A 57,671-nucleotide genomic window follows, 5' to 3' on the forward strand; every position below is an offset into this window, starting at 1 on the left:
CTTCTTCGAACTATCAAACATTTGACTGTTTAATCGTTTCGTTGAAGTGGACGGCCATTCTAGCGAAATAACATAAAGTGTCAACCACTTTTTTATTTCTTTTATCAGGTCTATCATCCAATCGATTACTGCGTAACATTTTCTTTTATAAAGCTGCTCGCCGCGTTTCGATAGAGCAGCAGTATAGAGACAACGACGTTCATCGCAAGTACTTTATGCTTTTTATCAATAAAAACGAACCGTTAGATCAAAAAGCAAACAAAGCGATCAATAATACGATTATAACGTCTTAAATTGGTGGCTAAAATGTGCCACCTTTTTCCAGTCGGTATATTCCACTTCTTTTGTTGTATCAGTTTCGCCCCCCGTAAGCTTCATTATTAACTTAATCATTGTACGATCAAAAAAGTTATAGCGTGGATAGCGTAATGCTCCAGCAAATACGGCCATCATTTTAGGATGCCATGGTGACTTCAATAAGAACTTCTTAACATAAGCACTTGTTGCTGGAGTATCTTTACCTTCTTTACGAGCGGTGAGGTTAACGCAAAAGAAAGCGATCTTTGCTTGTTCAAGGCTAGCTACATTTTGCTCTATAAATTGATATAGCTTTTTATTTAAATGGCCATAGCGTACGGAAGCACCAATAAGAATGCGATCATAACCATTGAAATCAATTTTTGGCTCTGAATGTATATCAATATAGTCACATTGATACTGTTCACCTAAGTCCTGCTCTATATGGTTAAGGATTTTAATCGTTTGTCCTTCACAACTAGAATGCAGTAATAATACCTTTTCCATGTTAGCTCCTTTAATTACGCCAAAATGTCGGCGTAAATAAAACTAATAATGTAAACACTTCTAAACGGCCAAATAGCATAGCAATAATGAGGATCCATTTCGCTGAATCATTTACTTGTCCAAAATGAACAGCGACTTCGCCTAAACCTGGACCTAAATTATTAAGTGTCGCGGCCACCGCAGAAAACGCGGTTAATTCGTCGATACCTGTCGCAATAAGTGCCAACATACACACCACAAACACTAATGCATAAGCCGAGAAAAAACCCCATACTGCATCAACAACCCGTTGCGGTAATGCTTTATGCCCGAGCTTAATGGTATATACCGCGCGTGGGTGCACGAGACGCTTTAATTCTCGAACCCCTTGCAATGAAAGTAGTAGCATTCGAATAACTTTCATACCGCCCCCAGTCGAGCCAGCACAACCTCCTATAAAAGAGGAAAACAGCAATAACACAGGTAGAAATAATGGCCAATCAGAGAAACCAGTGGTAGTAAAACCTGCCGTTGTGGAAATAGATACCGTTTGAAACAACGCTTGATCAAAGGCATCAAAAGAGCTGTCATAGGAATGATGCTTTAATAACACCCCAAAACAAATCATAAATAAAATACCTTGTACGACCAAAAAGGCTCGAAACTCGGGATCTCGCCAATATGTTTTAAGGTTAATATTGCCATTACCAAATGCAGCAAAGTGAAGGGAAAAATTACAGGCTGAAATTAAAAGAAAAACAACGGTGATCATATTAATAGTAGGACTATTAAAATAACCAATACTGGCATCGTGAGTAGAGAAGCCACCGATTGCTACAGTTGAAAAGCTATGCGATATCGCATCAAAGCCACTCATACCCGCAAGCCAAAACGCGAATGCACATGCAATAGTTAAGGCTAAGTAAATATACCATAAGGTTTTTGCTGTTTCGGCAATACGAGGGGTCATTTTACTGTCTTTTACCGGCCCTGGCGTTTCAGCACGATATAGCTGCATTCCACCAATACCTAACACCGGTAATATTGCGACCGCTAACACGATAATTCCCATACCGCCAAACCATTGCAGTAACTGACGATAGAATAAAATCGCTTTAGGTAAATGGTCGAGGCCAACAATAACCGTTGCGCCCGTTGTTGTCAGTGCAGAAAATGATTCAAAAAAGGAGTCAGCAACCGACAAGTCTGGATTTTTAGACAATAAAAAAGGTACCGCGCCAGCACTACCAATAACAGCCCAAAACAGCACTACAATTAAGAAGCCATCACGGGCTTTTAATTCATGCCGATGGCGACGATTAGGTAACCATAGAGCAGATCCGCCCGCGAGAAGCAAAAAGAAAGTCACCACAAAAGGGAATCCAGCCCCATCACGATAAACCAACGCGACTAGGGCAGGAACAAGCATGGTGACGCTAAATAAGGCGAGCAACAGCCCGACGATGCGTATAATTGAACGAAACTGCATGGCCTAACCGGCCCTCATACGAAAATATAGAATAAAATAAATAATGGTTAACTCTCTGAGGTTGATGTTGCGACGATCCGTCCACCACTACGATTAATTAATTTGGCACTAAATTCAGTCACGATACGGCTATCAAGAGCTAAATGCATACTGACTTGTTGACCATAATCTGCCTTCAATTGCGTACCGTTATATTCACTTAATAACGTTTCAACTAATGAAATTTGATTATAATCACAACATAGAAACAACTCACTGATGATGATCTTTTGTTGTGTAGTCAATAACGTTAATCCACGTTGCACGCCTCCACCATAGGCCTTAACTAACCCACCCGTCCCTAGATGGATACCACCAAAATAACGTACAACTACCGCGGTTAGTTCACCGACACCCGATCCAGTTAATTGCGCTAATATCGGCTTTCCTGCCGTGCCAGAAGGCTCACCATCATCACTAAACCCCCACAACATTGAATCTGTCGGTCTGCCAGCAACAAACCCCCAACAATGGTGATTAGCATTTGGATGAGCTAATTTTATTTCATTAATAAACTGCTTAGCCGCTTCAATCGACGCAGTATGAGCTAAATAAGTTATAAAATGACTCTTCTTGATTTCTTCTTCAAAAGTCACGGCTTGCAGTGGAATCAAGTAAGGCTCAAAGGTTGACATAAAACATACCTCGTCATCAAAAAACCATCGCAGGATACCATATTCCTATTATGACCCAAGCAATGCTCATTATTGCTTACAATGGCGCCATTCTACGAATTATTACCGTTAAGATAATGTACCAATCGACAATGTTAAATAAATGTTTAAATTAATTGTTGAATTTGTGGCCATTGCAGTTCAGACTAAATATTAACCACTACAGGTCAAACCAGTTAAATCACACCTGATCCGTCATAGAATGGAATATATGGAGATAGAACATGATTTACCACGGTGAAACACTCTCTGTACGCTACCTCGAAGAAGGGATCGCTGAACTCATTTTTGATGCGCCAGCTTCCATCAATAAACTTGATCTCGCCACTCTTGACAGTTTTAATCAAGCACTTGATGCACTTTACCAACAACCCAACCTCAAAGGCTTAATTCTACGTTCAACCAAAGCGGCATTTATCGTTGGCGCTGATATTACCGAGTTTCTAGGATTATTTGCTCTGCCAGCAGATCAACTTTCAAAATGGCTTCATCACGCCAATACTATTTTTAATAAATTAGAAGATTTACCGGTTCCTACTCTATCTGCCATTAATGGTTATGCCCTTGGTGGTGGTTGCGAATGCGTACTCGCCACCGATTTTAGAATTGCAGATCATCAAGCACGTATTGGATTACCTGAAACTAAACTCGGTATCATGCCCGGCTTTGGAGGAACAGTTCGCCTCCCACGATTAATTGGCGCAGACAGTGCAATGGAAATAATTACCTCAGGTAAAGATAAAGCAGCAGATGCAGCCTTAAAACTAGGCATTATTGATGCGGTAGTTGCCACAGATATATTACCAACAGCAGCATTACGTATTATTAAACAAGCTATTGCGGGTGATTTAGATTGGCAACGACGCCGATCTCAAAAAAAAATGCCATTAAAGCTAACAACTACTGAAGCATTAATGAGTTTTACCACGGCTAAAGCTATGGTCGCTAAGATCGCAGGTAAACATTACCCTGCACCAATGGCGGCAGTAACCGCAATCGAAACCGCTGCAACCTGTGAGCGCACACAAGCTCTGGTTATTGAAAACTCTCACTTTGTCACCCTTGCTAAAACTGATATTGCTCAAGCTTTAGTAGGTATTTTTATAAATGACCAATATTTAAAAAGCAAAGCTAAACAAGCTATTAAAATAGCCCACCCAACACAACAAGCAATGGTATTAGGTGCTGGCATTATGGGTGGTGGCATTGCTTATCAATCAGTAACAAACCATATCCCTGTTGTCATGAAAGATATCACCAGTGAGGCCTTAACTCTTGGCATGCAACAAGCCGCAAAATTACTCAATAAAAAACTCACTCGAGGACGGATCGACGGCTTACAAATGGCAGCAACATTAGCCACCATCACGCCAACCCTGAATTATTCCGATTCCAACCACGTTGATATTGTTATAGAAGCGGTAATTGAGAACCCCACTATAAAAGCAGCGGTGCTCGCAGACGTCGAGCAACAGGTTGCCGATACTACGGTGATCACCTCAAATACCTCAACAATCCCAATTAATTTACTCGCAGCATCATTACAACGACCTCAAAATTTTTGTGGAATGCACTTTTTTAATCCGGTCCATAAAATGCCATTGGTTGAGATCATTCGTGGCCAACACACTTCAAATGAAACTATCGCTCAAGTGGTGGCTTATGCGGCTAAAATGCGCAAAACCCCTATTGTAGTAAATGATTGTCCGGGATTTTTTGTTAATCGGGTTTTATTTCCTTATCTAACGGCATTTAGTTTGCTGCTACGTGATGGCGGTGATTATCGTCAGATTGATAATGTTATGGAGCAGGATTTCGGATGGCCAATGGGGCCGGCTTATCTGCTCGATGTGGTGGGTATTGATACCGCTCATCACGCTCAAAAAGTGATGGCAGAGGGATACCCACAACGCATGGCTAAACATGATACCGATGCCATTGATGTCTTATACGAACAACAACGCTTTGGCCAAAAAACAGGAGCGGGATTTTTTAACTACCATCTTGATAAGAAAGGTAAGCCTAAAAAAACAGTGGATCCTCAAACTGCTGATTTACTTGCGCCCATCACAGCAACATCGACCTCATTTGCAAACACCACCATTATCGATCGTATGATGATTCCAATGATTAATGAAGTCGTACGCTGCTTAGAAGAAAACATTATTGCGACGCCTGCAGAAGCGGATATGGCATTGGTTTACGGCTTAGGTTTTCCGCCCTTTAGAGGTGGAGTATTCCGTTATTTAGATAATCTAGGCTTAGCGAATTACGTCGCCTTAGCCGATAGCTATCAATCACTTGGTCCTTTATATCAAGTACCTGATGGTCTGCGTGCTAAAGCTGCGGCTGATGAGTGTTATTACCCCACTGTTGCGGCAGCATCATTAAGGAGTTAATTATGAATAACGTGGTGATTGTTGACTGTATTCGCACCCCAATGGGACGCTCAAAAGGTGGTGCATTCCGCCATGTACGCGCTGAAGATTTATCTGCGCATTTAATGACAGGATTGTTAACCCGTAACCCTCAATTAGATGCGCATAATATAGAAGATATTTATTGGGGTTGTGTGCAGCAAACCTTAGAACAAGGATTTAATATTGGTCGCAATGCAGCACTACTTGCAGGGATCCCAACCACTGTCGGTGCAATAACCGTTAACCGTTTATGTGGTTCATCCATGCAAGCACTGCATGACGCCACTCGCGCTATTATGGTGGGCGATGCACAAAGCTGTTTAATTGGTGGAGTTGAACATATGGGTCACGTACCGATGACTCATGGGGTTGATTTCCATCCAGGTCTATCGAAAACCGTCGCTAAAGCCGCAGGGATGATGGGCTTAACCGCAGAAATGTTAGCCCGAAAATATGATATTAGCCGGGAGCTACAAGATCAATTTGGCGCGCGCTCGCACCAGCGCGCCCATGCCGCGACGGTTGAAGGTCGATTTTCCCATGAAATTTTCGCAACAGAAGGCCATGATAGCAATGGCATTTTAACTAAATATGCTACCGATGAAGTCATTCGCCCCGAAACAACCGTAGCAGCATTAAGCCAATTACGCCCTATTTTCGATCCCGCCCATGGCACAGTAACAGCCGGTACATCATCAGCACTATCGGATGGCGCTGCAGCAATGTTACTCATGGATGAACACCAAGCGCGCGCATTAGGTTTACCTATTAGAGCCCGAATCAAAGCCATGGCAATTGCTGGGTGTGAACCATCACTCATGGGCTTTGGGCCAGTCCCCGCCACTCAAAAAGTATTACAACGCGCAGGCTTAAGTTTAGATGATATTGATATCATTGAGCTCAATGAAGCCTTTGCGGCACAAACATTACCGTGCATTAAAGCGCTCGGGTTAATGGATCACCTTGATGAAAAAATTAACCTTAACGGTGGTGCTATTGCCCTTGGTCACCCACTAGGGTGTTCAGGTGCCCGTATCTCAACCACTCTCATCAATATTATGGAACAAAAGCAAGCTCGCTTTGGTTTAGCCACCATGTGTATAGGTTTAGGACAAGGCATTGCTACTATCTTTGAACGAGTAGAATAGCATTACTTAATATCGTAAGTGTTACTCTTCGCCATATAATGGAACAAACGACATGCAACTTACACATAGATACAATGAGTAAGTTTCATTTTCTTCATCAAGATAAGCCGTCTACACTCAATCTTATATTGATTGCTAATCATGATTTTTCCGGAGTATTGCAATGTTTAAAGCACTAGTATTAGAACAAGAAGATAAAAAAACACTAGCAACTATTCGCCAAGTAGCAACATCTGAATTACCTGAAGGCGATGTATTAATTAATGTGGATTACTCTTCATTAAACTACAAAGATGGCTTAGCAATTACCGGTAAAGGTCGTATCGTACGTCAGTTCCCTATGGTACCAGGTGTCGATTTAGCCGGCACAGTAGCAGAATCAAGTGATAACCGTTATCACGTCGGTGACAAAGTGGTTCTTACCGGTTGGGGTGTAGGTGAAGGTCATTGGGGTGGCATGGCTGAAAAAGCCCGCCTAAATGCAGATTGGTTAGTGCCATTACCAGCCAACCTTGATGGCAAACAAGCAATGATGGTAGGTACAGCAGGCTTAACCGCGATGCTGTGTGTACAAGCAATTGTTGATGCAAATGTAAAACCTGAAGATGGTGAGATTTTAGTTACAGGTGCAAGTGGTGGCGTTGGCTCAGTGGCAATCACTCTACTGGCACAACTTGGCTATAAGGTTGCCGCGGTAACAGGTCGAGCTGAAACTAATGGTCCATTACTGAAACAACTTGGCGCAACGACAATTATTGATCGTAGTGTATTTGAAGAGCCCGCTCGCCCATTAGATAAGCAATTATGGGCTGGCGCAATTGATACTGTTGGTAGCAAAGTACTGGCTAAAGTATTAAGCCAAATTAACTACAACGGTGCAGTCGCTATTTGTGGCCTTGCTGGCGGCTTTGATTTACCAACAACGGTAATGCCTTTTATTTTACGTAATGTACGTTTACAAGGTATCGATTCAGTAATGTGCCCGTTTGAAAAACGTCAACAAGCATGGCAACGTCTAACTGAATTACTACCAGCAAGCTACTTTGAGCAAGCCTGCCGTGAAGTCGCACTTGAACAAGTCGCTGAATGCGCAGAAGCAATCACCAACGGTCAAATCACCGGCCGCGTAGTCATTAAACTGTAATACTGCAATAGTGATAGTCGTTAATTAATGAGGTCAGCCATGTGCTGGCCTATTTTATTAACGCGAATATCGCACTACAACAACCCGATATCATGAATTCGTGAGTTTATTAGCCGCCCACACTCTTCCTTAATGATAGTACGCAGCCATATTTGTGATGCCGAATGTTCACAACGCGCATGCCATAATAATGAATAATCAAATGGCTTAAATTCAAACGGCAGTGGCTTTACAATTAATTGATAGCGTTCTGCAACTAAATAAGCCAAATCTGCAGGCACTGTAATGATCAATGGCATTTGATCAATGATCGCTAAAGCGGCTTCTAAATGATAAGCCCGTAATACCATTTTCGGTTGTGAATACCCGCGTAATTGTTCATCAATTAACGCTTTAACGCCATCGCTTACCGCTATCATTGCATGGGGATAGGTTAAGTAATCTTGCAAGGTAAGTGGCTTATTTGCTAATGGATGATTCTGGCTCACAAGACAAAACACACTCACTAAACCTAATAATTGCTGACATAGCGGCTCCATATCAGCACTAGGACGACAAATTGCCATATCACAGCCCCCCGTGGTCAACTGCGACAACAAGTTATCATGCAGTAACGGACTAAACTCTAATGAAATATGTGGTGCTTCTTGATAAATACGCGGTAATGCAAAGGGTAATATAGTTTGCATTGCATAATCAGTAGTCGCTATTTTAAAGGTTTGATCACAACTAGCTGGTTCAAAATCATTCGGCGTCAGTAATAGCCGCAATGACTCCAATGGCTCATTTAATTGCTCATTTAATTCTAGTGCCCGTTGTGTCGGTAGTAATGACTGCCCTTGGCGCGTAAACAACGGATCGCCCACTAAGTCTCGTAATCGACCAAGCACTCGACTCATTGCCGATTGACTCAGGTTAAGTCTGATCGCGGCACGACTGACACTGCCTTCATCCAGTAATACTTTTAACGCAACCAGTAAATTTAAGTCACGACGATAAACTTCTTCGAGCTCCATTGTTTTACTTCTCTAACGCTACAAATTAATCAGATATGACAACAGTATGGCGGGATAGATAAAAAAAATCCCGCCTTTTTAAGACGGGAATATTGACTATCAGGCATCATCCAGCAATGTTGTCGCTATTTTTTTTGTTGTTCTAATTTATTTTTACTGGTGAGCTCGACCCATAATCCAAGGATCGTTGCTAATAAACCACCAACGGCAAATAAGCCTGTTGCATAGTGATTAATTAACATAATGGTGCTAAATGAAATAATACATAACACCGCATAAATCATGACACGATCGATTGAAGTTAACATAATATCCCCCTAGTCCATTAGAAGAAAAGTTAATACAATGTAAATAAGGTTACACAGTTTATCTTGATTTACCAAGCCTTATTGATTAATTCTTATCCCGCAGTATGATCACAATGTCTACAACAATACGTGTGAATTATGACTGCCAACTTTGAAAATCCAACCTATAACCTTGATACCCTAGGCTTACGTTGTCCTGAACCCGTAATGATGGTACGCAAAACAGTCAGAAAAATGGCAACTGATGAAACCTTGTTAGTTGTTGCTGATGACCCATCGACTACACGTGACATTCCAAGCTTTTGTCGCTTCATGGATCACACGCTAATCGCCGCAGAAACAGAAACGCTACCTTATCGCTTTCTGATCAAAAAAGGCGCTAGCAATTAAATCAAAAAAAAGGCACCGTTCATAAACGCTGCCTTTTTAGTTATTACTGATTATGTTGCTGCTGACGTAAATTATCGAGTTCATGTTGTACCTGACGTAATTCTTTTTTCAACGGTAATACATAGCGTAATCTAACCCATGCATCGACGGATAAATAAGTTGTAACAACCGTCCCTACCACCATAGGAAACCACATATCAGTTAACATCATTCCTGCTACATTCAACACTAATGCAATATGAAACAACCAACATTGACTTTGCGGTGAGATCGCTGAGAAACGTGCCATAGAACCCCCCTACATCAACCAACGGAATTAAAGTTAACGATTAATGAATCTCAACTTTAGCATGGTAAATCACGATTATCTTTTGCAGCTATCACAGTTATATACTTAAATTAATTAATAGTAAATGGGGTTCGATCAACTTAATTCCAGCATGCTAAGTTTCACATGAAACCAACCACACTCAATATACAATAAAAAAAACCATGAGCCTAAGCCCATGGTTTCAATGTGGTGTTAGTTACACACCACCATGATCAATCAATGCCAATTAAGCCAGTGGAGATAGAATAATCTCAACACGACGGTTTTGAGCACGACCTTGTGATGTACCGTTTGTCGCAATAGGGCTATTCTCGCCACGACCTTGAGAAACAACACGATCAACATTTACGCCTTGACGGATAAGGTAGTTACCTACTTCGCCAGCACGTACTTGTGATAAACGTTGATTATAGGCAGCAGCACCAGAACTATCCGTAAAGCCTAAAACGTTTAGCTGGGTCTTAGGGTATTCTTTAGCAACTAACGCTACATTGTGTAACGCTTCCATCGCACGGCTATTTAATGCAGATTGATCAACACCAAACGTGATTTCATTTGGCATATTTAAAATGATGTTATTGCCATTACGGGTAACACTGATGCCTGAAGATGCTAATTGTTGACGCAGTTTAGCTTCTTGTACATCCATGTAATAACCAATACCGCCACCCAAAGCTGCGCCAGATGCTGCACCAATCAATGCACCTTTACCACGATCATGTTTGCTTGAAGACGCGATACCGATTGCAGCACCCGCTAATGCACCAATGATAGAACCGCCAGTACCTTTTGCAGTTTGGCTCTCACCCGTATAAGGGTTAACTGTTGAACAACCCGCAAGCGTAACAGCAGCAGCAACAGAAATTACCGCAGCACGCACCCAAGTTTTTGATGCCATCACTTGATTTTTTGCCATTTAATTTAAAGACCCATGTTCTTGATACGCACATCGCATACCGAATAAAACTACGTTAATAATCAGACCAACGAGCTATTTGTTAGCGCTATTGTAATCAACCGATACATTTACGCCATCAAAATAATGTCAAATATTCATGAAAACCCAGTGTCCACAAGGGACAATCTGAGGAATTATCTCAAAACAAGCCATAGATGGATAAAAAACACTCACGGCCCCTACTCGCCTCTGGGTTGGCAATGTATACTTGATAATTAATTATTTCATCCACTAATCTCGCGAAGCTGACAATGCAGAAATACGATATTAAAACCTTTCAGGGCATGATCCTCGCGCTGCAGGATTACTGGGGCCAACAAGGCTGTACAATTGTGCAACCTCTTGACATGGAAGTGGGTGCAGGTACCTCTCACCCGATGACATGTCTACGAGCTCTAGGTCCAGAACCAATTGCAGCAGCGTATGTACAACCATCTCGCCGTCCAACCGACGGTCGTTACGGTGAAAACCCTAACCGTCTTCAGCACTACTATCAGTTCCAGGTAATGCTTAAGCCGTCTCCAGATAACATTCAGGAACTGTACTTAGGCTCACTAGAAGTCCTAGGTGTTGACACTAAAGTACATGACATCCGTTTTGTAGAAGACAACTGGGAAAACCCAACCTTGGGTGCTTGGGGTCTTGGCTGGGAAGTTTGGCTTAATGGCATGGAAGTAACACAGTTTACTTACTTCCAGCAAGTTGGCGGCCTTGAGTGTAAGCCTGTTACGGGCGAAATCACTTACGGTATTGAACGTCTAGCGATGTACATTCAAAACGTTGATTCAGTCTATGACTTAGTTTGGACAGATGGCCCATTAGGTAAAGTAACCTACGGTGATATCTTCCATCAAAACGAAGTTGAGCAATCAACTTACAACTTTGAACACGCTGATGTTGATTTCCTATTTACTTTCTTTGACCAGTGCGAGAAAGAATCACTGAAGCTGTTAGCACTTGAGCAGCCACTGCCATTGCCAGCTTACGAGCGTATTTTGAAAGCAGCACATGCTTTCAACCTTCTTGATGCTCGTAAAGCAATTTCAGTAACTGAGCGTCAACGTTACATTCTACGTATTCGTAATGTAACTAAACAAGTCGCTGAAGCTTACTATGCATCACGTGAAGCACTTGGCTTCCCAATGTGTAAAAAAGATAAGTAAGGGATAGCCATGACAGATAAGAACTTCTTAATTGAGCTAGGTACTGAAGAGTTGCCACCCAAGGCACTTCGCACTCTAGCTGAAGCGTTTGCAGCCAACTTTGAAGCGGAGCTAAAAGCCGCTAACTTACCTCACCAAGGTATTAAGTGGTATGCAGCACCGCGTCGCCTAGCTCTTAAAGTAACAGCGCTTGCTGAAAATCAACCTGACAGAATTGTAGAAAAGCGCGGCCCAGCGATTGCGGCAGCATTTGATGCAGAAGGTAATGCGACTAAAGCGGCTCAAGGTTGGGCGCGTGGTAACGGCATTACGGTTGATCAAGCTGAACGCATGATTACCGATAAAGGCGAATGGCTACTGTTCAAGCAAGAAGTAAAAGGCCAACCAGCCCAAACATTATTGCCTGAGCTTGTTGCAGCAGCACTGGCTAAACTACCTATCCCTCGCCCAATGCGTTGGGGTGATAAAGACACCCAATTTATTCGTCCAGTAAAAACACTGACGATGCTATTAGGTGAAGAGCTCATTGAAGGCACTATCTTAGGTGTTGCTTCTGCGCGTACTATTCGTGGTCACCGCTTTATGGGTGAAGCTGAATTTACTATCGATAATGCTGACCAATACCCTGCGATTCTAGAAGAACGTGGCAAGGTAATGGCAGACTACGATGCACGTAAAGCAATCATTCTAGCTGATGCGAAACTAGCCGCTGAAGCGGTTGGTGGTATTGCAGATCTTGATGATGAGCTAGTTGAAGAAGTAACGTCACTGGTTGAATGGCCAGTTGTACTAACCGCTTCATTTGAAGAAGAATTCCTAAAGGTACCTTCTGAAGCGTTAGTTTACACCATGAAAGGTGACCAGAAGTACTTCCCTGTTTATGATGCGGAAGGCAAACTAGTCCCTAAGTTCATCTTCGTCTCTAACATCATCTCAAATGATCCAAGCCAAGTTATCTCAGGTAACGAGAAAGTGGTTCGTCCACGTTTAGCGGATGCTGAGTTCTTCTTTAATACTGACCTTAAGAGCAAGTTAGTTGATCGCTTACCTCAACTTGAGACCGCAATCTTCCAACAGCAACTTGGTACTATTAAAGATAAAACCGATCGTATCACTGAGCTTGCGGGCTACATTGCAGAGAAAATCGGCGCTGATGTCACTAACGCTAAGCGTGCTGGCCTACTGGCTAAGTGTGACTTAATGACCTCTATGGTATTTGAGTTCACTGAAACCCAGGGTGTTATGGGTATGCACTATGCACGTCATGATGGCGAAGCCGAAGATGTTGCACTAGCACTAAACGAGCAATACATGCCACGTTTTGCTGGCGACCAACTACCAAGCACTGGTGTTTCTTCTGCTGTAGCGATGGCCGACAAACTAGATACTATCGTAGGTATCTTTGGTATTGGCCAAGCACCAAAAGGCAGCGACCCATTTGCATTACGTCGTGCTTCTTTAGGTGTGTTACGTATCATCGTTGAAAACGGTTACGACTTAGACCTTGTTGATTTAGTCGCTAAAGCCCACTCGTTATTTGGTGACAAACTAACGAATGCTAATGTTGATTCAGATGTAATTGAATTCATGCTCGGTCGTTTCCGCGCATGGTACCAAGATGCAGGCTTTAGCATTGATGTTATTCAAGCTGTACTTGCAATGCACCCTACTCAACCGTCTGATTTTGATAAGCGTGTTAAAGCAGTAAGTCATTTCCGTGACTTAGATGCAGCAGAATCACTTGCCGCAGCCAACAAGCGTGTAGGTAATATTCTCGCGAAATTTGATGGCGAGCTACCAGCAACCATTAATGATAGCTTGTTAGTAGAAACGGCAGAGAAAGAACTCGCACAAAAAGTAGAGACGGTTGTTGCAACACTTGCACCAGTCTTTGCTGCGGGTGATTACCAACAAGCACTAACAGAGCTTGCATCACTTCGTGAACCTGTTGATGCGTTCTTTGATAATGTAATGGTAATGGCTGATGACGAACAACTTAAAGTTAACCGTCTAGCACTGCTTAATCTATTACGTAACCAGTTCTTACAAGTAGCTGATATTTCATTACTACAAAAGTAAGTTTAATCATCACTGGTTCATAATATAAACCACGCTTTGGCGTGGTTTTTTTATATCTGCATTTGATAATTTTACATTGTTCCACGTGAAACACATCGACACAGCCGACCACTACCCTTAGAGCAAACAAAGGGTTTCGCTTCTGATTGCAATCAGGTATTTTGATCTATCGCCCATCACAAATAACGGGCATCGCAAGCACGTAACCCTGCACTGATATAGAGGTCGATAGCACCATGGAATTTTCTGGCTTTGGCGATAAGTTCGCTGGCGATTCAGGCATTACTCAATTAATGCACGATTTAAATGATGGCTTAACCAACCCTGATGCGATTATGCTCGGTGGTGGTAATCCAGCTCAGATTCCAACAATGGTTGATTATTTTAATCAGCTATTAATAGAAATGGCCACCAGTGGCGAATTAACCACATCGATCACCAACTACGATGGTCCTCAAGGAAAAGACCGTTTTATTAACGCCCTCGCGACGTTGCTTAAACACCATTATGGTTGGGACATCAGCAGTAAAAACATCACTCTCACCAACGGTAGTCAAAGTGCCTTCTTTAATTTATTTAACTTATTAGCAGGCAAATGCCGTAATGGTGCCAGTAAGAAAATTCTATTACCGCTATCTCCTGAATATATTGGCTATGCTGATGCGGGTTTGGAACAAAATATGTTTGTCTCTTACCAACCTACGATTAGCTTATTGGATAATGGCTTATTTAAATACCATGTTGATTTTAGTAAGTTGGTTATTGATGACAGCATTGGTGCCATTTGTGCTTCTCGCCCAACGAACCCGACAGGTAACGTGCTGACTGATGATGAAGTCAAGCAACTCGATGCGCTCGCTCAAGCACACAATATTCCACTGATTATCGACAATGCGTACGGCATGCCCTTCCCTGATATTATCTTTGCTGATGTCACTCCATTTTGGAACCACAATACTATTTTATGTATGAGCTTATCTAAACTGGGTTTACCCGGTATTCGCTGCGGAATAGTGATAGCCAATGAAGAGATTATTACAGCGCTCACCAATATCAACGGTATTATCAATTTAGCACCCGGCAGTTTAGGCCCGGCAATTGCTGATAAGCTAATCGCCCGTAATGATTTATTACGTTTAAGCCATGAAGTTATTCGCCCTTTTTATCAGCGCAAAGCACAATACGCCGTTAATCGATTACAGCATTATATTACTGATCCTCGATTTCGCATTCACAAGCCAGAAGGTGCGATATTTTTATGGTTATGGTGTGATGAATTACCGATCACCACGAAAGAGTTGTATCAACGCTTAAAAGCGCGCGGAGTATTAATTGTTCCGGGTGAATATTTCTTTATTGGTTTACAACAGCCATGGCAACACAGTCAGCAATGTATACGCATGAACTACGTTCAAAGTGACGAACAAATGGAGCGCGGAATTAAAATTATTGCAGAAGAAATTACACGAGCTTATACCATGGGTTAACCAACCCTATTCTGCCCTCCCCTTTAGTAACAACAATAAAATTACCCTATAAAAAAACGCCGCTAATCATAGCGGCGTTTTTATAACTATTAACCTAATGACAAACTACACGTCAAGGTTAGCTACTTTTAATGCGTTCTCTTCAATGAAGTTACGACGCGGTTCAACTTGATCACCCATCAAACAAGTAAACAACTCATCTGCCGCAACAGCATCATTGATGGTAACTTGCAGCATACGACGTACTTCCGGATCCATGGTTGTTTCCCACAACTGGTTCGGGTTCATTTCACCCAGACCTTTATAGCGTTGTAAAGATAAGCCACGACGTGATTCTTTGTTTAACCACTCAAGTACTTCTTTAAAGCTTGAAACAGGTTGTTTACGCTCACCACGTTGAACAAAAGCAGTCTCATCCAATAAGCCGTCTAGTGCTTCAGAAAGATCCGCTAATTTAGCGTATTCTTTTGAATTTAGTAGATCGAAGCTTAATGGGTACTCATGATCAACACCGTGAGTACGTACCACAACCTTAGGTACGAAGACGTTGTTCTCTTCATCACGTAAGATTTCAAACGTAAACTGACTTTCACCTGATTGCTTGGTATTTAGTGCTGCAACAAGGTGAGTTAACCATGCTTCAACTTGCGCGCTATCAGCTAGCATGTCAGTGCTTAAACGTGGTTGATAAACTAACTCATTAAGCATTAATACTGGGTAACGACGACTCATGCGTTCAATCAGTTTCATCGCACCATTGTATTGCGTCACTAGCGTTTCAAGTGCCATACCAGTCATCGCTGGCGCACCATCATTAGCAAATAAAGAAGCATTATCCAGTGCCAATGATGTTTGGTATTGGTTCATCTCTTCATCATCTTTGATGTATTGCTCTTGTTTACCTTTCTTCACTTTGTAAAGTGGTGGCTGAGCAATATAGATGTGGCCACGCTCAATAAGCTCTGGCATTTGACGGTAGAAGAAGGTCAATAGTAACGTACGAATGTGCGAACCATCGACATCGGCATCGGTCATGATGATGATATTGTGGTAACGCAGCTTATCTGGATTGTACTCGTCACGACCAATACCACAGCCCATTGCAGTGATCAAAGTTGCCACTTCTTGTGAAGATAGCATCTTGTCAAAGCGTGCTTTTTCAACGTTAAGGATTTTACCTTTTAGCGGTAGAATCGCTTGGTTTTTACGGTTACGTCCCTGCTTGGCTGAACCGCCAGCAGAGTCCCCTTCCACGATGTAAAGTTCAGAAAGCGCAGGATCTTTTTCCTGACAATCTGCAAGTTTACCTGGAAGACCCGCTAAATCTAATGCACCTTTACGACGTGTCATTTCACGTGCTTTACGTGCCGCTTCACGTGCACGAGAGGCATCAATAATTTTAGTACAAATGATTTTAGCGTCAGCTGGGCTTTCTAATAAGAACTCAGCAAACTTCTCATTCATTGCTGATTCAACCGCAGTTTTCACTTCGCTTGAAACCAGTTTATCTTTAGTTTGGCTTGAGAATTTAGGATCAGGTACTTTTACTGAAACAACAGCGACTAAACCTTCACGCGCATCATCACCTGATGTTGCTGCTTTGGCTTTCTTTGAGTAGCCTTCTTTATCCATAAATGAATTAAGAGTACGGGTCAAAGCACCACGGAAACCCGCTAAGTGAGTACCGCCATCACGCTGAGGAATGTTGTTCGTAAAGCAGTAAACACCTTCTTGGAAACCATCGTTCCACTGCATAGCAACTTCAACGGTAATGCCATCTTCACGCTCACTATCAAAATGAAAAACTTTCTGATGGATTGGTGTTTTATTACGGTTTAAGTGCTCTACAAACGCGCGAATACCACCTTCATACATAAAGTGATCTTGCTTACCGTCTTCGCGCTCATCAATTAACTTAATAGACACGCCAGAGTTCAAGAATGATAATTCACGTAGGCGTTTAGCTAAAATTTCATAATGAAATTCAATATTGTTGGTAAAGGTTTCTTCGCTTGGCCAGAAACGTAAACGGGTACCTGTTTTATCAGTATCACCCACTTCAGCCAATGGTGCATCAGGTACACCATGATGATAAGTTTGCTGGTGAATATGACCTTTACGATTAATGGTTAACTCAACTTTTTCAGACAAGGCGTTTACAACCGAAACACCTACGCCGTGAAGGCCACCAGACACTTTGTAAGAATTATCATCGAACTTACCACCAGCATGGAGTACCGTCATGATAACTTCGGCTGCAGACACACCTTCTTCTTCGTGAAGTTCAGTCGGAATACCACGACCATCATCGCTTACTGAAACCGAACCATCTTCGTGGATCGTTACAATGATATCTTCACAGTGACCTGCAAGAGCCTCATCGATAGAGTTATCGACAACCTCAAAAACCATGTGGTGCAAGCCAGTACCATCATCAGTATCACCGATGTACATTCCTGGGCGCTTACGTACCGCATCGAGGCCTTTAAGCACCTTAATGCTTGATGAATCGTAATTGTTGGACATTGAGTTACTCTCGCTTTAATTATCCTGTGTTATCTTACCGTGTTCAACCATGAACAACTTACCATTTTCATCAAGCATATCAACCACTTGCTCGCGACTAATAGCACTAATGAACACTTGGGCGTTAGTTTCCTTTAATCGCTGCGCAAGCAACGCTCGCCTATGGCTATCCAATTCGGAAGCAAAATCATCAATTAGGTAAATACACTGTTTGCCGGTGGCCTCAGTAAGATGTAGGCCTTGCGCTAAACGCAACGCACACACCATTAACTTTAGCTGACCGCGGGACAAAACGTCCTCAACCGGTGTTCCAGCAACTTTAATCCGTAAATCAGCCTTATGGGGCCCACTTACGGTATAGCCAAGCTGACAGTCACGTTCGAAATTACGTTGCAGCAGCTCAGCATACGGTGTCTCTTTTTCCCAGCCACGATAAAAACCGAGCTGGATTTCAAATTCAGGTAGGAACACCTGACATATTTCAGCCGCTTTAATTTTTACGGCAGTAATGTACTCTTGACGCCACACACTGATTTGTTCAGCAAGTAATGCTAACTCTTGATCCCAATAACTGAGTTCACGGTAGCTTCGTGCTTGCTTTAATAATGCATTACGTTGTTTCGTCAAACGTTTTAAGCGGCTCCATGCATTATAGAACTTTGGTTCAACATGAAACACACCCCAATCAATAAAAGCCCGTCGAAATTTAGGTCCGCCAATTAATAAATCGAACCCTTCAGGAGTAATTAACTGAAGTGGCAAAATTTGCGCCAGCTGAGCGAGCTTTTGATTGCCCTCTCCACCAATTTTAACTTCAGTACTGCCATCGCGCTGTTTACTGATCCCCACCGGTAAAGTGAGGTCATTATTATCGGTTACTCGACCATGAATAAATAACTGTTGCTGTTCATGGCGAATCACACGACTGGTTAAATGGCTGCGGAATGAACGTCCGTGCCCTAAATAATGAATTGCTTCAAGGACACTGGTTTTACCGCTGCCATTGGCACCAACTAAAAAATTAAACCCACTGGCTAACGCAATATCACACTGGGCTATATTGCGAAAATCCTGCACCAATAATCGAGTAAGTGCCATAATTACAATCTAATTGGCATTACTACATACATAGCTTCATCATTGGTTGCATCTTCAATTAATGACGGTGCATTGGCATCTGATAATGACAACCGTACTTGATCACATTTAAGTGTATTCAATACATCAAGTACATAACTAACGTTGAAACCAATCTCTAAGCTGTCACCTTCATAATCAACATCAAGAAACTCTTCTGCTTCTTCCTGTTCAGGGTTGTTAGCCGTGATCCGCATTTCACCGTTGGACAAGCCAACTCTAACACCCCGGAATTTTTCATTAGATAAAATAGCCGCTCGCGCAAATGCTTTACGCATCTCATCACAATTTGCTTCCACAAATTTGGTGCTATTTTGGGGCATTACACGACGATAATCAGGGAAGCGGCCATCAACTAGCTTTGAGGTAAACACAAAATTACCCACTGTCGCGCGTAAATTTGAATGACCAATTTGAATATTGACTAAGGCTTCAGGGTTATCAAACAACCGCACCAATTCAAGTACCCCTTTACGCGGCACAATAATTTGCTTGGTTGGTAAATCATGACCTGTATCAATCGCACACACCGCCATACGGTGACCATCAGTTGCAACCGAGCGTAAATGTTGAACATCGGTTTCAAATAACATCCCGTTAAGGTAGTAACGCACATCTTGATTAGCCATTGAAAATTGAGTGCTATCAATCAGCTGACGCATGCGCCCCTGTTCAATAGTAAACTCAACTTCGCTTTGCCAATCTTCAATATTTGGAAAATCAGCCGCTGGTAATGTCGTTAACGTGTAACGACTACGACCAGAGCGAATTAATACTCGATCACCTTCATAGATAACTGCAATAGTGGCACTATCGGGTAAGCCACGACAAATATCTAAAAATTTACGTGACGGTACAGTTACAGCACCCGCTTCAAAATCGCCTTCTAACGCAACCTTAGCAATGAGCTCCACTTCAAGATCGGTACCTGTCATTGACAGACACCCATTCTCAACTTGCAGTAAAATATTGCCTAGAATAGGTAAAGATGGACGACCACCTAAAGCACCAGTCACCTGTTGCAAAGGTTTTAATAAATGTTCACGTTCAACAGTAAATTTCATATTAAGACGACAACGTTCTAATTAAGTTTGAATAATCTTCTTTAATATCGTGGCTTTCTTCACGTAGCTGCTCAATCTTACGACAAGCATGGAGTACGGTCGTATGATCACGACCGCCAAAAGCATCGCCAATCTCAGGAAGACTGTGGTTTGTCAGTTCTTTTGCTAACGCCATCGCCATCTGACGAGGACGCGCAACGCTACGAGAGCGACGTTTAGACAGCATATCAGCCATCTTGATTTTATAATATTCTGCAACCGTCTTTTGAATGTTATCAATCGTCACTAATTTTTCTTGCAGCGCTAATAAATCACGCAGTGCTTCACGCACAAAATCAATCGTGATCGCGCGACCAGTAAAGTTAGCATTGGCAATCACACGATTCAACGCACCTTCTAATTCACGCACATTGGAACGTAAACGCTTTGCAATAAAGAATGCCACTTCATCTGCCAGACGAATATTATGATCTTCGGCCTTCTTCATTAAAATAGCAACGCGGGTTTCTAGCTCTGGCGGCTCAATAGCAACCGTCAGCCCCCAACCAAAACGTGACTTTAAGCGATCTTCAACCCCATTAATTTCACGAGGATAGCGATCCGAGGTCAAAATAATTTGTTGGTTACCCTCTAATAGTGCATTAAAGGTATGAAAAAATTCTTCTTGAGAACGTTCTTTATTAGCAAAAAATTGAATGTCATCAATCAAAAGAGCATCAACACTACGGTAATAACGCTTAAATTCTTCAATGGCATTGTTTTGTAGCGCTTTCACCATATCTTGCACAAAACGCTCAGAGTGCATGTACACCACTTTGGCATTGGGTTTACGATTAGCAATCGCATTACCCACCGCATGCAGTAAGTGCGTTTTACCCAAACCTGTACCGCCATATAAAAATAACGGATTGTAAGCCGCGCCTGGGTTATCAGATACCTGACGACAAGCGGCAAGGCCAAGTTGGTTTGACTTACCTTCCACAAAATTATTGAAATTATGTTTAGGGTTTACATTTGAACGATAGCCACCAGGAGACTCCGTTTGTACCGGAGACGGTGCTGGCTCGTAATGCACAGGTTCAGGTTCAGTGCGCGGTCTTGATTGCGGCAAAGTAAAAACCGGCGGCGCAACAGGTTGAGGTGGCGCAACAACAGGTTTGCTTCCCACTTCAAAACGCAGACTCGGAACATCAGTGCCACAAAATTCATTAAGCAGACGATTGATATTATTAAGGTATTTATCACGCACCCAATCTAATACAAATCGATTAGGGGCAAATAATGTCAATGTATGATCATTTAATTCAGCCTGAAGCGGACGCAGCCACATACTGAATTCTGTCGCAGGGAGTTCTTCCTGAAGGCGTTGAAGGCACTGCAACCATAGCGAAGATGACAAGGTAGACTCCACACTGAATAAACAAAATACAAAAAGGAAGATAATTTTATACTCGCTGAACAAGGATCGCCAGTAAAGAGATCCCAGATCCAGTGAATAAGATCGAACTTATGCACATAGATCTCACAATAAAATGCAAGATCAGCACAATTTAACCCACCTTTACCCACAGCTATATTAACACACCTGCCACAAAGATAAGTCTTTCATTGCCCGTTTAATGCTGTTTTTACTCGAAAATGACCATTATATCATCAGCCATTATCATCCACAGGGAAAACCTACCGCTGTGGGTAACCTTTTATGACAATCAGCCCCCTTTTATGTGCCGTAAAAAGCATAATATCAGCTCACAATATGTCGGTAGCCAAACAAATGGTTATTTCAAATAACTGTTAATTATTATCTTTATGATTAAATATCGAGGTAGGATGTTTTCACCAAATAAAGCCCTATCAAGTTAAGGAAAATACCGAATGAAAAACTGGATAAAAACATTCGTGATCGCAAGTACGCTATTTGCTAGTACAACCACCAGTGTTATGGCTGCAACCACAGTAAAAGTGGGCATGTCAGGTCGTTATTTCCCTTTTACTTTTGTTAGCCAAGATAAGCTACAAGGGTTTGAAGTTGATCTTTGGAATGCCATTGGTAAACGCAATGACTATAACGTTGAATTTGTTACTGCCAGTTTCTCTGGTTTATTTGGCCAATTAGAAACAGGCCGTATCGATACTATTTCTAACCAAATTTCTATCACGCCAGCACGCCAAGCCAAATTTTTATTTAGTCAACCTTATGTGATTGATGGCGCGCAATTAGTAGTAAGAAAAGGCAATACCACAATTCATTCAATCGCGGACTTAAATGGCAAAACAGTTGGGGTTAACCTTGGTTCAAACTACGAGCAATTACTGCGTAACTTACCCAATGCCAATGATATTGATATCAAAACCTATGATAGTGGTATTGAACAAGATGTCGCTCTAGGACGTACCGATGCCTTTGTGATGGATCGTCTATCATCAGTCGCGATTATCACCAGTAAACCATTACCACTTCAGTTAGCTGGTAAACCTTTTGCAACCATTGAAAATGCATGGCCATTTTTAAATAACGCTAAAGGCAAATTATTGCAACAACAGGTAAATGAAGCCTTAGCTGCAATGCGTAAAGATGGCACCCTTACTGCAATATCAAACAAGTGGTTTCATACCGATATCACCCAATAATTCATCGTTTCACCATCACAAATCATATTGTGGTGGTGAATTTATTAATACCGCTTGCATAGCCAGTACTACGGATCACCATTATGGGTTTTGATTTTAATTATATGTTGTCGTTGATACCTATTTTGTTGAAATATCTGCCAACGACATTATCTATGGCTGCTCTTGGGGCTATTTTTTCGCTAATACTGGGCTTAATTCTCGCTTTAATTCGTATTTATAAGCTCCCTCTTCTCAACCCTTTAACACAGCTTTATATTAGTTTTTTTCGTGGAACCCCATTACTAGTACAACTATTTTTACTCTACTATGGCTTGCCACAAGTGATGCCAGGCTTAGTTGGACTGGACGCTTTTAGTGCGGCGGTAATTGGCCTTAGCCTCCATTTTGCAGCCTACATGGCAGAAAGTATTCGAGCCGCAATTATTGGTGTCGACCGTAGCCAACGTGAAGCCAGCCTCGCTATTGGCATGACTGAATGGCAAACCATGCGGCGTATTATATTGCCGCAAGCCACTCGTATCGCATTGCCATCATTAATGAATTATTTTATTGATATGATTAAATCAACGTCACTCGCCTTTACTTTAGGTGTGCCAGAAATCATGGCAAAAGCACAAATGGAAGCCTCATCAAGTTTTAAATTCTTTGAAGCGTTTCTTGCCGTCGCATTTATATACTGGGCTGTAGTGATAGTGCTTACTCGCTTACAACAATTAGCAGAAACACGGTTAGATAGGGCTTACGTACGATGATTAATATAAATAAACTGACTAAACGTTTTGGCGAACAGACGATTTTTAGCGATCTCGATCTCACCATTAAGAAAGGTGAAATTGTGGCGATCATTGGTCCATCAGGCACCGGAAAATCAACATTTTTACGGTGCTTAAATTATCTTGAAAATGCCAATAGTGGCACCATCACCATCAATGATGCGACGGTTGAGTGCCTACAACCTAAAAAAAATGACATTTTAGCCCTACGACGCCAAACCGGATTTGTGTTTCAAAATTACGCTTTATTTAATCATCTGACAGCACAACAAAATATTAGTGAAGGCTTACGTGTCGTTAAGGGCCTCAACAAACAACAAGCCCAGCAACGGGCGCTCAATATTTTGGCAGATATTGGCTTAGCTGATAAAGCTGACAACTACCCCGCCTCTCTCTCAGGAGGTCAACAGCAGCGAGTGGGTATTGGTCGTGCAATGGCATTAGATGCAGAATTACTTTTACTCGATGAGCCCACATCAGCACTGGATCCATTGTGGGTCAATGAAGTGCTAAATTTGATCAAAAAATTGGCAAAGCAACAACAAACAATGTTGATCGTCACTCATGAATTACAATTTGCGCGTGAAGTCGCCGACAGAGTGATCTTCATGGCCGACGGTCAATTTGTAGAGCAAGGGCCACCAGAACAGATCTTTAATCATCCTAACGATCCACGACTAAAGGCTTTTTTAACTCAAATAGGGATCCAATAAGGATCCTTGAACTTCGCGCTATAAAACGTATAATGCAGCGCCCGTCATTAGATGTGGGTATAATTATTGACTCTTTGTTAGTCAGTGATTACAATTCCGCCTCTTTGTTCGTGGTAATTGTCCAATTATGGCCAATTACATCTAACAAACTTAAAAACTGATCAGTTAATTTAAGGTAAAACCATGAAACGCACATTCCAACCTTCTGTTCTTAAGCGTAAGCGTAGTCACGGCTTCCGTGCTCGTATGGCAACTAAGAACGGTCGTGCAACAATCAATGCACGTCGCGCTAAAGGCCGTAAGCGTCTTTCTAAGTAATCATCGACGATTATTTTGAATAAGTTCGCTTTTTCTCGGGAGTTACGTTTGTTAACTCCCGAACATTATAAAACTGTCTTCCAGCAAGCTCATCGTGCTGGCTCTCCCCACTTGACTATTCTTGCCCGTTCTAACGAACTCGACCACCCCCGTCTCGGTCTGGCTGTTCCAAAAAAACAGATTAAAACTGCTGTCGACAGAAACCGTTTCAAACGCGTTGTTCGCGAAAGTTTCCGTTTAAAACAACATCAGCTTCCAGCTTGCGACTTCGTAGTCATTGCCAAGAAATCAGCCAATGGGTTGAGTAACGAAGAACTATTTACGTTGTTAGATAAGTTATGGCATCGCCTGTCTCGCCCGTCGCGTGGCTAGTCGTAAGACTAGTCCGCTTTTACCAACTGGCAATCAGTCCTCTTCTTGGACCACGCTGTCGGTTCACCCCTACATGTTCTCAATATGCGATCGAAGCTGTAAAAACGCATGGAGCGCGAAAAGGTTGTTGGTTAGCGGCGAAACGTCTATTAAAATGTCACCCTTTAAATGACGGTGGTTACGACCCCGTTCCGCCAACCAAGCATAACGACAGAGAACATTAACCATGGGTTCCCAACGTAATATTCTGTTAATTGCCCTACTGTTTGTCTCATTCTTGCTATTTCAACAATGGCATGGCGACAAAAACCAGCAACCAACGAAGCCGGGTGTAGAGCAACAAGTCAATAACAATAGTGGTATTCCATCACACTCAAGTGATAATCAACCGCTGGCTGACCAGAAAACTTCAACTAACTTAATTACCATTAAAACGGATGTACTGGAATTAACAGTCGACACGCTTGGTGGTGATGTAATCAATGCAAAACTACTAAAATACGACAATACCCTAGATTCTAAAGACCCATTTGTTTTATTAAGTGACACTGATGGCCGCGATTACATTGCGCAATCAGGCTTAATCGGTACCAATGGTTCTGATTCACAAACACATGGTCGTGCACAATATGCGGTAACGGCGAAAAACTTCGTTATGGCACCAGATCAAAACGAACTACGTGTACCAATGACATTCACTCGTGATGGCATTAGTTACATCAAAACGTTCGTTTTCAAGCGTAACAATTATGCGGTTAATGTTGACTACACTGTCGACAACAAAACAGACAAGCCTGCAACAGTACAAATGTATGCACAGCTTCGTCACCGCCTAGAAAGCAAAACTGGCGGCGGTATTCAAGGCATGGCAATGCACACCTACAACGGTGCTGCATACTCAGCTAACGATACTAAATACACAAAATACAGTTTTGATGACATCAAAGAGAAGAACCTTAACCAGTCAGCGAATGACGGCTGGGTTGCGATTATGGAGAACTACTTCGTATCAGCATGGATCCCTCGTGATGGTGCAGATCAGACATCTCAAGTCTACAGTAGCGATAACAACGGTGTAGGTTACATCGGCGTTCGTATGCCATTAGAGACTGTTGCTCCTGGTCAAACAAAAGAAATTAAAGCAACACTATGGCTTGGTCCTAAGTTGCAAAAAGAAATGGCAGCAACAGCCGCTAACCTAAACCTAACGGTTGATTATGGTTGGTTATGGTTCATTGCTAGTCCACTGCATAAATTGCTTTCTTTCATTCACGGTATTGTAGGTAACTGGGGTGTTGCAATCATCATCCTAACGCTAATTGTTCGTGGTGCTATGTACCCACTAACAAAAGCGCAGTACACCTCAATGGCGAAAATGCGCATGCTACAGCCAAAAATTCAGGCAATGCGTGAGCGTTTAGGTGATGACCGTCAACGTCAAAGCCAAGAAATGATGGAGCTGTACAAAAAAGAGAAAGTAAACCCACTTGGTGGTTGTTTACCTATCATGCTACAGATGCCAATTTTCATCGCACTGTACTGGGCACTAATGGGATCAGTTGAATTGCGTCATGCGCCATTCTTCGGTTGGATTACGGATCTGTCAGCACAAGACCCGTACTACATCCTGCCTGTTCTTATGGGTGTATCAATGTTCCTTATTCAAAAGAACAGCCCATCAACAGTAACGGATCCAATGCAGCAGAAGATCATGACCTTTATGCCGGTTATGTTTACTTTCTTCTTCCTATGGTTCCCTTCTGGTCTAGTGCTTTACTGGCTAGTATCAAACGTTGTGACCCTGATTCAACAAACCATTATTTTCCGCGCGTTGGAGAAAAAAGGTTTACACAGCAAAGCTAAATAAGCTGTCCCTGTGAATGAAAGGCGGCCTTAGGGTCGCCTTTTTTTATGGGGCAGATTAGGCGTAAGCCCTCACAGTGGTTTACAATCATCAAGTCATTTTCAAGCAAAGCCAAGGTTATGAATCAACATATCGATACTATCGTTGCACAAGCAACACCACCGGGCCGTGGCGGCGTCGGCATCATTCGCGTTTCAGGTCCTAAAGCGAAAGAAGTAGCCCTTGCCGTTGCTGGTCGTGAGTTAAAAACCCGTTACGCTGAATACCTGCCATTTAAAAATGAAGATGGAACTGCGCTTGATCAGGGGATCGCACTATTTTTTAAAGGCCCCAATTCATTTACGGGTGAAGATGTATTAGAGCTACAAGGCCACGGTGGTCCAGTATTAATGGATATGATGATTCGTCGTATTCTTAATATTGATGGTATTCGTCCAGCGCGTCCTGGTGAGTTCTCTGAACGTGCCTTTATGAACGACAAGCTTGATTTAGCCCAAGCAGAAGCCATTGCTGATTTAATTGATGCCAGCTCAGAAGAAGCAGCAAAAAGTGCCTTTAAATCACTGCAAGGCGTATTCTCAAACAAGGTCAATGAATTAGTCGAAGCTTTAATTCATTTACGTATTTTTGTCGAAGCTGCGATTGATTTTCCTGAAGAAGAAATTGATTTTCTGTCTGACGGCAAAGTCAGTGGTGATCTCAACAACATCATGGATCGCTTGGCCGATGTACGTAAACAAGCCAACCAAGGCGCAATCATGCGCGAAGGCATGAAGGTAGTGATTGCTGGTCGTCCTAATGCTGGTAAATCAAGCCTATTAAATGCCTTATCCGGTAAAGACAGCGCCATTGTGACCGATATCGCAGGTACAACCCGTGATGTATTACGTGAACACATTCACATTGATGGCATGCCATTACACATTATTGATACCGCGGGTTTACGTGAAGCAACCGATGAAGTAGAACGAATTGGTATTGAGCGCGCATGGGCTGAAATTGAACATGCCGATCGCGTATTATTCATGGTAGATAGCACCACTACCGATGCCACCGATCCTAAAGATATCTGGCCTGATTTTATTGAACGCTTACCTGCAAATATGGGCTTAACCGTTATTCGTAATAAAGCCGAGCTAACCCATGAAGTAACCGGCATCAATGAAACAAACAATTCAACGGTTATTCGTCTCTCAGCGCGCACAGGCGACGGTGTGGACGACTTACGTGAACATTTAAAGCAATGTATGGGATTTGCAGGTACAACGGAAGGTGGCTTTATGGCGCGTCGTCGTCACTTAGATGCCCTTGAACGTGCAGCTGAACATTTAGTGATTGGTAAAGAACAATTAGAAGGCTTTATGGCTGGCGAAATTCTGGCTGAAGAATTACGGTTAGCTCAACAGCATTTAAGTGAGATCACAGGCGAGTTTACATCGGATGACTTATTAGGCCGTATCTTTACTTCGTTCTGTATTGGTAAGTAAACACTAACATTGCGCTCGCATTGATGGTTCTGCTACAAAAACGCCACATATTGTTGATATGTGGCGTTTTTATTATTATTTAGCTTCGGGTTTAGGGTAATTTATACTGATATATTCCGGCTCTTCAATCCCTGTCTGCTGATTAAGCACTCGCGTTAGAGCAAAAAAGTAATTCACTAACAAATTACTGAATCGCGGTAATGTTTCAGGTATTTTTTTACCTACCGCATCGACGTTAACTAATTGGCGCACCACCTTCTTTGACAGACTACGACATTGATGTAACTGCACCACAGCACCAATTCCTCGAGGCAATACAAAGCGCTTATTACTGTCGATGACTTGATCACGAAAATAATGATAATCCGCTTTCAACTTAATAATATCTGCTTCAAAGATACCGCATTTACCGCGAATAGAACCATTAAGGTGAAAAATACGAGGTTGTAACCATGATAAAGATCGTCGCACTTCATCATCTTGCAGTTGTGAAATGGCTAACCCCACATACGTGCATAATTCATCAGTGAGAATTTCAAAATCACATAACGGGGAATCTTCAAAGATAAAGGGATAAGCAAGCTCATCAATATCACCCGAAAATTTTAATACCATAGCGGTGTTATTCCTTATCAAATAAGCGTAATTCTAACAGAAGACGACCATTGACAGCGCTCAAAAAATCACTAACTATGTGCGCAAAATTTGCTTGCCAAGGATGAGGTAAGCTCACTATTAGCAGCATATGGAAAATTATGTACTCACGACTTAAAAATTTATTTTTTATAGGCTGCCTATGCACGAGCACAGCCTGTTTAAGTGCACAGACCTCATATCCAATCACCGTCACCGATGCCAGTCAGCACCCACTGACATTAACCACGATACCGACACAAGTTGACTCTAAAAGTATGTTTAGTGATCAGGTGTTAATGGCACTGTTACCCTTAAAAAATATCACCAGTTTAAGTCGTTTAAGTAAGGACCCGACTTATTCAATCATTGCCGATAAAATTCCAGATACCCTACCATTACGAGATTTAAACGTAGAACGTATCATTGCAGAACGTCCTGATTTAGTGCTGGTGGCCAGTTGGAGTGATGGACCGAAAATTGCTCAATTACGCGCAGCTGGTATCAATGTTTTTGTTATTAAAACTGTTTATAGCCTTAAAAATATTGAAAAAAATATTTTATTAGTCGGAAAACTCGTCAATAAAAATGCAGCAGCAGCCGCACTCGTTGAGAAAATGAACGCCAGACTTAAACAACAGGTTATTGTTCCACAGCAAAAGTTAACAGCACTGGAATACACACCATGGGGAGCATCAAGTAATCAAAACTCCACGATTAATACAATTATCAAACATGCTCAGCTGAATAATGTCATAGCCAATACCCATGGTGATAAGTTTGGCCAAGTCCCAATAGCAAAAGAACAACTGTTAGCACTTAACCCTGATGTTATTATTATTCCAGGTAAAGATAATAGTGGTTTTAGACAACAGTTATTACACGATCCTGCGCTGCAAACATTAACCGCCATTCGTGATCGACGAGTGATTAGCTTACCGCACTCACTCCGTTCAACCGATAGCCAATATATTGCCGATGCTATCATCTACCTTAATCATAAGGTTTATCAGTCTCATGTTCGCCCATCAATACATTAAGCCATTACAAGGTGTATTAGCCGTTACCGCATTACTGGTACTGCTAATGCTTTATTTAAGCCTTGGATCCGTTGCTATTCCTATGCATGATATTGTTGCCATGCTAGTCAGTTATATTCATGGTGGAGAATCCTTAGCTCAACAACAACACCCTTTAGCCTCCGCTATTATTCTACAGATTCGTTTGCCTCGAGCTTGTGCTGCAATATTAGCTGGAAGTGCCTTGGCATTAGCGGGGGCATGCAGCCAAGGGCTATTTAGGAATCCCCTCGCGAGCCCAGATATATTAGGTATTAGCGCTGGCAGTAGTTTTGCGGCAGTAGTCGCGATTGTCAGTGGCTTAACCGTTGTCAATCCTGCGCTATTACCGCTTGTGACCGCTATCGGCGCATTAACAACAGCAACAATCGTCTATTTAATTGCTCGTCAAACTCAACAACACGGCTTGTTCATTATTTTAGCGGGACTCGCCGTATCAAGTTTATTAGGTGGGTTAACCATGGGCGTATTGTTAACCGCTCAACAATATGAAGTGAGTGAGTTTGTATTCTGGACCATGGGAGGATTAGACGCTCGTACATGGCAACAATTATTATGGCCAACCCCCATCATTATAATGGCTGCTTGGTTTTTATTACGCCACGGTCAAACCCTAAATTTACTGGCTTTAGGGGAGCAAAATGCCCATGGAATGGGAATCAATGTTCAGCGCAGTCGCCGAATATTATTATTGTTAACCACTATTCTTACCGCAATGGCTATTGCAGTGGCAGGTCCTATCGGTTTTATTGGATTAATAGTACCGCATTTAGCACGGTTACTAATAGGACCGAATAATCGTATTTTATTACCGTTTTCAGCCTTATTCGGTGCGATGTTCTTGTTAGCATGTGATCTTATTGCTCGCACTGTCATAGCGCCCAATGAATTAAAAACAGGCATTATCACGGCAGTTATTGGTGGGATCTATTTTATTATTCTACTTATACGCAGCCAATATAAAGGATTACAATCATGATCCCATCACTGGTAGTCAACCAATTAAGTTACGACCAAGGATCACAACCACTATTAAATGATATTAATTTTACGATTAATCCCGGTGAATTAGTGGGAATTATCGGCCCCAATGGCGCCGGGAAAAGTACGTTATTAAAATGCTTAAGCGGGTTTATTACCCCTAAAAGTGGCGATATTTCACTCTTTGAACGTCCTCTTGACAGCTACAGTCATCAACAACGGGCACATCATTTAAGTTATTTACCTCAACATACTGAACCCGCATTTGGCTTTGTGGTTCAAGATATTATTCATTATGGTCAGCATCAATCATCATTAATATCAAAACAGGAAATAACCAATATTATTAATCAGTTAGAAATAAAACCTTTATTGAAGCGCGCGATAAACCAACTCTCAGGAGGTGAACAACAACGAGTGCATTTTGCACGATTATTAATTCAAAATGCCGCTATCATGCTGCTTGATGAACCAACAGCCAGCCTTGATATTGGTCATGAATCACTATTACTCAATATTTTAAGCCACCATTGCCAACAAGGGAAAAGTGCACTAGTAGCCATTCATAATCTTAATACAGCTATCACATTTTGCGATCGTTTATTATTGCTTGAACAAGGCCAACAAATTGCCTTTGATACCCCTCAAAACGTATTAACATCCTTTCAAATAAATGCTCTTTATCACCATCACGTCAGTGTTATCCCCCATCCAACCACCCAAAAACTGATTATTTTACCCCGCAGAAATAAGATCATTTAATTAGCGCGATCAGTATGATGATCGCATTAATTAAAGATCATAAGCTTGTGCAAACAATAAGGGGATCATGTGGGTAAGATCATTAACAAAGGCCAAGCACCTTTTGCCTTTCATTGCCACGATGATCATCTTAACCACTATAAACCTTCATTTTTTCGTATAAATACCCACATTTTTTCCCTGTTTCATCCCCATTCAAAGCTGGTGGATAAAAAAAATACCTTGTCAGTGAATAAAAATGGCCACATATGCCATAAAGGCTATCTTTATAGGGTTTGATCTCAGTACAATCTCTGGCTAGAACTCATCGTTTCATATCGATGATCCCATCTAACACCAATCAGAGGACAATTATGTCAACTATTACACTGATCACAGGTAGCACTCTTGGTGGTGCTGAATATGTCGCCGATCATTTAGCTGATTTGCTCACAGCACAAGGTCATCAAACCGATATCACTAACCAACCTCAATTTGATCAATTAAACCAAGACACTATTTGGCTTATTATTTGTTCAACCCATGGGGCTGGTGATTATCCAGATAACTTTATTGCCTTTGCAAATGCTCTTGCTGATCAGAACCCCACTCTTGATCAGCTAAAATTTGCCGTTATTGGGCTTGGCGATAGTAATTACGATACTTTCTGTGCTGCAGGTAAAAATATTCAAGCACGCTTACTCTCATTAGGTGCAACGCAGCTTGGTGAACGACTTGATATTGATGTTTCAATGACACCAGTGCCTGAAGATGCCGCTGAAATATGGTTTGAAGAGTGGCAAAATTTATTAAATGATTAAAAAGTGGTCAATAGTTACTCAATTAGTAATCCTATTTAATGCTTTTATCTGTGGATAACAATGGATCTAAACGGTGATCAACCCATAGTTATCCATTTAATAACTTATATAGCCCTGACCTCCTGTGTATAAGTAGCTATTTTGATCCCAGCCTATCCTCTGGAAGATCCAAGCTACTCCACAACAAATGATCATCTATAAATGCATGATCATAAGGATCATTTAGCGGTTATCCACACGATCAGTGGATCCTAATAGTAGATCTAATAGAAGATCTCTTTAAAAAGATCTTATATATATTTAAGAGACGTAAATGGCCGATCAAATGATCTTGATGAAAGATTCTCTCTTGCCAAGAAACAGGATAGAATGTCCGCCCTTTGCTCTAGTTAACTCACTGGCTATTTAAATACCTGAGGAAGTTTCATGTTTTACCAGGAAAAATTTGATGTCATCGTTGTGGGTGGTGGTCACGCCGGTACCGAAGCGGCACTGGCAGCTGCCCGAATGGGACAAAAAACCTTACTATTGACCCATAATATCGATACGTTGGGCCAAATGTCGTGCAACCCAGCTATCGGCGGGATCGGGAAAGGACACCTGGTTAAAGAAGTTGATGCCCTTGGTGGCTTGATGGCGCATGCTATCGATAAAGGCGGAATCCAATTCCGTACACTCAACTCTTCCAAAGGCCCAGCAGTTCGGGCAACACGTGCGCAAGCAGATCGTGCACTTTACAAAGCAGCAGTACGTAACGTATTGGAAAATCAGCCTAATTTAATGATTTTCCAACAAGCTGTAACTGATTTAATTGTTGAAAATCATCGCACAACCGGTGTGGTGACTGAAATGGGTTTAAAATTCCATGCAAAAGCTGTGGTATTAACCGTCGGTACATTCCTTGGCGGTAAAATTCATATCGGTTTAGAAAACTACAGTGGCGGTCGTACAGGTGATCCTGCATCAAATGCACTAGCGGATCGTCTTCGTGAATTACCTTTACGTGTTGATCGCTTAAAAACGGGTACACCACCACGTATCGATGCACGCACTGTTGATTTAAGTATTCTTGAAACCCAACATGGTGATAATCCAACCCCAACATTTTCTTTCATGGGGAAACAATCGGATCATCCTCGTCAAATTCCATGTTTTATCACTTACACCAACGAGCGTACGCATGAGGTTATTCGTAATAACCTTGATCGTAGCCCGATGTATGCTGGTGTTATTGAAGGTATTGGCCCACGCTACTGCCCTTCAATTGAAGATAAAGTAATGCGTTTTGCGGATAAAAACAGTCACCAAATCTTTATTGAGCCTGAAGGCTTAACCACCAATGAACTGTATCCAAATGGTATTTCTACAAGCTTACCATTTGATGTTCAAATGCAAATTGTGCGTTCAATGAAAGGATTTGAGAATGCGACAATTATGCGACCTGGTTATGCGATTGAGTATGATTTCTTTGACCCGCGCGATCTGAAACAAACTTTTGAAAATAAATACATTGATGGATTGTTCTTTGCGGGACAGATCAACGGTACTACCGGCTACGAAGAAGCAGCTGCTCAAGGCTTGATGGCTGGTATGAACGCCGCTCTTCAAACACAAGATAAAGAAGGTTGGAGTCCACGCCGTGATCAAGCGTACATGGGCGTATTGATCGATGACTTATCAACTATTGGTACTAAAGAACCGTACCGTATGTTTACTTCTCGTGCGGAATACCGCTTGTTGTTACGTGAAGATAATGCTGATTTACGCCTAACACCAATGGGCCGTGAATTAGGTCTAGTGGATGATGAGCGTTGGGCGCGTTTCAATCAGAAATTAGAAAATATGGAACAAGAACGCCAACGTTTGAAAGAGATTTGGGTAAATCCAAACTCGAATCATATTGAAAGTTTAAATAAGATCCTCAAGTCGCCGATCGTTCGTGAAGCTAATGGTGAAGATCTTCTTCGTCGTCCTGAAGTCACTTACGAACAATTAACGACAATTGAAACGTTTGCACCTGCACACGAAGATATTGAAGCGCGTGAGCAAGTTGAAATTCAGATTAAATACCAAGGCTATATTGATCGCCAACGTGATGAAGTAGAAAAGTCATTACGCCATGAGACCACTAAACTGCCGTTTGATCTTGATTACAGCTTAGTGAAAGGTTTATCAAACGAAGTTGTGATTAAGCTTAATGACGCTAAGCCTGAATCTGTGGGTATGGCATCACGTATTTCAGGTATTACACCAGCGGCTATTTCATTATTGTTGGTATATTTGAAAAAACACGGTTTGCTTAAAAAAGGCGAATAAGGGCTAGATAATGAAACAACGTTTAATACAACTTATCGCTCAAACTGACCTACAGGTCACAGAACAACAACTCGATCAATTGATTGGTTATGTGCAACTGCTGCATAAGTGGAATAAAGCGTATAATTTGACTTCTGTGCGTGATCCTAATGAAATGTTAGTTAAACACATTATGGATAGCATTGTTGTTAGCCAATATTTAGATGGTGAGCGTTACATTGATGTGGGTACTGGTCCAGGTTTACCTGGAATTCCATTAGCGATTATGTGCCCTAATAAATCATTTACGCTGCTAGATAGCTTAGGTAAACGAATTCGATTTATTCGCCAAGTTATCCATGAGCTAAAAATTACCAATGTTACTGCTGTCCAAAGTCGTGTTGAAGAGTTTGATCCTGGTGAAGGTTTTGATGCGGTATTAAGTCGCGCCTTTGCTTCAATGTCAGACATGGTTAATTGGTGTCACCATTTACCTAAATCAGGCGGTCAGTTTTTCGCCCTTAAAGGTCAGTATCATCAGGATGAAGTCTCAGATTTACCTGAATGGTGTACAGTTGTTGAAGTTAAATCTTTGCAAGTACCTGAACTTGATGGTGAACGTCATTTAGTTGTTTTAACGGCAAAAGATTAATTGTTGAGGTTTTTTTTGTGGGAAGAATCATAGCTGTTGCAAATCAGAAAGGTGGTGTTGGTAAAACAACATCGTGTGTCAATCTGGCTGCTTCATTGGCTGCGACACAGCGTAAAGTATTAGTGATCGATCTCGATCCTCAAGGTAACGCTACTATGGCCAGTGGTGTCGACAAATACCAAGTCGAATCTACTGCTTATGATCTTCTTGTAGAAGAAACCCCATTTAATCAAGTTGTTATTAACGAAACCACGGGGGGCTATCATTTGATAGCCGCTAATGGTGATGTAACCGCCGCTGAAATTAAATTGATGGAAGTGTTTTCTCGTGAGACGCGATTACGGAATGCACTAGCGCCAGTCAGAGATAATTACGATTATATTTTTATCGATTGTCCACCCTCTTTAAACTTATTAACAATCAATGCGATGACTGCGGCTGATTCTGTGTTAGTGCCGATGCAGTGTGAATATTTTGCCCTTGAGGGCTTAACTGCATTGATGGACACCATCAGCAAATTAACCGCGGTTGTTAATAGTGACCTTAAAATCGAAGGGCTATTACGGACTATGTTTGATCCCCGTAATCGACTTTCAAATGAAGTATCACAACAGTTGAAAAAGCATTTTGGGGATAAAGTTTACCGTACTGTTATTCCTCGTAATGTTCGTCTTGCTGAAGCACCAAGTCATGGTCGCCCAGCAATGTATTATGACAAATATTCTAGTGGTGCTAAGGCGTATTTAGCGCTGGCCGGTGAAATGATTCGCCGTGATGAATTAGCACTACAAGCCCCCCAGGTTGAAGCGTAAGGTTTTCCATGAATTTCAATAAACGAGGCTTGGGCAAAGGCCTTGATGCCCTATTAGCCACCAGCAATGTTGCTCAAGCTAAAAAACAACAAAGTGATAACAACGCATCACAACAGGCTGCCGTTGATGGTGAATTACGTCAGATTGCAGTTACCGCACTTAAATCAGGTCAATATCAGCCTCGTAAAGCAATGGCTGCTGATGCATTAACTGAATTAGCCGATTCGATTCGTGCCCAAGGTGTGATTCAACCGATTGTTGTACGTCGTCTTGATAGCCAAAGTTATGAAATTATAGCGGGTGAACGTCGTTGGCAAGCTGCCCGTCAAGCGGGACTACAGGTTGTACCTTGTATTATTAAAAATGTTGATGATCGTGCTACGGTTGCTATTGCGTTGATTGAAAATATTCAACGTGAAGACCTTAATGCTATCGAAGAAGCGCGGGCGTTAGAACGTTTACAACAAGAGTTTTCATTAACTCATCAACAAGTTGCCGATGCGGTGGGTAAATCTCGTGCTGCTGTTTCTAATTTATTGCGATTGAACCAATTATCTGATGCAGTTAAACAATTGGTTGAGCAAAAACAACTAGAAATGGGTCATGCAAGGGCTTTATTGGCCTTAGATGAGCAACAACAGTTAGCTGCTGCACAAATTATCATCAATAAGTTGTTAACTGTGCGTGAGGCTGAAAAGCTAGTAAAAACACTCTTAAATCCAACTGAAGCGCCAGCAAAGCTAGCTCCGCAGCCACAAACCGTGGCATTACAGCTAAGTTTGAGTGAACGTTTTGGTACCAAAGTTGCCGTAAACCAAAATAAAAATGGTAAAGGCAAAATTGTTATTAACTTTGATCAACAAGATAAACTAACGCAAATTCTTGCAATGCTTGGTCACGATTTGTGATCTAGTCGCGAGAATTCTTAATTCAAGCGTTATGTGAAAGTTGATGGGTTATTTTGTTGTAAAATATAAATGTTTTTTTGCTGCAATAAGATTGCATTCAATCTATTCAGCCGTATAATTTTCGCTGTATTTCCCTGCACTCATGTGTCGTGGAATGGACTCGAGGAACGAATACATGGTATCGGCGCTAGTAAAACCGGGACGCCAATTGGCAAAGCGGTTGCTGTTACTACAATCTGGCGTCGTAGTAGTTACGGCATTAACGGCAGTCTTCGCTGTCAATGTTGACTGGGGAATCTCTGCACTTATCGGTGGTGGTATTTTTGTAATTGCCAATGCCGTATTTGCTATGTGTGCGTTTATGTACAGTGGTGCCAGGAAGGCACGATTAGTCATGGCGTCATTTTATGGCGGAGAAGTGCTCAAAATCCTCATTACAGTCATCCTTTTTGCCGCAGCTTACCTGTATAAAGGGGTGGAACTTGTTCCCCTCCAACTAACCTATTTGCTGGTCCTTGGTATTAATATTTTTGGACCGGTTTTATTCATTAACAACAACAAATAGGATGAGTTATGGCTGCGCCAGGTGAAGCGCTAACGCCGTCAAGCTACATAACCCACCACTTAACTAACTTATCGACTGATAAGCTTGGTTTAGCGAGTGAAGGTAGTTTCTGGACGGTAAATATCGACAGCCTTATTTTTTCTGTCTTAACCGGATTATTCTTTTTATGGGTATTTCGTAAGGTAGCAAAACAGGCGTCATCAGGAGTTCCAAGCAAGTTACAATGTTTTGTGGAAATGATTGTTGAATTCGTTGATACCAACGTTAAAGATACTTTCCATGGCCGCAATCCACTTGTTGCTCCGTTAGCACTAACCATTTTCTGTTGGATTTTACTGATGAACATCATGGACCTTGTGCCAATTGATTTTCTTCCGTATGCCGCACAAAGTGTTGGAATTCCTTATTTGAAGGTAGTTCCAAGTGCTGACGTTAACATCACTATGGCAATGGCGTTAGGTGTATTCGCATTGATGATTTACTACAGCATCAAAGTGAAAGGTCTACTCGGCTTTGCAAAAGAACTGGCTCTTCACCCGTTCAATCACCCAGTAATGATTCCATTTAACTTACTACTTGAAGTGGTATCGCTGATTGCGAAGCCAATTTCTTTAGGTATGCGTTTATTCGGTAACATGTTTGCTGGTGAAGTGGTGTTTATTCTTATCGCGGCGTTGATGCCGTGGTGGGCTCAATGGCTAGGCTCGGTACCGTGGGCTATTTTCCACATCCTGGTCATTACAATTCAAGCATTCGTATTCATGATGTTAACTATTGTGTACCTGTCTCAGGCGCATGAAGACAATCATTAACGATTATTTGTAAATTTTAGATTTTTTATTGGCACTTTAGCCGACAACTATAAACTGGAGATAGTGATGGAAACTTTACTAAGCTTTTCTGCAATTGCCGTGGGCATTATTGTAGGTCTTGCTTCCCTTGGTACAGCGATCGGCTTCGCAATTCTTGGTGGTAAATTCCTTGAAGGCGCTGCACGTCAACCTGAAATGGCGCCAATGCTACAAGTTAAGATGTTCATCATCGCAGGTCTATTGGACGCCGTTCCAATGATCGGTATCGTAATCGCGTTGCTATTCACATTCGCAAACCCATTTGTTGGCCAACTAGCTGGCTAATAAACCGCTGTGATCAGCCTTTCTCAAGAAGGCTGACTCCAGAGTAAATGGACCCTAGCAACCCTTTTTAAGGAGATGCGTTGTGAATATGAATGCAACTTTGCTGGGTCAGGCTATCGCTTTCTTCTTCTTTGTCGTGTTCTGCATGAAATATGTATGGCCGCCAATTATGGAAGCGATTGAAGAACGTCAGAAAAAAATTGCTGACGGTTTGGCAGCAGCAGATCGCGCTGCCAAAGACCTGAACCTTGCACAAGCTAATGCTTCTGATCAATTGAAAGAAGCGAAACGCGCCGCGAGTGAGCTGATTGAACAGGCAAATAAGCGTAAAGCTCAAATTGTTGATGATGCGAAAATTGAAGCCCAAGCTGAGCGTGAGAAGATTCTTGCTCAAGGTCTGGCTGAAATTGAAGCTGAACGTAATCGTGCTCGTGATGAGTTAAGAAAACAAGTTGCAACTCTAGCTGTGATTGGCGCTGAGAAGATCATTGGTCGCTCCATCGATATGGAAGCGCAAACTGATATTCTTAACGAACTCACTGCAGAACTGTAATTAAAGGGGCAAGCACATGTCGGATATGACTACTATCGCACGCCCCTACGCTAAAGCAGCATTTGACTTTGCGGTCGAGAAAGGCGAACTAGCACAGTGGGCAGAAATGCTAACTTTTGCTGGCGCTGTGGCAACCAATGACACTATGCAAGATATTCTTGATAGTGGCTATGCCGCTGACAAGCTCGCTGAAATTTTTGTTTCAGTGTGCGGTGAGCAACTCGACGAATTCGGCCTTAACTTAATTAAAGTAATGGCTGTAAATGGACGCCTCAATGCGCTACCTGATGTCTGTGGTGAATTCATGCTGATGAAACATGAGCATGAAAAAACTATCGAAGCTATGGTGACTTCTGCCATTGTTCTTGATGAAAGCCAGTTAGATGCGATCAGCGCCAAACTTGAGCAGCGTTTAGCACGTAAAGTGATGTTGACCTGCAGTGTAGACGAGACCCTGATTGCTGGGGTCGTAATTAGAGCTGGAGACCTTGTTATCGATAACTCTGTACGGGGAAAATTGAACCGTCTGAGCGATACTTTGCTGTCTTGATTTGGGGAATTGGAGCATGCAACTTAATTCCACGGAAATTAGCGCACTGATCAAACAACGTATTGAAAACTTCAACGTTGTAAGTGAAGCGCGTAACGAAGGTACTATCGTTTCTGTAAGCGATGGTATTATTCGAATCCATGGCCTTGCTGACGTAATGCAAGGTGAAATGATTGAACTACCTGGCGGCCTGTTCGCTTTAGCACTTAACCTTGAGCGTGACTCTGTTGGTGCGGTAGTTATGGGCCCTTATGCTTCGCTACAAGAAGGCATGAAGGTAACCGGTACTGGTCGTATTCTTGAAGTACCTGTTGGCCCGGCACTACTTGGGCGTGTTGTGAACACCCTAGGTCAGCCTATTGATGGTAAAGGTTCAATTGAAACAGAGACATTCTCTCCTGTTGAAGTAATTGCACCAGGTGTAATCGATCGTAAATCTGTTGATCAACCAGTACAAACTGGTTACAAAGCAGTGGATGCGATGATTCCTATCGGTCGTGGTCAGCGTGAGCTGATTATCGGTGACCGTCAAACGGGTAAAACCGCGATGGCTATCGATGCCATCATCAACCAGAAAAATTCTGGTATCTACTCTGTGTATGTGGCTATTGGCCAGAAAGCTTCAACGATTGCGAACGTGGTTCGTAAACTTGAAGAGCACGGCGCATTGGAAAACACCATTGTTGTGGTTGCATCTGCTTCTGAAGCGGCAGCACTACAATACCTTGCACCTTACTCAGGTTGTGCAATGGGTGAATACTTCCGTGACCGTGGCGAAGATGCACTGATCGTATACGATGACTTGTCTAAACAAGCCGTTGCTTATCGTCAAATCTCACTATTGCTGAAGCGCCCACCTGGCCGTGAAGCATTCCCAGGTGATGTTTTCTACCTTCACTCTCGTCTTCTTGAGCGTGCATCACGTGTTAGTGAGCACTACGTTGAGAAATTTACGAATGGTGAAGTGACAGGTAAAACAGGTTCTTTAACTGCGCTACCTATCATTGAAACCCAAGCTGGTGACGTATCGGCGTTCGTACCGACCAACGTTATCTCTATCACTGATGGTCAAATCTTCCTACAAACAGAACTGTTTAACGCCGGTATTCGTCCTGCGGTTGATCCAGGTATTTCTGTATCGCGTGTAGGTGGTGCTGCCCAAACTAAAGTTATCAAGAAGCTTTCTGGTGGTATTCGTACTGCCCTAGCACAGTACCGTGAACTAGCAGCGTTTGCTCAGTTCTCGTCAGACCTTGATGATGCAACCAAGAAGCAACTTGATCACGGCCAAAAAGTGACTGAGTTGATGAAGCAAAAGCAATACTCGCCAATGTCTGTATTTGAGCAAGCTATTGTTATTTTTGCTGCCGAAAAAGGCTTCTTAGGCGATGTTGAACTTGCCAAGTTAGCTGATTTCGAAGCTGCGTTGCTTTCATTTGCCAAAGGTCAATTTGCTGAGTTAGTAGCTCAAATTGATGAAACGGGTGCTTATAACGATGAGATCGAAGCGCAGTTCTCGAAACTGCTGCAAGATTTCAAAGCGACCCAAACTTGGTAATTGGTGGGTGATCGCTTAGCGATCACCTTCTAACGGAGAGTGACGATGGCCAGCGCAAAAGAGATTCGTAATAAGATCGGTAGTGTTCAAAATACACAGAAGATCACCAAAGCGATGGAAATGGTGGCTGCTTCTAAAATGCGTAAAACGCAAGAAGCGATGGAGTCATCACGCCCATACGCACAAACTATGCGCAAAGTGATCGGTCACCTCGCCCTTGGTAGCCTTGAGTATAAACATCCTTATCTCGAAGAGCGTGAAGCCAAGCGCGTCGGTTACATCATTGTTTCTACTGACCGTGGTCTGTGTGGTGGTTTGAATATTAACTTGTTCAAACAAGCCATTAATAATGTTCAGACTTGGACTGAAAAAGGTGCGGAAGTTGATCTTGCGCTAATTGGTGCGAAAGCAACGGCCTTTTTTAATAACTACGGCGGTAACGTAACGGCTCAAGTTTCAGGCCTTGGTGATTCACCAACGGTTGACGAGCTGATCGGTACAGTTGGCGTAATGCTAAAGAAATATGATGAAGGTCAATTAGATCGCTTGTATCTGGTATACAACAAGTTTGTAAATACCATGGTGCAAGAACCGGTGATTGATCAATTGTTGCCTTTGCCTAAGTCAGAAGACGAAGAGATGCAGCGCAATCATTCTTGGGATTATATTTATGAGCCCGAGCCTAAACCTTTACTTGATGCTTTATTGGTTCGCTATGTTGAATCACAAGTGTATCAAGGCGTGGTTGAAAATCTTGCTAGTGAGCAAGCGGCACGAATGGTAGCAATGAAAGCTGCAACAGATAACGCAGGTGATCTTATCGATGACTTGCAACTTGTGTACAACAAAGCCCGTCAGGCGGCGATCACACAAGAATTATCAGAAATCGTTTCTGGTGCATCTGCTGTTTAAGGCAAAGAATTAATAAGTTTAGAGGATTAACGATGGCTACAGGTAAGATCGTCCAGATCATTGGTGCAGTAGTCGACGTAGAGTTTCCACAGGACTCTGTACCCAAAGTATATGATGCCCTACATGTTGATGCGAAAGAAAAAGGTACGTTAGTACTGGAAGTTCAGCAGCAACTTGGTGGCGGTGTTGTGCGTGGTATCGCAATGGGTACTTCTGATGGCTTACGTCGTGGTTTGTCTGTAGAAAATACAGGCCGCCCTATTGAAGTACCAGTGGGTACGGCAACACTAGGACGTATCATGAACGTTCTAGGTCAACCCATTGATGAGTGTGGTGAAATCGGTGAACAAGAGCGTTACGCTATTCACCGTCCAGCGCCAAGCTATGAAGAACAATCAAATGCAACCGAGCTACTAGAAACAGGCGTTAAGGTTATCGACCTTATCTGTCCGTTTGCTAAAGGTGGTAAAATCGGTCTGTTTGGTGGTGCCGGTGTTGGTAAGACCGTTAACATGATGGAGCTTATCAATAACATCGCCCTACAACACTCAGGTTTATCAGTGTTTGCTGGTGTGGGTGAGCGTACGCGTGAAGGTAACGATTTCTACTTTGAAATGCAGGAAGCTGGGGTTGTTAACCTTGAGAAGCCTGAAGAATCTAAAGTAGCAATGGTTTACGGTCAGATGAACGAGCCTCCAGGTAACCGTCTACGTGTTGCTTTGACAGGTTTAACCATGGCTGAGCGTTTCCGTGATGAAGGTCGTGACGTACTGTTATTTATCGATAACATCTACCGTTACACCCTTGCGGGAACAGAGGTGTCAGCACTATTGGGTCGTATGCCTTCTGCGGTAGGTTACCAGCCAACACTTGCTGAAGAGATGGGTGTGTTACAAGAACGTATCACATCAACTAAGTCAGGCTCTATCACATCAGTGCAGGCGGTATACGTCCCTGCCGATGACTTGACTGACCCATCACCAGCAACAACGTTTGCTCACCTTGATGCAACAGTTGTTTTATCTCGCCAAATCGCATCGCTAGGTCTATACCCTGCGATCGACCCATTGGATTCAACATCTCGTATGCTTGATCCATTGGTAGTAGGTCAAGAGCATTACGACGTTGCGCGTGGTGTTCAAAGTTTACTACAACGTTATAAAGAGCTGAAAGATATCATCGCAATCCTAGGTATGGATGAGCTATCTGAAGAAGATAAGCAAGCTGTATCTCGTGCGCGTAAGATTGAACGTTTCCTAACACAGCCTTACCACGTAGCAGAAGTATTTACCGGTTCTCCTGGTATTTACGTATCACTAAAAGATACGTTACGTAGCTTTAAGGGTATTTTAGCTGGTGAATACGACGATATCCCCGAGCAGGCATTTATGTACTGTGGTGCGATTGAAGACGTATTAGAAAACGCCAAAAAACTGTAAGCTAATTAGGAGGCGATATGGCAGCGATAACCTTTCACCTGGATGTTGTCAGTGCAGAGAAACGTTTGTTTTCTGGCCGTGCTGAAAGTATTCAAGTAACAGGTAGCGAAGGTGAGCTCGGTATTCATGCCGGTCACACGCCGTTGTTGAGTGCGATTACTCCAGGTATGGTACGTATTATTAAGCAAGGCGGCAAAGAAGAGGTGATTTATCTCTCTGGTGGCATGCTTGAAGTACAACCTGGTATCGTAACTGTACTTGCTGACACTGCTATTCGTGGTATTGATTTAGATACTGCGAAAGCTGAAGAAGCAAAACGCCAAGCTGAAGAGAGAATTCATAATCAGCATGGTGATATCGATTTTGCCCAAGCAGCCAGTGATTTAGCAAAAGCAATTGCTCAGTTACGCGTTATTGAATTGACGAAACGCTCACGTTAATCATTAAATAATTGCATAATAAAAAGCGGCCCTAGGGTCGCTTTTTTTATCGTTGCTCTCTATGTTGTTAACTAATTAATAACGCCCATATATGGTTGCCGTTAGTGTGGCTTATTTTTAAATATGTATAAATAAAAGCTATTCATAACGAGTTTTTTTGTTGGTTATTTTTTAGTTAAAATATGCAAATCATTCTTAAACCGATGTGCATCTACAGGTACAATAGGAATATATAAACTTTATATGCATTCAGAGGAATATTTGTCATGAGCTTTAGTGCTGTGATTCTTGCCGCGGGAAAAGGCACCCGTATGTACTCTAACTTACCCAAGGTACTTCATACCCTTGCTGGTAAGCCAATGGTTAAGCATGTTATCGATACATGTGATGATATTGGTGCAAATAGCATCAGCCTTGTTTACGGTCATGGTGGCGATACCATGCAGCAAGTACTAGCCAAAGAAAATGTTAATTGGGTACTACAGGCTGAACAATTAGGTACTGGGCATGCGGTAAACCAAGCAGTGCCGAATCTTGCTGATGATGAGAAAGCATTAATTTTATACGGTGATGTGCCATTAATTAGTGCGCAAACATTAGAAAACCTGCTTGATGCGCAACCAAGTGGCGGTATTGCATTACTGACCGTTGTGCTTGATGATCCTGCTGGTTATGGCCGTATTGTGCGCCGTAATGGTCCTGTTGTAGCGATCGTTGAAGAAAAAGATGCAACGGAAGAACAAAAGCTAATTAAAGAAGTTAACACGGGTGTGTTGGTTGCCAATGGTGGTGATCTTAAGCGTTGGTTAGCTTCACTTAAGAACGAGAACGCTCAAGGTGAATATTACTTAACTGATATTATCGAAATAGCACATAATGAAGGTCGTGCTGTTGAAGCTGTACACCCTGCGTTAGCGATTGAAGTTGAAGGGGTGAATAACCGAGTTCAACTGGCGCGTCTTGAGCGTGCATTTCAGAGTATGCAAGCTGAACGCCTATTAGAACAAGGCGTGATGCTTCGCGATCCAGCACGATTTGATTTACGCGGTGCACTACAATGTGGAACTGATGTTGAAATCGATGTGAACGTTATTATTGAAGGTAGCGTAAGTATTGGTGATAACGTGGTTATCGGTGCTGGTTGCGTGCTAAAGAATTGTGAAATTGATGATAACAGTATCATTAGTCCTTACAGTGTAATCGAAGGTGCGACTGTTGGTGAAATGTGTACTGTGGGACCATTTGCACGTCTACGTCCAGGCACTGAACTATTAACTGGTGCACATGTGGGTAATTTCGTTGAAATGAAGCAAGCACGTTTAGGTCTTGGTTCTAAAGCGGGCCACCTAAGCTATTTAGGTGATGCTGATATTGGCGCAAACGTAAATATCGGTGCGGGTACTATTACCTGTAACTATGATGGTGCTAATAAATTTAAAACAGAAATTGGCGACGATGTGTTTGTAGGCTCAGATACTCAGTTGATCGCACCAGTTAAAGTTGCTGCTGGTGCAACCATTGGTGCTGGCTCAACCATTAACCGTAATATCGGTGAAGATGAACTAGTGATCACGCGTACTCCAGCACGTACGATTAAAGGTTGGAAACGTCCAACTAAAAAATAGGCTTATTCTTTAGCTGAAAAAATGTCAGTTTAAAGTCTCAAGAATATTAAAGCAGAGCCTAAGCTCTGCTTTTTTTTGGCTTTTTTTTGACCTTTTTCGGTTTTTTTGAGCGACAGATTAATATCCTTTTAGTGTATTTTTTCGTGCCGAAAATTATTTAAAGGGTATTGCAGAACCCTTTTTATTGACGTTATACTAGTTTCAAATCGAAACTTATTGTGTTGTTTAACATTCATGTCGAAACGTAATACTCAGCAGCGTCGTCATGCCATTGCCGTTATGGTTAGTGAGCAAGGCGAGGTTAGCGTTGATGTTTTAGCGCATCACTTTTCTACTTCAGAAGTTACTATTCGTAAAGATCTCGCGGCATTAGAGGTTACTGGCTCACTACTTCGTCGTTATGGTGGTGCTATTGCTATGCCTACTGAAATGGTTTCTACCGAACAAGCTGAACAAGTTTCAGTTTGTAAGTTAGCTATTGCTCAAGCAGCAGCAGAGCAAATTCGCGATCACCATAGAATTATCATTGATAGCGGCAGTACCACAGCAGCATTGATTTCATTACTTGGTAGCAAACAAGGCTTAATCGTAATGACTAATGCATTACATGTTGCTAATGCCCTTAACGCGCTTGAAAACGAGCCGACGTTATTAATGACTGGTGGTACATGGGATCCCCATTCTGAATCATTTCAAGGGCAAGTCGCAGAATCTGTATTACGTTCATATGATTTTGATCAGCTCTTTATTGGCGCTGATGGTATTGATGTCGCTCGCGGTACGACCACATTTAATGAATTAATGGGGTTAAGTCGAGTGATGGCTGAAGTATCACGTGATGTAGTGGTGATGGTCGAATCCAATAAGGTTGGCCGTAAAATCCCTAATCTTGAACTTGCGTGGCAAGGCATTAGTACTTTGATCACCGATGATGGTTTAAGTGATGCCGATAAAGTCAGTATTGAACAACATGGAGTGCGCGTTATTCGTGCGCCAGTAAACGTATAACATCAAAATAACCAAAGCAGTGGTAAAGGAATTATTATGTGTGGGATAGTCGGTGCAGTTGCACAACGTGATGTGGCTGAAATTTTAATTGAAGGTTTACGCCGTTTGGAATACCGCGGTTATGACTCCGCAGGCATTGCAATTGTGAATACAGACAATGACCTTCAGCGTGTGCGTCGATTGGGTAAAGTACAAGAATTGGCTGATGCGGTTGATAGTATGCCTTTAAGCGGTGGCACTGGTATTGCACACACACGCTGGGCTACTCATGGTGAGCCTTCTGAAGCGAATGCCCACCCTCATGTTTCTGGTCAACATATAGCTTTAGTTCACAACGGTATTATTGAAAACCATCAGCCATTACGTGAAATATTACTTGAGCGTGGCTATGAGTTTAGTTCGCAAACGGATACTGAAGTGATCGCACACTTAGTCGATTGGGAATTACGTTCTGCAGCGAGTTTGCTTGAAGCTGTTCAGAAAACGGTACTACAACTTCAAGGTGCATACGGCACGGTGGTGATGGATAGCCGTGATCCTGAACGTGTTGTCGTTGCTCGTTCTGGTAGTCCGTTAGTGATTGGCCTTGGTGTGGGTGAAAACTTTATTGCCTCGGATCAATTGGCGTTATTAAACGTTACTCGCCGCTTCATGTTCTTAGAGGAAGGTGATGTTGCTGAAGTGACACGACGTAAAATCTCAGTATTTGATAATAATGGCCAAGCGGTTGAACGCGTGGTGAGTGAATCAAATATTGAGCATGATGCGGCGGATAAGGGTCAATATCGTCATTACATGCAAAAAGAGATCTTTGAGCAGCCAAGTGCATTGATCAATACCATGGAAGGCCGAATTAGTAATGATCATGTGATCGTGGAAAGTATTGGCAGTGATGCGACGGCGATCTTTGATAAAGTAGAACACATTCAGATCATCGCTTGTGGTACTTCTTATAATGCCGGCATGGTTGCACGCTACTGGTTTGAATCAATTGCGGGTGTTAGCTGCGATGTTGAAATTGCTTCAGAGTTTCGTTATCGAAAATTTGTTACTCAGCCCAATAGTTTACTGATCACTTTGTCTCAATCAGGTGAAACGGCTGATACATTGGCAGCATTGCGTTTAGCTAAGCAAAAAGGCTATATGGCGGCAATGACCATTTGTAATGTGGCGGGATCATCGTTAGTGCGTGAATCTGATTTAGCCTTTATGACGCGTGCAGGGGCTGAAATTGGTGTTGCCTCAACGAAAGCGTTTACTACTCAGCTGGTGGCATTATTAATGCTAGTCACTGCGCTAGGTAAGCAGCAAGGTAATATTGATCGAGTTCAAGAACAACAAATCGTGACGGCATTACATCAGTTACCAACTCAAATTGAAAAAGCGTTGGCGTTTGATAAACCCATCGAAGTATTAGCTGAAGATTTTGCTGATAAACAACACGCATTATTTTTAGGTCGTGGCGAGTTTTATCCAATTGCTGTTGAAGCATCATTAAAACTAAAAGAAATTTCTTATATTCACGCGGAAGCCTATGCCGCTGGTGAGCTTAAACATGGCCCACTAGCATTAGTTGATGCTGAAATGCCGGTTATCGTAGTGGCACCAACCAACGATTTATTGGAAAAACTAAAGTCAAATATTGAAGAAGTTCGCGCTCGTGGTGGACTGTTGTATGTATTTGCTGATGATGAAGCTGGGTTTGAGGAATGTGAGGGTATGAAAATTATCACCATGCCAAAAGTAGATGAGATCATCGCCCCTATTTTTTACACTATTCCAATGCAATTATTGTCTTATCATGTTGCTTTAATTAAAGGGACTGATGTTGATCAGCCTCGGAATCTTGCTAAAGCGGTAACGGTTGAATAAAACGGTTATTGGCCTTTAAGGTGTAAGATTAGTACGTTAAAAAAGGCACCGTGAAGGTGCCTTTTTTATGTTTGATAGTGATAGCTTGTAAAGCCTAATTATATTGGCACTAATAACGTTTTTTTTGCGAAATAGAAATAACACCCTTCCAAATTTCGAACTGCAATTCAAAATACAAAAAACTGATGCCATTAATGACTAATTGTCTGATTTTTGCTCACTCTTACCCCAAAAAACTTGGCGTGTCATCTGCAAGGGTAGTCACTACTACTAATGCTGATAATTGATGGTTGGAGTAAATAATGGCTGATCGTAAACAAGACATGGCGCTACGAATTAAAGAAGCACGAGAATGGAAAGGTTTAACTCAAGTCTATATGGCGCAGCAGTTAAAAGTAGCTCGTCAAACCTATTTAGATTTAGAAACGGGTAAAACTGAGCCCAAAGTACGTTTGCTAGTCGAAATATCTGAACTTACGGAGAGGCCATTAACGTGGTTTATTTATGGCGATTTAGGACTTGATATTATTGAAAATGAATATAAAGAAGAAATAGATCAATTGGTACAATGTTTTGGTTGTTTGCCCCACTCAGCGAGAAAAATGATTTTGCAGCAGAGTATTCAGTTAGCGCAGTTTATGACTGAATATACACGTTCGATTCCGCGCCGATGATCAAACAGCAAAGAAAAAAGCAGCACCAGGGCTGCTTAATAGTGTCGCTATTGGGCCAGAAAAAACTTATATGCGGGGTTGTCTGTTTCATCATGCCAGTGATAACCCAGCTTACGTAGATGGCAGGTAAATGATAACAAGTCATGATCGGCTAGTTCAAAGCCACATAAGACTCGACCATAATCTGCTCCATGGTTACGATAGTTAAATAAACTAATATTCCATTGGCCACCTAAGGTTGATAAGAATTTAGCTAAGGCCCCAGGATATTCAGGAAACTCAAAACTGTAAAGGCGTTCTTGTAATGGTTTTGATGGCCGGCCACCGATCATATACCGCACATGAACTTTAGCCATTTCATCATCAGATAAATCCATGACCGGATAACCTCCTTGATGAAGATCGGCAATAATCTGATCGAGTTCAGGTTGTCCTTGAAGTAAGCGTACTCCAACAAATACATTAGCTAATTTGCTGTCGTTATAACGATAGTTAAACTCGGTTACAGCTCGCCCACCAATGAGGTGGCAAAATTCAAGAAATGCCCCAGGACGTTCAGGAATGGTAACCGCTAATAATCCTTCACGTTTTTCACTTAACTCACACCGCTCTGAAACATAGCGTAAGCCATGAAAGTTAAGGTTAGCTCCAGATAAAATAGCCCCTAAATGACGTTGCTGTAGTTGCTGCTGTTCGGCATATTTTTTTAAACCAGCCACTGATAGTGCGCCTGATGGTTCAGCAATGGCACGTGTGTCTTCAAAAATATCTTTTACTGCGGCACAAATCTCATCACTGCTGACCGTGATCACATCATCGAGATACTGTTCACATAGGCGAAAGGTTTCATTACCAATACGTTTTACTGCGACGCCATCGGCAAACATACCTACTTGATCCAGTGTAACTGGCTGCCCGGCATCTAAAGCGGCTTTTAGACAAGCTGAATCTTCTGCTTCAACACCGATAACTTTAATTTCTGGCAATAGTTGTTTAAGTAATACCGACACTCCAGCCGCTAAACCACCGCCACCAACAGGAACAAAAACATAGTCCAGATGACCATTTTGTTGTACCAATTCAATCCCTATCGTGCCTTGCCCTGCAATGATTGCGGGGTGATCAAACGGCGGAATAAAAGTATAACCATGCTGTTGAGCGAGTATTTCTGCGTGAGTTTTCGCTTCATCAAAATTATTACCATGCAGAATTACATTGCCACCAAAGCCACGTACGGCGTCGACTTTAATATCAGGAGTGGTACGTGGCATTACAATGGTGGCATTGACGCCTAGTTTTTGGCTTGATAAAGCTAGTCCTTGTGCGTGGTTACCCGCAGACGCTGCAATGACCCCAGCTTGACGTTGAGATTCAGTCAGTTGAGTCATCATGTTATATGCCCCGCGCAATTTAAAAGAATGCACTGGTTGGCGATCTTCACGCTTGAGTTGAACATGATTACCGATACGCTCGCTAAGGCGTGTCATGTTTTGTAATGGCGTTACTTGTGCCACTTCATACACGGGCGCACGTAAGATATTACGTAAATAATCAGCCCCGCTCAGTAAATATTGGTCACTAGCAAGTTTGACATCGATCATCAGGTTATCCTTCTAGCTTTGATTTATCACGTACAGCGCCTTTATCAGCACTGGTTGCGAGTAGCGCATAGGCTTTAAGTGCTAATGACACCTGACGCTCGCGATCGACAGGTTTCCAGCCGCGTAATTCAGTTTCTGTACGGCGAGTGGCGAGAGTGGCATCATCAACCAATAAGTTGATACTGCGATTAGGAATATCAATCGCGATCATATCGCCACTATTAATTAAACCAATCGTACCGCCACTCGCGGCCTCTGGTGACACATGACCAATCGATAATCCCGAGGTGCCGCCTGAGAATCGACCATCAGTGATTAGGGCGCACTCTTTACCCAGTCCCATTGATTTTAAGTAGGTGGTTGGATACAACATTTCTTGCATGCCAGGACCACCTTTTGGGCCTTCATAGCGGATGACTACCACATCTCCTGCTTTAACTTTTCCACCTAGAATGCCTTCGACAGCTGTATCTTGGCTTTCAAATACCACTGCTGGCCCAGTAAAAGTTAGGCAACTTTCATCAACACCGGCTGTTTTAACAATACAACCATCAAGCGCCATATTGCCAGATAACACCGCCAACCCACCTTCATCACTAAACGCAAATTCTCGACTACGAATACAGCCATGTTGACGATCATCATCAAGGGTGTCCCAGCGACAGTTTTGTGAAAACGCTTTAGTGGTACGAATACCTGCAGGGCCTGCGCGGAAGAAATCTTTTACTGCTTGAGATTGAGTTTGCACAATATCGTAATGGCGTAGACTTTCGGCAAAGGTTTCACTCAAAATATTATGGCATTGGTTATGGAATAATCCGGCGCGATCAAGTTCTCCTAAAATAGCGTAAACGCCACCCGCACGGTGAACATCTTCCATATGGTATTTAGGGGTTGAAGGGGCAACTTTACACAGTTGAGGAACGCGACGTGACATTTGGTCAATATCCGCCATGGTAAAATCAACCTCGCCTTCTTGAGCGGCAGCCAATAAATGTAAGACGGTATTACTAGAACCACCCATTGCAATATCGAGTGCCATCGCATTTTCAAAAGCTTGTTTATTGGCAATATTACGCGGTAATGCACTGGCGTCATCTTGTTCATAATAACGTTTAGTCAGCGCTACGATGCGTTTACCTGCATTGATAAATAACTGCTCACGATCAGCATGTGTTGCCAACATTGAACCATTACCCGGTTGGCTTAAACCTAATGCCTCAGTTAAACAGTTCATCGAGTTAGCGGTAAACATTCCAGAACATGAGCCACAGGTTGGGCAGGCGGATCGTTCGATCTGCTCACTTTGTTCGTCAGAAACAGAAGGATCTGCACCTTGGATCATCGCATCAACCAAGTCGAGTTTGATCACTTGCTCTGAAAGCTTAGTTTTGCCTGCTTCCATTGGACCGCCAGAAACAAAAATTACCGGAATATTTAACCGTAATGAGGCCATTAACATTCCAGGAGTGATTTTATCGCAGTTAGATATACATACCATGGCATCGGCGCAATGAGCATTGACCATGTATTCAACTGAATCGGCAATAAGTTCGCGTGATGGTAATGAATACAACATACCGCCATGACCCATTGCTATGCCATCATCTACCGCGATGGTATTGAATTCTTTGGCGATGCCTCCTGCTTGTTCAATTTGTTCAGCAACTAACTGTCCCAAATCTTTTAAGTGAACATGACCGGGTACAAATTGAGTAAACGAGTTCACTACCGCAATAATCGGCTTGCCAAAATCTTGATCTTTAACTCCTGTTGCGCGCCATAATGCGCGTGCACCTGCCATATTTCGGCCATGAGTTGTGGTTGCTGAGCGGTACTTAGGCATAACAATAAAATCCTTTTTAGTTCAGCCATCGTCACGATGGCTGACGTTATTAATTAATGCAAACTGTGGCGTATTATTTGGCGGGGTATACGTAGTCTAACCAGCCCCACTTATCGTCGGTTTCACCGTTAAAGAGCCCAAAGTAATCGGTTTGTAATTGTTGGGTAATTGGCCCGCGTTTACCTGCTCCAATCGTAATTTTATCTACGCTGCGTACTGGAACGATTTCAGCTGCCGTGCCAGTCATGAACACTTCATCGGCAAGATAAAGTGCTTCACGTGCGATGTTTTCTTCACGCACTTCATAGCCACGTTCCTTGGCGAGTACCATAATCGTATCGCGAGTAATACCCGGTAAAATTGCACTGGTGGTTGGTGGTGTTGAAAGCACGCCATTACGCACAACAAAAATATTTTCACCAGCACCTTCTGACAAATAACCATCAACACTTAAGGCTATGCCTTCTGCATAACCGTGACGACGAGCCTCACTGCCTACAAGTAATGATGATAAGTAGTTACCACCCGCTTTAGCTGCGGTTGGAATGGTATTAGGCGCAGCGCGGTTCCAACTTGAAATCATGGCATCGACACCATTTTCTAATGCTTGTTCTCCTAAATATGAGCCCCATGGGAAAGCAGCAACAATCAGATCCATGATGGTATCAGTTGGAGGACAGACGCCTAAACCGACATTACCGACATAACCTAATGGACGAATATAGGCTGAATCAAGCTTGTTGACGCGAATAGTTTCACGACAAATTTCCATAAGCTGATCACAGCTATAAGGAATGGGAAAGCGATAGATTTTGGCGGAATTAAGCAGGCGTTGCATGTGCTCTGGGTGGCGAAAAACCGCCGGTCCTTTTGGCGTGTTGTAGCAACGAATACCTTCAAAAACAGAGGTGCCATAATGCATCGCATGGGTAAGAACGTGAACGTTGGCTTCTGCCCAAGGTACAATATTGCCGTTGAACCAAATAAAATCAGCTGTGTTTGCCATGGTGAATTCCCTTTTTAAATTTAATCCAAATTTTCGATTGGTGAGGTCGTAACTGTGGTTACATCCCAAAGTTTTTCTATTTGATTGATCAGAATGCTAATCGGGCGATCACTATCAACAATAATTTCTATCGCGGCGATATTACTATGGTGATTTTGGGTCGCATCCACTTTCTTGATCACAAATCCACGATGGCGAATGACCCGTAAAATACGTTCAAGTAATACCGGTTTATCGTTCGCTTTAATGGCAATTAAATATCTATCCATGATTTATGTGTTCTCCAGCATATCCTGATTTGCCGCACCCGGTGGTACCAGTGGCCATACATTTTGTTCTTCATCAATAACGACATGTAACAAATAGGCACTACTACTTGCTAGCATTTCAGCTAATGCGGGAGCAACTTCTTCTTTACGAGTAATGGTTTTACCTGGAATATCAAATGCACGCGCTAGCATTACAAAATCAGGATTATCATCCAAAATTGTTTCACTGTGGCGACCATCAAAAAACAGTGATTGCCATTGACGCACCATGCCTAAACGTTGGTTATTAATCAGCACCATTTTGACTGGAATTTGGCGGCGTTTAAGGGTGCCAAGTTCTTGTACATTCATCATAAATGAACCATCCCCCGAGATTAATATCGACTGAGAATCAGGGCGTGCAACACTGGCTCCCATCGCGGCTGGTAAGCCAAAACCCATAGTGCCAAGTCCAGCCGAGGTAATATAATTTTGAGGGGCTCGTGGTTGAATGTGTTGTGCTGCCCACATTTGATGTTGGCCAACATCAGTTGAGACCATGCTGTTATCTGGCATCATGTCTGACAGTTGTTTGAGCAGTAAAGGCGCATAAATTAACTCTCCTGGGTGGTCATAACGCCATTTACCGATCTGGCGTAGATGTTCACTATGAGTTAACCAACGACTGATATCTTGCTCAAGTTTAAGTTGTGGCAAAATAACATTAATGTCCCCTCGCAAAGACGCATTAGCATGACGCAGTTTGTTAAATTCAGCAGCATCAATATCAAGGTGGATCACTTTGGCATGAGGGGCAAAGGTATCCAATTTCCCGGTAACACGATCATCAAATCGAGCGCCAACAACAATTAATAAATCAGACTCTTGTACGATTAAATTTGCTGCTTTAGTTCCATGCATTCCCAACATACCAAGGTAATGTGGATCATGACGAGCAACTGAGCCTAAGCCTTTAAGAGTACTGACTGACGGCATAGGATTTAGAGTTAGGAATCGGCGCAGTGTTGCGGTGGCTTGGGCTATTTGTACTCCACCCCCGACATAGAGCACGGGTCGCTGACATTGTGCCAATAATTGTTGCGCCATCTCGATAGCGGCAGGTGTCGCTATTGGTAACGGGGGCGGAATGACTGTTGGAAGTATCATTGTTGGTGCTGTTGCCAGTTGCACATCTTTGGCGATATCAACAATAACGGGCCCTGGACGACCACTTTGGGCAACCACAAAAGCTTCCGCTAATGTGGGGGCGAGCTCGTTAATATCAGTCACTAAATAACTGTGCTTGGTACATGACAATGACATGCCAATCACATCCATTTCTTGAAAAGCATCGGTACCTATATGCGAGCTTGCCACTTGACCGGTAATGGCGACTAATGGCACCGAATCCATTAAGGCGTCAGCTAACCCTGTGACTAAATTAGTTGCACCCGGTCCTGATGTTGCCATGCAGACTGCAACACTCTGAGTTGCTCGTGCCATGCCAATGGCTGCCATTGCAGCCCCTTGCTCGTGACGACATAAAATATGCTCAACGCCACCATCATAAAGTGCATCATAGATAGGCATAATGGCACCGCCTGGATAGCCAAAGATGGTTGTTATTCCCTGCTGCTGCAGCGCTTGTACGACTAACTCTGCCCCTGTCATCGCTGCTCCTTGCGTGTCTCTATAATAAAATTAATCCTGATATATGGATTTAAATTTGCTGATTTAAAAAAGCCCCCGAACTTTTCAGTGCGGGGGCTTTACTGTGTTTTGGTCGCATTAACGTACGCCTACACATCCCCTGCGCGGTGAAATAATCACCACGACGACGTTAATAATGAGTGCTAGGGATGTTGCGGTTGCGTGCATAATTGTCCAACTTTTATTGTTTAGTTGTTGCTATACATAAGTGGTAACACAGATCTTCGTCACATGACAAGAAAAAAATTTGGTTTTATTAGTAAATTCGCAGCATTAATGGGTCTTTGGTGTAACACCTTCGATAAATTTCATTAACCCAATGGTGTAAGTTGCCAGTCAATGGAGTCATCAATGACACTTGCTATTGTTCATAGTCGTGCTTGTGTGGGCGTGGAAGCCCCACCAGTAACAGTTGAGGTACACTTAAGTAATGGGATGCCCAGCTTTACACTGGTTGGTTTACCCGAAACTACCGTAAAAGAAGCTAAAGATCGCGTACGAAGTGCGATTATCAATGCCCAATTTGAATTTCCATCGCGGCGAATTACCGTCAATTTAGCCCCTGCAGATTTACCTAAAGAAGGTGGACGGTTTGATTTACCTATTGCCCTTGGTATTTTGGCTGCGTCAGGGCAAATTCCAGTTGATCGCTTAGCGCAATATGAGTTTATTGGGGAACTCGCTTTATCCGGTGATTTGCGGGCTGTAAAAGGTGCATTACCCGCGGCATTGGCTACATTAAAAGCTAAGCGGTGTTTAATTGTGCCTGATCATAATGGTGATCAAGTGGCGTTAGTTGCGAAAAAGCAACATAAATCAGCCCCTAGTTTGTTAGCTGTATGTGGTTTTTTGTGTGGTCAGCAACAGTTACAGTTATATCTTCAACCGCATGTGATAACGCCTTCGACTGTGGTGAATGAACAACGTGATATGCAAGATATTATTGGTCAGCAACAAGGAAAACGTGCTTTAGAAATAGCAGCTGCGGGAAGCCATAATTTATTATTACTCGGTCCTCCAGGTACAGGGAAAACTATGTTGGCATCTCGTTTACGGGATTTATTACCACCAATGACCCACGACGAAGCGATTGAAACCGCAGCGGTGGCTTCTTTGACTCAGCAATCATTGCACCAAGGTAATTGGCTTAATCGCCCTTTTCGTACACCGCACCATTCAAGTTCAATGGCGGCATTAGTCGGTGGTGGGTCGGTACCTAAGCCGGGTGAAATTTCACTCGCACACAATGGTCTCTTATTCTTAGATGAAATGCCTGAATTTGAAAGAAAAGTGCTAGATTCATTGCGTGAGCCACTAGAGTCTGGACAAATCGTGATTTCACGAGCAACCGCAAAAACCACTTTTCCTGCTCGGTTTCAATTAATTGGCGCATTAAACCCTAGCCCAACAGGTTATTATGAAGGCAATCAGTCTCGAACTAACCCACAAGCTATTTTACGTTATTTGAGTCGCTTATCTGGGCCATTGCTAGATCGGTTTGATATGTCATTAGAAATTCCAGCGTTGCCTCGCGGTACACTTACTACTGGAGGTGATCGTGGTGAACCAAGCTCTGTCATTAAGGCGCGAGTTGATCTGGCTCGTGAACGGATGCTGGCCCGTTGTGGCAAGGTGAATGCACTACTTTCAACCCGTGAATTAGATAAATATTGTGGGTTGTCATTTAAA

General features: G+C 42.5%; 54 protein-coding genes (1 of these 54 running past the window's edge). 37 read left to right on the forward strand and 17 right to left on the reverse strand.

The window, feature by feature from the left end; translation table 11 throughout:
• Nucleotides 1–279: 279 nt before the first annotated feature.
• The 3 genes from hemG to VXS03_RS17555 are packed head-to-tail and all read right to left on the reverse strand — an operon-like array spanning nucleotide 280 to nucleotide 2,946.
• Complete coding sequence (gene hemG / locus VXS03_RS17545; protein WP_327765176.1) at nucleotides 280–804, reverse strand: menaquinone-dependent protoporphyrinogen IX dehydrogenase; 525 nt, start codon at nucleotides 802–804, stop codon at nucleotides 280–282.
• 10 nt (nucleotides 805–814) lie between these two features.
• Nucleotides 815–2,272, reverse strand: coding sequence for a TrkH family potassium uptake protein (locus tag VXS03_RS17550; protein WP_327765177.1), 1,458 nt, complete (start codon nucleotides 2,270–2,272; stop codon nucleotides 815–817).
• Between the two features lie 47 nt (nucleotides 2,273–2,319).
• Nucleotides 2,320–2,946, reverse strand: coding sequence for a YigZ family protein (locus VXS03_RS17555; protein WP_327765178.1), 627 nt, complete (start codon nucleotides 2,944–2,946; stop codon nucleotides 2,320–2,322).
• A 263-nt stretch (nucleotides 2,947–3,209) separates the two neighbouring features.
• On the opposite strand from VXS03_RS17555, the gene fadB reads away from it, so the two are divergent.
• From fadB to acuI, 3 genes are all read left to right on the forward strand, one after another.
• Nucleotides 3,210–5,384 (forward strand): fatty acid oxidation complex subunit alpha FadB, encoded by a 2,175-nt coding sequence (gene fadB / locus VXS03_RS17560; RefSeq protein WP_327765179.1) that lies wholly within the window; start codon nucleotides 3,210–3,212, stop codon nucleotides 5,382–5,384.
• A gap of 2 nt (nucleotides 5,385–5,386) precedes the next feature.
• Nucleotides 5,387–6,553, forward strand: a complete 1,167-nt coding sequence (gene fadA / locus VXS03_RS17565) for an acetyl-CoA C-acyltransferase FadA (protein WP_327765180.1) — start codon at nucleotides 5,387–5,389, stop codon at nucleotides 6,551–6,553.
• Nucleotides 6,554–6,716: 163 nt separating this feature from the next.
• Nucleotides 6,717–7,697 carry an acrylyl-CoA reductase (NADPH) gene (gene acuI, locus VXS03_RS17570; RefSeq protein WP_327765181.1) on the forward strand — a complete coding sequence of 327 codons (981 nt, stop codon included), beginning with the start codon at nucleotides 6,717–6,719 and terminating at the stop codon, nucleotides 7,695–7,697.
• Between the two features lie 74 nt (nucleotides 7,698–7,771).
• Here the strand turns inward: acuI and VXS03_RS17575 are convergent, their stop codons facing one another.
• Together VXS03_RS17575 and VXS03_RS17580 are read right to left on the reverse strand one after the other, a co-directional pair.
• A complete protein-coding gene (locus VXS03_RS17575; protein WP_327765182.1) occupies nucleotides 7,772–8,713 on the reverse strand; it encodes a LysR family transcriptional regulator in 942 nt (313 codons plus the stop codon).
• Nucleotides 8,714–8,838: 125 nt separating this feature from the next.
• Nucleotides 8,839–9,021 carry a hypothetical protein gene (locus tag VXS03_RS17580; protein WP_327765183.1) on the reverse strand — a complete coding sequence of 61 codons (183 nt, stop codon included), beginning with the start codon at nucleotides 9,019–9,021 and terminating at the stop codon, nucleotides 8,839–8,841.
• Nucleotides 9,022–9,159: 138 nt separating this feature from the next.
• On the opposite strand from VXS03_RS17580, the gene tusA reads away from it, so the two are divergent.
• Nucleotides 9,160–9,411, forward strand: a complete 252-nt coding sequence (gene tusA / locus VXS03_RS17585; protein WP_327765184.1) for a sulfurtransferase TusA — start codon at nucleotides 9,160–9,162, stop codon at nucleotides 9,409–9,411.
• Nucleotides 9,412–9,454: 43 nt separating this feature from the next.
• Here the strand turns inward: tusA and VXS03_RS17590 are convergent, their stop codons facing one another.
• Together VXS03_RS17590 and VXS03_RS17595 are read right to left on the reverse strand one after the other, a co-directional pair.
• Nucleotides 9,455–9,700, reverse strand: coding sequence for a hypothetical protein (locus VXS03_RS17590; protein WP_327765185.1), 246 nt, complete (start codon nucleotides 9,698–9,700; stop codon nucleotides 9,455–9,457).
• Between the two features lie 268 nt (nucleotides 9,701–9,968).
• Nucleotides 9,969–10,658 (reverse strand): OmpA family protein, encoded by a 690-nt coding sequence (locus VXS03_RS17595; protein WP_327765186.1) that lies wholly within the window; start codon nucleotides 10,656–10,658, stop codon nucleotides 9,969–9,971.
• A 293-nt stretch (nucleotides 10,659–10,951) separates the two neighbouring features.
• Between VXS03_RS17595 and glyQ the strand changes: the two genes are divergently transcribed.
• From glyQ to VXS03_RS17610, 3 genes are all read left to right on the forward strand, one after another.
• Nucleotides 10,952–11,863 carry a glycine--tRNA ligase subunit alpha gene (gene glyQ, locus VXS03_RS17600; protein WP_036789134.1) on the forward strand — a complete coding sequence of 304 codons (912 nt, stop codon included), beginning with the start codon at nucleotides 10,952–10,954 and terminating at the stop codon, nucleotides 11,861–11,863.
• A 9-nt stretch (nucleotides 11,864–11,872) separates the two neighbouring features.
• Nucleotides 11,873–13,942, forward strand: a complete 2,070-nt coding sequence (gene glyS / locus VXS03_RS17605; protein ID WP_327765187.1) for a glycine--tRNA ligase subunit beta — start codon at nucleotides 11,873–11,875, stop codon at nucleotides 13,940–13,942.
• Between the two features lie 236 nt (nucleotides 13,943–14,178).
• Nucleotides 14,179–15,429: a valine--pyruvate transaminase gene (locus VXS03_RS17610; RefSeq protein WP_327765188.1), complete on the forward strand. Its 1,251-nt coding sequence runs from the start codon at nucleotides 14,179–14,181 to the stop codon at nucleotides 15,427–15,429.
• A 105-nt stretch (nucleotides 15,430–15,534) separates the two neighbouring features.
• On the opposite strand, the gene gyrB is transcribed toward VXS03_RS17610, so the two are convergent.
• The 4 genes from gyrB to dnaA are packed head-to-tail and all read right to left on the reverse strand — an operon-like array spanning nucleotide 15,535 to nucleotide 21,555.
• The gene (gene gyrB / locus VXS03_RS17615) at nucleotides 15,535–17,955 is read right to left on the reverse strand and encodes a DNA topoisomerase (ATP-hydrolyzing) subunit B (RefSeq protein WP_327765189.1); all 2,421 of its coding nucleotides are present in this window, start codon (nucleotides 17,953–17,955) and stop codon (nucleotides 15,535–15,537) included.
• A 15-nt stretch (nucleotides 17,956–17,970) separates the two neighbouring features.
• A complete protein-coding gene (gene recF, locus VXS03_RS17620) occupies nucleotides 17,971–19,053 on the reverse strand; it encodes a DNA replication/repair protein RecF (protein WP_327765190.1) in 1,083 nt (360 codons plus the stop codon).
• Between the two features lie 2 nt (nucleotides 19,054–19,055).
• Entirely contained in the window at nucleotides 19,056–20,156 is a 1,101-nt protein-coding gene (dnaN, locus tag VXS03_RS17625) for a DNA polymerase III subunit beta (RefSeq protein WP_327765191.1), read from the reverse strand.
• A gap of 1 nt (nucleotide 20,157) precedes the next feature.
• Nucleotides 20,158–21,555, reverse strand: coding sequence for a chromosomal replication initiator protein DnaA (dnaA, locus tag VXS03_RS17630; RefSeq protein WP_327765192.1), 1,398 nt, complete (start codon nucleotides 21,553–21,555; stop codon nucleotides 20,158–20,160).
• Between the two features lie 476 nt (nucleotides 21,556–22,031).
• On the opposite strand from dnaA, the gene VXS03_RS17635 reads away from it, so the two are divergent.
• The 8 genes from VXS03_RS17635 (at nucleotide 22,032) to mnmE (ending at nucleotide 28,317) form a co-directional block, all read left to right on the forward strand.
• On the forward strand, nucleotides 22,032–22,787 hold the full coding sequence (locus tag VXS03_RS17635; protein WP_327765193.1) for an amino acid ABC transporter substrate-binding protein: 756 nt from the start codon (nucleotides 22,032–22,034) through the stop codon (nucleotides 22,785–22,787).
• A gap of 83 nt (nucleotides 22,788–22,870) precedes the next feature.
• Nucleotides 22,871–23,542 carry an amino acid ABC transporter permease gene (locus VXS03_RS17640; protein WP_327765194.1) on the forward strand — a complete coding sequence of 224 codons (672 nt, stop codon included), beginning with the start codon at nucleotides 22,871–22,873 and terminating at the stop codon, nucleotides 23,540–23,542.
• Nucleotides 23,539–24,276: an amino acid ABC transporter ATP-binding protein gene (locus VXS03_RS17645; RefSeq protein ID WP_327765195.1), complete on the forward strand. Its 738-nt coding sequence runs from the start codon at nucleotides 23,539–23,541 to the stop codon at nucleotides 24,274–24,276. The genes VXS03_RS17640 and VXS03_RS17645 overlap by 4 nt, the downstream gene beginning before the upstream one ends.
• 183 nt (nucleotides 24,277–24,459) lie before the next feature.
• Complete coding sequence (gene rpmH, locus VXS03_RS17650; protein WP_006233350.1) at nucleotides 24,460–24,594, forward strand: 50S ribosomal protein L34; 135 nt, start codon at nucleotides 24,460–24,462, stop codon at nucleotides 24,592–24,594.
• Between the two features lie 15 nt (nucleotides 24,595–24,609).
• Entirely contained in the window at nucleotides 24,610–24,966 is a 357-nt protein-coding gene (rnpA, locus tag VXS03_RS17655) for a ribonuclease P protein component (RefSeq protein ID WP_080159045.1), read from the forward strand.
• Complete coding sequence (gene yidD, locus VXS03_RS17660; protein ID WP_080159046.1) at nucleotides 24,933–25,190, forward strand: membrane protein insertion efficiency factor YidD; 258 nt, start codon at nucleotides 24,933–24,935, stop codon at nucleotides 25,188–25,190. Before rnpA ends, yidD begins: the two co-directional genes overlap by 34 nt.
• A gap of 2 nt (nucleotides 25,191–25,192) precedes the next feature.
• A complete protein-coding gene (gene yidC, locus VXS03_RS17665) occupies nucleotides 25,193–26,833 on the forward strand; it encodes a membrane protein insertase YidC (RefSeq protein ID WP_327765196.1) in 1,641 nt (546 codons plus the stop codon).
• 116 nt (nucleotides 26,834–26,949) lie between these two features.
• Nucleotides 26,950–28,317 (forward strand): tRNA uridine-5-carboxymethylaminomethyl(34) synthesis GTPase MnmE, encoded by a 1,368-nt coding sequence (gene mnmE / locus VXS03_RS17670; protein WP_327765197.1) that lies wholly within the window; start codon nucleotides 26,950–26,952, stop codon nucleotides 28,315–28,317.
• 75 nt (nucleotides 28,318–28,392) lie between these two features.
• Here mnmE and VXS03_RS17675 read toward each other — a convergent pair whose 3' ends face one another.
• Nucleotides 28,393–28,932, reverse strand: coding sequence for a cobalamin adenosyltransferase (locus tag VXS03_RS17675; RefSeq protein ID WP_327765198.1), 540 nt, complete (start codon nucleotides 28,930–28,932; stop codon nucleotides 28,393–28,395).
• Between the two features lie 140 nt (nucleotides 28,933–29,072).
• Between VXS03_RS17675 and VXS03_RS17680 the strand changes: the two genes are divergently transcribed.
• The 21 genes from VXS03_RS17680 (at nucleotide 29,073) to VXS03_RS17780 (ending at nucleotide 49,571) form a co-directional block, all read left to right on the forward strand.
• The gene (locus VXS03_RS17680) at nucleotides 29,073–29,990 is read left to right on the forward strand and encodes an ABC transporter substrate-binding protein (protein ID WP_327765199.1); all 918 of its coding nucleotides are present in this window, start codon (nucleotides 29,073–29,075) and stop codon (nucleotides 29,988–29,990) included.
• Nucleotides 29,968–31,008, forward strand: a complete 1,041-nt coding sequence (locus tag VXS03_RS17685) for a FecCD family ABC transporter permease (protein WP_327765200.1) — start codon at nucleotides 29,968–29,970, stop codon at nucleotides 31,006–31,008. The genes VXS03_RS17680 and VXS03_RS17685 overlap by 23 nt, the downstream gene beginning before the upstream one ends.
• The gene (locus VXS03_RS17690; RefSeq protein WP_327765201.1) at nucleotides 31,005–31,772 is read left to right on the forward strand and encodes an ABC transporter ATP-binding protein; all 768 of its coding nucleotides are present in this window, start codon (nucleotides 31,005–31,007) and stop codon (nucleotides 31,770–31,772) included. Before VXS03_RS17685 ends, VXS03_RS17690 begins: the two co-directional genes overlap by 4 nt.
• Before the next feature lie 353 nt (nucleotides 31,773–32,125).
• Nucleotides 32,126–32,572 (forward strand): FMN-binding protein MioC, encoded by a 447-nt coding sequence (mioC, locus tag VXS03_RS17695; protein WP_327765202.1) that lies wholly within the window; start codon nucleotides 32,126–32,128, stop codon nucleotides 32,570–32,572.
• 426 nt (nucleotides 32,573–32,998) lie between these two features.
• Nucleotides 32,999–34,888, forward strand: coding sequence for a tRNA uridine-5-carboxymethylaminomethyl(34) synthesis enzyme MnmG (gene mnmG / locus VXS03_RS17700; RefSeq protein ID WP_080159053.1), 1,890 nt, complete (start codon nucleotides 32,999–33,001; stop codon nucleotides 34,886–34,888).
• Nucleotides 34,889–34,898: 10 nt separating this feature from the next.
• Nucleotides 34,899–35,519 (forward strand): 16S rRNA (guanine(527)-N(7))-methyltransferase RsmG, encoded by a 621-nt coding sequence (gene rsmG, locus VXS03_RS17705; RefSeq protein WP_327765203.1) that lies wholly within the window; start codon nucleotides 34,899–34,901, stop codon nucleotides 35,517–35,519.
• Between the two features lie 17 nt (nucleotides 35,520–35,536).
• Nucleotides 35,537–36,331, forward strand: a complete 795-nt coding sequence (locus VXS03_RS17710) for a ParA family protein (RefSeq protein ID WP_080159055.1) — start codon at nucleotides 35,537–35,539, stop codon at nucleotides 36,329–36,331.
• Nucleotides 36,332–36,339: 8 nt separating this feature from the next.
• Entirely contained in the window at nucleotides 36,340–37,239 is a 900-nt protein-coding gene (locus VXS03_RS17715; protein WP_327765204.1) for a ParB/RepB/Spo0J family partition protein, read from the forward strand.
• A gap of 175 nt (nucleotides 37,240–37,414) precedes the next feature.
• Nucleotides 37,415–37,804: a F0F1 ATP synthase subunit I gene (locus VXS03_RS17720; protein WP_080159057.1), complete on the forward strand. Its 390-nt coding sequence runs from the start codon at nucleotides 37,415–37,417 to the stop codon at nucleotides 37,802–37,804.
• An 8-nt stretch (nucleotides 37,805–37,812) separates the two neighbouring features.
• A complete protein-coding gene (gene atpB / locus VXS03_RS17725) occupies nucleotides 37,813–38,616 on the forward strand; it encodes a F0F1 ATP synthase subunit A (protein ID WP_080159058.1) in 804 nt (267 codons plus the stop codon).
• A 66-nt stretch (nucleotides 38,617–38,682) separates the two neighbouring features.
• Nucleotides 38,683–38,940 (forward strand): F0F1 ATP synthase subunit C, encoded by a 258-nt coding sequence (gene atpE, locus VXS03_RS17730; RefSeq protein ID WP_012551447.1) that lies wholly within the window; start codon nucleotides 38,683–38,685, stop codon nucleotides 38,938–38,940.
• 82 nt (nucleotides 38,941–39,022) lie between these two features.
• Complete coding sequence (atpF, locus tag VXS03_RS17735) at nucleotides 39,023–39,493, forward strand: F0F1 ATP synthase subunit B (RefSeq protein ID WP_080159059.1); 471 nt, start codon at nucleotides 39,023–39,025, stop codon at nucleotides 39,491–39,493.
• Between the two features lie 16 nt (nucleotides 39,494–39,509).
• On the forward strand, nucleotides 39,510–40,043 hold the full coding sequence (atpH, locus tag VXS03_RS17740; protein WP_327765205.1) for a F0F1 ATP synthase subunit delta: 534 nt from the start codon (nucleotides 39,510–39,512) through the stop codon (nucleotides 40,041–40,043).
• A gap of 16 nt (nucleotides 40,044–40,059) precedes the next feature.
• Nucleotides 40,060–41,601 carry a F0F1 ATP synthase subunit alpha gene (gene atpA / locus VXS03_RS17745; RefSeq protein WP_327765206.1) on the forward strand — a complete coding sequence of 514 codons (1,542 nt, stop codon included), beginning with the start codon at nucleotides 40,060–40,062 and terminating at the stop codon, nucleotides 41,599–41,601.
• A 45-nt stretch (nucleotides 41,602–41,646) separates the two neighbouring features.
• Nucleotides 41,647–42,513 carry a F0F1 ATP synthase subunit gamma gene (gene atpG, locus VXS03_RS17750; RefSeq protein ID WP_080159062.1) on the forward strand — a complete coding sequence of 289 codons (867 nt, stop codon included), beginning with the start codon at nucleotides 41,647–41,649 and terminating at the stop codon, nucleotides 42,511–42,513.
• Between the two features lie 32 nt (nucleotides 42,514–42,545).
• Entirely contained in the window at nucleotides 42,546–43,952 is a 1,407-nt protein-coding gene (gene atpD, locus VXS03_RS17755) for a F0F1 ATP synthase subunit beta (protein ID WP_080159063.1), read from the forward strand.
• 17 nt (nucleotides 43,953–43,969) lie between these two features.
• Nucleotides 43,970–44,392, forward strand: a complete 423-nt coding sequence (locus VXS03_RS17760) for a F0F1 ATP synthase subunit epsilon (protein ID WP_327765207.1) — start codon at nucleotides 43,970–43,972, stop codon at nucleotides 44,390–44,392.
• Nucleotides 44,393–44,658: 266 nt separating this feature from the next.
• Nucleotides 44,659–46,017 (forward strand): bifunctional UDP-N-acetylglucosamine diphosphorylase/glucosamine-1-phosphate N-acetyltransferase GlmU, encoded by a 1,359-nt coding sequence (gene glmU, locus VXS03_RS17765; protein ID WP_327765208.1) that lies wholly within the window; start codon nucleotides 44,659–44,661, stop codon nucleotides 46,015–46,017.
• 234 nt (nucleotides 46,018–46,251) lie between these two features.
• Nucleotides 46,252–47,025, forward strand: coding sequence for a DeoR family transcriptional regulator (locus VXS03_RS17770; RefSeq protein WP_327765209.1), 774 nt, complete (start codon nucleotides 46,252–46,254; stop codon nucleotides 47,023–47,025).
• A gap of 36 nt (nucleotides 47,026–47,061) precedes the next feature.
• Nucleotides 47,062–48,897 carry a glutamine--fructose-6-phosphate transaminase (isomerizing) gene (gene glmS / locus VXS03_RS17775; protein ID WP_327765210.1) on the forward strand — a complete coding sequence of 612 codons (1,836 nt, stop codon included), beginning with the start codon at nucleotides 47,062–47,064 and terminating at the stop codon, nucleotides 48,895–48,897.
• Nucleotides 48,898–49,199: 302 nt separating this feature from the next.
• Entirely contained in the window at nucleotides 49,200–49,571 is a 372-nt protein-coding gene (locus VXS03_RS17780; RefSeq protein ID WP_327765211.1) for a helix-turn-helix transcriptional regulator, read from the forward strand.
• Nucleotides 49,572–49,618: 47 nt separating this feature from the next.
• Here VXS03_RS17780 and ilvA read toward each other — a convergent pair whose 3' ends face one another.
• From ilvA to ilvG, 5 genes are all read right to left on the reverse strand, one after another.
• Nucleotides 49,619–51,172, reverse strand: a complete 1,554-nt coding sequence (ilvA, locus tag VXS03_RS17785) for a threonine ammonia-lyase, biosynthetic (protein WP_327765212.1) — start codon at nucleotides 51,170–51,172, stop codon at nucleotides 49,619–49,621.
• Between the two features lie 4 nt (nucleotides 51,173–51,176).
• A complete protein-coding gene (gene ilvD / locus VXS03_RS17790; RefSeq protein ID WP_327765213.1) occupies nucleotides 51,177–53,018 on the reverse strand; it encodes a dihydroxy-acid dehydratase in 1,842 nt (613 codons plus the stop codon).
• A 73-nt stretch (nucleotides 53,019–53,091) separates the two neighbouring features.
• A complete protein-coding gene (gene ilvE, locus VXS03_RS17795) occupies nucleotides 53,092–54,024 on the reverse strand; it encodes a branched-chain-amino-acid transaminase (protein WP_327765214.1) in 933 nt (310 codons plus the stop codon).
• A 20-nt stretch (nucleotides 54,025–54,044) separates the two neighbouring features.
• Nucleotides 54,045–54,293: an acetolactate synthase 2 small subunit gene (gene ilvM, locus VXS03_RS17800; protein ID WP_327765215.1), complete on the reverse strand. Its 249-nt coding sequence runs from the start codon at nucleotides 54,291–54,293 to the stop codon at nucleotides 54,045–54,047.
• 3 nt (nucleotides 54,294–54,296) lie between these two features.
• The gene (gene ilvG, locus VXS03_RS17805; protein ID WP_327765216.1) at nucleotides 54,297–55,943 is read right to left on the reverse strand and encodes an acetolactate synthase 2 catalytic subunit; all 1,647 of its coding nucleotides are present in this window, start codon (nucleotides 55,941–55,943) and stop codon (nucleotides 54,297–54,299) included.
• A gap of 390 nt (nucleotides 55,944–56,333) precedes the next feature.
• Here ilvG and VXS03_RS17810 point away from each other — a divergent pair, with 390 nt between their 5' ends.
• Nucleotides 56,334–57,671 carry the 5' portion of a YifB family Mg chelatase-like AAA ATPase gene (locus tag VXS03_RS17810; RefSeq protein WP_327765217.1) on the forward strand. 195 nt of this gene lie beyond the right edge of the window, so the window shows 1,338 of its 1,533 coding nt (coding positions 1–1,338); it begins with the start codon at nucleotides 56,334–56,336; its stop codon lies beyond the right edge, outside the window.

Origin of the sequence: Photobacterium sp. S4TG1, assembly GCF_036040035.1 — a bacterium.
Lineage (GTDB): Bacteria > Pseudomonadota > Gammaproteobacteria > Enterobacterales > Vibrionaceae > Photobacterium.

Excerpts from the sequence above, each read along its gene's own strand:
- hemG (WP_327765176.1), bottom strand. The coding sequence starts at position 804 with ATGGAAAAGGTATTATTACTGCATTCTAGTTGTGAAGGACAAACGATT.
- VXS03_RS17550 (WP_327765177.1), bottom strand. The coding sequence starts at position 2,272 with ATGCAGTTTCGTTCAATTATACGCATCGTCGGGCTGTTGCTCGCCTTA.
- VXS03_RS17555 (WP_327765178.1), bottom strand. The coding sequence starts at position 2,946 with ATGTCAACCTTTGAGCCTTACTTGATTCCACTGCAAGCCGTGACTTTT.
- fadB (WP_327765179.1), top strand. The coding sequence starts at position 3,210 with ATGATTTACCACGGTGAAACACTCTCTGTACGCTACCTCGAAGAAGGG.
- fadA (WP_327765180.1), top strand. The coding sequence starts at position 5,387 with ATGAATAACGTGGTGATTGTTGACTGTATTCGCACCCCAATGGGACGC.
- acuI (WP_327765181.1), top strand. The coding sequence starts at position 6,717 with ATGTTTAAAGCACTAGTATTAGAACAAGAAGATAAAAAAACACTAGCA.
- VXS03_RS17575 (WP_327765182.1), bottom strand. The coding sequence starts at position 8,713 with ATGGAGCTCGAAGAAGTTTATCGTCGTGACTTAAATTTACTGGTTGCG.
- VXS03_RS17580 (WP_327765183.1), bottom strand. The coding sequence starts at position 9,021 with ATGTTAACTTCAATCGATCGTGTCATGATTTATGCGGTGTTATGTATT.
- tusA (WP_327765184.1), top strand. The coding sequence starts at position 9,160 with ATGACTGCCAACTTTGAAAATCCAACCTATAACCTTGATACCCTAGGC.
- VXS03_RS17590 (WP_327765185.1), bottom strand. The coding sequence starts at position 9,700 with ATGGCACGTTTCTCAGCGATCTCACCGCAAAGTCAATGTTGGTTGTTT.
- VXS03_RS17595 (WP_327765186.1), bottom strand. The coding sequence starts at position 10,658 with ATGGCAAAAAATCAAGTGATGGCATCAAAAACTTGGGTGCGTGCTGCG.
- glyQ (WP_036789134.1), top strand. The coding sequence starts at position 10,952 with ATGCAGAAATACGATATTAAAACCTTTCAGGGCATGATCCTCGCGCTG.
- glyS (WP_327765187.1), top strand. The coding sequence starts at position 11,873 with ATGACAGATAAGAACTTCTTAATTGAGCTAGGTACTGAAGAGTTGCCA.
- VXS03_RS17610 (WP_327765188.1), top strand. The coding sequence starts at position 14,179 with ATGGAATTTTCTGGCTTTGGCGATAAGTTCGCTGGCGATTCAGGCATT.
- gyrB (WP_327765189.1), bottom strand. The coding sequence starts at position 17,955 with ATGTCCAACAATTACGATTCATCAAGCATTAAGGTGCTTAAAGGCCTC.
- recF (WP_327765190.1), bottom strand. The coding sequence starts at position 19,053 with ATGGCACTTACTCGATTATTGGTGCAGGATTTTCGCAATATAGCCCAG.
- dnaN (WP_327765191.1), bottom strand. The coding sequence starts at position 20,156 with ATGAAATTTACTGTTGAACGTGAACATTTATTAAAACCTTTGCAACAG.
- VXS03_RS17635 (WP_327765193.1), top strand. The coding sequence starts at position 22,032 with ATGAAAAACTGGATAAAAACATTCGTGATCGCAAGTACGCTATTTGCT.
- VXS03_RS17640 (WP_327765194.1), top strand. The coding sequence starts at position 22,871 with ATGGGTTTTGATTTTAATTATATGTTGTCGTTGATACCTATTTTGTTG.
- VXS03_RS17645 (WP_327765195.1), top strand. The coding sequence starts at position 23,539 with ATGATTAATATAAATAAACTGACTAAACGTTTTGGCGAACAGACGATT.
- rpmH (WP_006233350.1), top strand. The coding sequence starts at position 24,460 with ATGAAACGCACATTCCAACCTTCTGTTCTTAAGCGTAAGCGTAGTCAC.
- yidD (WP_080159046.1), top strand. The coding sequence starts at position 24,933 with ATGGCATCGCCTGTCTCGCCCGTCGCGTGGCTAGTCGTAAGACTAGTC.
- yidC (WP_327765196.1), top strand. The coding sequence starts at position 25,193 with ATGGGTTCCCAACGTAATATTCTGTTAATTGCCCTACTGTTTGTCTCA.
- mnmE (WP_327765197.1), top strand. The coding sequence starts at position 26,950 with ATGAATCAACATATCGATACTATCGTTGCACAAGCAACACCACCGGGC.
- VXS03_RS17675 (WP_327765198.1), bottom strand. The coding sequence starts at position 28,932 with ATGGTATTAAAATTTTCGGGTGATATTGATGAGCTTGCTTATCCCTTT.
- VXS03_RS17680 (WP_327765199.1), top strand. The coding sequence starts at position 29,073 with ATGTACTCACGACTTAAAAATTTATTTTTTATAGGCTGCCTATGCACG.
- VXS03_RS17685 (WP_327765200.1), top strand. The coding sequence starts at position 29,968 with ATGTTCGCCCATCAATACATTAAGCCATTACAAGGTGTATTAGCCGTT.
- VXS03_RS17690 (WP_327765201.1), top strand. The coding sequence starts at position 31,005 with ATGATCCCATCACTGGTAGTCAACCAATTAAGTTACGACCAAGGATCA.
- mioC (WP_327765202.1), top strand. The coding sequence starts at position 32,126 with ATGTCAACTATTACACTGATCACAGGTAGCACTCTTGGTGGTGCTGAA.
- mnmG (WP_080159053.1), top strand. The coding sequence starts at position 32,999 with ATGTTTTACCAGGAAAAATTTGATGTCATCGTTGTGGGTGGTGGTCAC.
- rsmG (WP_327765203.1), top strand. The coding sequence starts at position 34,899 with ATGAAACAACGTTTAATACAACTTATCGCTCAAACTGACCTACAGGTC.
- VXS03_RS17715 (WP_327765204.1), top strand. The coding sequence starts at position 36,340 with ATGAATTTCAATAAACGAGGCTTGGGCAAAGGCCTTGATGCCCTATTA.
- VXS03_RS17720 (WP_080159057.1), top strand. The coding sequence starts at position 37,415 with ATGGTATCGGCGCTAGTAAAACCGGGACGCCAATTGGCAAAGCGGTTG.
- atpB (WP_080159058.1), top strand. The coding sequence starts at position 37,813 with ATGGCTGCGCCAGGTGAAGCGCTAACGCCGTCAAGCTACATAACCCAC.
- atpE (WP_012551447.1), top strand. The coding sequence starts at position 38,683 with ATGGAAACTTTACTAAGCTTTTCTGCAATTGCCGTGGGCATTATTGTA.
- atpH (WP_327765205.1), top strand. The coding sequence starts at position 39,510 with ATGTCGGATATGACTACTATCGCACGCCCCTACGCTAAAGCAGCATTT.
- atpA (WP_327765206.1), top strand. The coding sequence starts at position 40,060 with ATGCAACTTAATTCCACGGAAATTAGCGCACTGATCAAACAACGTATT.
- atpG (WP_080159062.1), top strand. The coding sequence starts at position 41,647 with ATGGCCAGCGCAAAAGAGATTCGTAATAAGATCGGTAGTGTTCAAAAT.
- atpD (WP_080159063.1), top strand. The coding sequence starts at position 42,546 with ATGGCTACAGGTAAGATCGTCCAGATCATTGGTGCAGTAGTCGACGTA.
- VXS03_RS17760 (WP_327765207.1), top strand. The coding sequence starts at position 43,970 with ATGGCAGCGATAACCTTTCACCTGGATGTTGTCAGTGCAGAGAAACGT.
- glmU (WP_327765208.1), top strand. The coding sequence starts at position 44,659 with ATGAGCTTTAGTGCTGTGATTCTTGCCGCGGGAAAAGGCACCCGTATG.
- VXS03_RS17770 (WP_327765209.1), top strand. The coding sequence starts at position 46,252 with ATGTCGAAACGTAATACTCAGCAGCGTCGTCATGCCATTGCCGTTATG.
- glmS (WP_327765210.1), top strand. The coding sequence starts at position 47,062 with ATGTGTGGGATAGTCGGTGCAGTTGCACAACGTGATGTGGCTGAAATT.
- VXS03_RS17780 (WP_327765211.1), top strand. The coding sequence starts at position 49,200 with ATGGCTGATCGTAAACAAGACATGGCGCTACGAATTAAAGAAGCACGA.
- ilvA (WP_327765212.1), bottom strand. The coding sequence starts at position 51,172 with ATGATCGATGTCAAACTTGCTAGTGACCAATATTTACTGAGCGGGGCT.
- ilvD (WP_327765213.1), bottom strand. The coding sequence starts at position 53,018 with ATGCCTAAGTACCGCTCAGCAACCACAACTCATGGCCGAAATATGGCA.
- ilvE (WP_327765214.1), bottom strand. The coding sequence starts at position 54,024 with ATGGCAAACACAGCTGATTTTATTTGGTTCAACGGCAATATTGTACCT.
- ilvM (WP_327765215.1), bottom strand. The coding sequence starts at position 54,293 with ATGGATAGATATTTAATTGCCATTAAAGCGAACGATAAACCGGTATTA.
- ilvG (WP_327765216.1), bottom strand. The coding sequence starts at position 55,943 with ATGACAGGGGCAGAGTTAGTCGTACAAGCGCTGCAGCAGCAGGGAATA.